Origin of the sequence: Phaeospirillum tilakii (assembly GCF_042683125.1) — a bacterium.
Taxonomy (GTDB): Bacteria; Pseudomonadota; Alphaproteobacteria; order Rhodospirillales; family Magnetospirillaceae; genus Phaeospirillum; species Phaeospirillum tilakii.
In genome coordinates this window covers 52,244-107,631 of sequence record NZ_JBHUIY010000007.1, presented here as the reverse complement: position 1 = coordinate 107,631, position 55,388 = coordinate 52,244, and the positions used below count along the sequence as shown (strand labels likewise).

Annotated in this window: 53 protein-coding genes, 1 tRNA gene and 1 pseudogene; 31 read left to right on the top strand and 24 right to left on the bottom strand. The window is 69.0% G+C overall.

Annotation, left to right across the window (positions count from 1 at the left end):
* Positions 1-130 precede the first annotated feature (130 nt).
* Genes nifB through ACFSNB_RS05595 form a run of 6 tightly spaced genes read left to right on the top strand, consistent with a single transcriptional unit; the run spans position 131 to position 3,776 of the window.
* The gene (gene nifB / locus ACFSNB_RS05620) at positions 131-1,603 is read left to right on the top strand and encodes a nitrogenase cofactor biosynthesis protein NifB (protein ID WP_377315058.1); all 1,473 of its coding nucleotides are present in this window, start codon (positions 131-133) and stop codon (positions 1,601-1,603) included.
* Positions 1,604-1,632: 29 nt separating this feature from the next.
* Complete coding sequence (locus tag ACFSNB_RS05615) at positions 1,633-1,818, top strand: 4Fe-4S binding protein (protein ID WP_377315057.1); 186 nt, start codon at positions 1,633-1,635, stop codon at positions 1,816-1,818.
* Between the two features lie 43 nt (positions 1,819-1,861).
* Positions 1,862-2,161 (top strand): nitrogen fixation protein NifZ, encoded by a 300-nt coding sequence (locus ACFSNB_RS05610; RefSeq protein ID WP_377315056.1) that lies wholly within the window; start codon positions 1,862-1,864, stop codon positions 2,159-2,161.
* Positions 2,162-2,215: 54 nt separating this feature from the next.
* Positions 2,216-2,428 carry a putative nitrogen fixation protein NifT gene (gene nifT / locus ACFSNB_RS05605; protein ID WP_377315055.1) on the top strand — a complete coding sequence of 71 codons (213 nt, stop codon included), beginning with the start codon at positions 2,216-2,218 and terminating at the stop codon, positions 2,426-2,428.
* Between the two features lie 46 nt (positions 2,429-2,474).
* On the top strand, positions 2,475-3,332 hold the full coding sequence (locus ACFSNB_RS05600; RefSeq protein ID WP_377315054.1) for an SIR2 family NAD-dependent protein deacylase: 858 nt from the start codon (positions 2,475-2,477) through the stop codon (positions 3,330-3,332).
* A 60-nt stretch (positions 3,333-3,392) separates the two neighbouring features.
* A complete protein-coding gene (locus ACFSNB_RS05595; protein ID WP_377315053.1) occupies positions 3,393-3,776 on the top strand; it encodes a 2Fe-2S iron-sulfur cluster-binding protein in 384 nt (127 codons plus the stop codon).
* 132 nt (positions 3,777-3,908) lie between these two features.
* Here the strand turns inward: ACFSNB_RS05595 and ACFSNB_RS05590 are convergent, their stop codons facing one another.
* Complete coding sequence (locus tag ACFSNB_RS05590) at positions 3,909-5,276, bottom strand: M48 family metalloprotease (protein WP_377315052.1); 1,368 nt, start codon at positions 5,274-5,276, stop codon at positions 3,909-3,911.
* Here ACFSNB_RS05590 and ACFSNB_RS05585 point away from each other — a divergent pair.
* From ACFSNB_RS05585 to ACFSNB_RS05550, 8 genes are all read left to right on the top strand, one after another.
* On the top strand, positions 5,263-6,882 hold the full coding sequence (locus ACFSNB_RS05585) for a gamma-glutamyltransferase (protein WP_377315051.1): 1,620 nt from the start codon (positions 5,263-5,265) through the stop codon (positions 6,880-6,882). The genes ACFSNB_RS05590 and ACFSNB_RS05585 overlap by 14 nt on opposite strands.
* Before the next feature lie 269 nt (positions 6,883-7,151).
* Complete coding sequence (kdpF, locus tag ACFSNB_RS05580) at positions 7,152-7,241, top strand: K(+)-transporting ATPase subunit F (RefSeq protein ID WP_377315050.1); 90 nt, start codon at positions 7,152-7,154, stop codon at positions 7,239-7,241.
* A gap of 16 nt (positions 7,242-7,257) precedes the next feature.
* Positions 7,258-8,967: a potassium-transporting ATPase subunit KdpA gene (gene kdpA, locus ACFSNB_RS05575; RefSeq protein ID WP_377315049.1), complete on the top strand. Its 1,710-nt coding sequence runs from the start codon at positions 7,258-7,260 to the stop codon at positions 8,965-8,967.
* Positions 8,968-8,980: 13 nt separating this feature from the next.
* Positions 8,981-11,047, top strand: coding sequence for a potassium-transporting ATPase subunit KdpB (kdpB, locus tag ACFSNB_RS05570; protein ID WP_377315048.1), 2,067 nt, complete (start codon positions 8,981-8,983; stop codon positions 11,045-11,047).
* Between the two features lie 12 nt (positions 11,048-11,059).
* Positions 11,060-11,680, top strand: a complete 621-nt coding sequence (kdpC, locus tag ACFSNB_RS05565) for a potassium-transporting ATPase subunit KdpC (RefSeq protein ID WP_377315047.1) — start codon at positions 11,060-11,062, stop codon at positions 11,678-11,680.
* Positions 11,681-11,684: 4 nt separating this feature from the next.
* Positions 11,685-14,384, top strand: coding sequence for a DUF4118 domain-containing protein (locus ACFSNB_RS05560; protein ID WP_377315046.1), 2,700 nt, complete (start codon positions 11,685-11,687; stop codon positions 14,382-14,384).
* Positions 14,384-15,064: a response regulator gene (locus ACFSNB_RS05555; RefSeq protein ID WP_377315045.1), complete on the top strand. Its 681-nt coding sequence runs from the start codon at positions 14,384-14,386 to the stop codon at positions 15,062-15,064. The genes ACFSNB_RS05560 and ACFSNB_RS05555 overlap by 1 nt, the downstream gene beginning before the upstream one ends.
* A 73-nt stretch (positions 15,065-15,137) precedes the next feature.
* Positions 15,138-16,289: a pyridoxal phosphate-dependent aminotransferase gene (locus tag ACFSNB_RS05550; protein ID WP_377315044.1), complete on the top strand. Its 1,152-nt coding sequence runs from the start codon at positions 15,138-15,140 to the stop codon at positions 16,287-16,289.
* Positions 16,290-16,564: 275 nt separating this feature from the next.
* On the opposite strand, the gene ACFSNB_RS05545 is transcribed toward ACFSNB_RS05550, so the two are convergent.
* The 4 genes from ACFSNB_RS05545 to hemN form a co-directional block, all read right to left on the bottom strand.
* Entirely contained in the window at positions 16,565-17,452 is an 888-nt protein-coding gene (locus tag ACFSNB_RS05545; protein ID WP_377315043.1) for a phosphoribulokinase, read from the bottom strand.
* Between the two features lie 28 nt (positions 17,453-17,480).
* Positions 17,481-18,857, bottom strand: a complete 1,377-nt coding sequence (locus ACFSNB_RS05540) for a ribulose-bisphosphate carboxylase (protein WP_377315042.1) — start codon at positions 18,855-18,857, stop codon at positions 17,481-17,483.
* Positions 18,858-19,004: 147 nt separating this feature from the next.
* Complete coding sequence (locus ACFSNB_RS05535; RefSeq protein ID WP_377315041.1) at positions 19,005-20,072, bottom strand: hypothetical protein; 1,068 nt, start codon at positions 20,070-20,072, stop codon at positions 19,005-19,007.
* 170 nt (positions 20,073-20,242) lie between these two features.
* A complete protein-coding gene (gene hemN, locus ACFSNB_RS05530; protein WP_377315040.1) occupies positions 20,243-21,595 on the bottom strand; it encodes an oxygen-independent coproporphyrinogen III oxidase in 1,353 nt (450 codons plus the stop codon).
* A gap of 169 nt (positions 21,596-21,764) precedes the next feature.
* Here hemN and ACFSNB_RS05525 point away from each other — a divergent pair, with 169 nt between their 5' ends.
* Positions 21,765-22,460: a Crp/Fnr family transcriptional regulator gene (locus ACFSNB_RS05525; RefSeq protein ID WP_377315039.1), complete on the top strand. Its 696-nt coding sequence runs from the start codon at positions 21,765-21,767 to the stop codon at positions 22,458-22,460.
* A 70-nt stretch (positions 22,461-22,530) separates the two neighbouring features.
* Complete coding sequence (locus ACFSNB_RS05520) at positions 22,531-22,899, top strand: NifB/NifX family molybdenum-iron cluster-binding protein (RefSeq protein WP_377315038.1); 369 nt, start codon at positions 22,531-22,533, stop codon at positions 22,897-22,899.
* A gap of 185 nt (positions 22,900-23,084) precedes the next feature.
* Here the strand turns inward: ACFSNB_RS05520 and aroC are convergent, their stop codons facing one another.
* A complete protein-coding gene (aroC, locus tag ACFSNB_RS05515) occupies positions 23,085-24,170 on the bottom strand; it encodes a chorismate synthase (RefSeq protein WP_377315037.1) in 1,086 nt (361 codons plus the stop codon).
* Between the two features lie 5 nt (positions 24,171-24,175).
* Entirely contained in the window at positions 24,176-24,976 is an 801-nt protein-coding gene (fabI, locus tag ACFSNB_RS05510) for an enoyl-ACP reductase FabI (protein WP_417629364.1), read from the bottom strand.
* 302 nt (positions 24,977-25,278) lie between these two features.
* Here fabI and ACFSNB_RS05505 point away from each other — a divergent pair, with 302 nt between their 5' ends.
* The 8 genes from ACFSNB_RS05505 (at position 25,279) to ACFSNB_RS05470 (ending at position 30,459) form a co-directional block, all read left to right on the top strand.
* On the top strand, positions 25,279-26,409 hold the full coding sequence (locus ACFSNB_RS05505; protein ID WP_377315035.1) for a patatin-like phospholipase family protein: 1,131 nt from the start codon (positions 25,279-25,281) through the stop codon (positions 26,407-26,409).
* Positions 26,410-26,485: 76 nt separating this feature from the next.
* A complete protein-coding gene (locus tag ACFSNB_RS05500) occupies positions 26,486-26,884 on the top strand; it encodes a glycosyltransferase family 47 protein (RefSeq protein ID WP_377315034.1) in 399 nt (132 codons plus the stop codon).
* A 553-nt stretch (positions 26,885-27,437) separates the two neighbouring features.
* On the top strand, positions 27,438-27,845 hold the full coding sequence (locus ACFSNB_RS05495) for a hypothetical protein (RefSeq protein WP_377315033.1): 408 nt from the start codon (positions 27,438-27,440) through the stop codon (positions 27,843-27,845).
* A gap of 19 nt (positions 27,846-27,864) precedes the next feature.
* Complete coding sequence (locus tag ACFSNB_RS05490; RefSeq protein ID WP_377315032.1) at positions 27,865-28,290, top strand: hypothetical protein; 426 nt, start codon at positions 27,865-27,867, stop codon at positions 28,288-28,290.
* A gap of 209 nt (positions 28,291-28,499) precedes the next feature.
* Positions 28,500-28,880: a hypothetical protein gene (locus ACFSNB_RS05485; protein WP_377315031.1), complete on the top strand. Its 381-nt coding sequence runs from the start codon at positions 28,500-28,502 to the stop codon at positions 28,878-28,880.
* Complete coding sequence (locus tag ACFSNB_RS05480) at positions 28,877-29,584, top strand: hypothetical protein (RefSeq protein WP_377315030.1); 708 nt, start codon at positions 28,877-28,879, stop codon at positions 29,582-29,584. The genes ACFSNB_RS05485 and ACFSNB_RS05480 overlap by 4 nt, the downstream gene beginning before the upstream one ends.
* A gap of 18 nt (positions 29,585-29,602) precedes the next feature.
* Positions 29,603-30,037, top strand: coding sequence for a hypothetical protein (locus ACFSNB_RS05475; protein ID WP_377315029.1), 435 nt, complete (start codon positions 29,603-29,605; stop codon positions 30,035-30,037).
* Between the two features lie 2 nt (positions 30,038-30,039).
* Entirely contained in the window at positions 30,040-30,459 is a 420-nt protein-coding gene (locus ACFSNB_RS05470) for a hypothetical protein (RefSeq protein WP_377315028.1), read from the top strand.
* A 153-nt stretch (positions 30,460-30,612) separates the two neighbouring features.
* Here the strand turns inward: ACFSNB_RS05470 and ACFSNB_RS05465 are convergent, their stop codons facing one another.
* A complete protein-coding gene (locus ACFSNB_RS05465) occupies positions 30,613-32,214 on the bottom strand; it encodes a radical SAM protein (protein ID WP_377315027.1) in 1,602 nt (533 codons plus the stop codon).
* Positions 32,215-32,373: 159 nt separating this feature from the next.
* Here ACFSNB_RS05465 and ACFSNB_RS05460 point away from each other — a divergent pair, with 159 nt between their 5' ends.
* Complete coding sequence (locus tag ACFSNB_RS05460; protein ID WP_377315026.1) at positions 32,374-32,688, top strand: hypothetical protein; 315 nt, start codon at positions 32,374-32,376, stop codon at positions 32,686-32,688.
* Here the strand turns inward: ACFSNB_RS05460 and nifA are convergent.
* Positions 32,679-34,388: a nif-specific transcriptional activator NifA gene (gene nifA / locus ACFSNB_RS05455; protein WP_377315025.1), complete on the bottom strand. Its 1,710-nt coding sequence runs from the start codon at positions 34,386-34,388 to the stop codon at positions 32,679-32,681. The genes ACFSNB_RS05460 and nifA overlap by 10 nt on opposite strands.
* A 239-nt stretch (positions 34,389-34,627) precedes the next feature.
* On the opposite strand from nifA, the gene ACFSNB_RS05450 reads away from it, so the two are divergent.
* Entirely contained in the window at positions 34,628-35,440 is an 813-nt protein-coding gene (locus ACFSNB_RS05450; protein ID WP_377315024.1) for a lysozyme family protein, read from the top strand.
* 187 nt (positions 35,441-35,627) lie between these two features.
* On the opposite strand, the gene ACFSNB_RS05445 is transcribed toward ACFSNB_RS05450, so the two are convergent.
* The 11 genes from ACFSNB_RS05445 to ACFSNB_RS05395 form a co-directional block, all read right to left on the bottom strand.
* Complete coding sequence (locus ACFSNB_RS05445; RefSeq protein WP_377315023.1) at positions 35,628-36,623, bottom strand: extracellular catalytic domain type 2 short-chain-length polyhydroxyalkanoate depolymerase; 996 nt, start codon at positions 36,621-36,623, stop codon at positions 35,628-35,630.
* A gap of 82 nt (positions 36,624-36,705) precedes the next feature.
* Positions 36,706-37,518 carry an ABC transporter permease gene (locus ACFSNB_RS05440; protein ID WP_377315022.1) on the bottom strand — a complete coding sequence of 271 codons (813 nt, stop codon included), beginning with the start codon at positions 37,516-37,518 and terminating at the stop codon, positions 36,706-36,708.
* A complete protein-coding gene (locus tag ACFSNB_RS05435) occupies positions 37,515-38,261 on the bottom strand; it encodes an ABC transporter ATP-binding protein (RefSeq protein ID WP_377315021.1) in 747 nt (248 codons plus the stop codon). The genes ACFSNB_RS05440 and ACFSNB_RS05435 overlap by 4 nt, the downstream gene beginning before the upstream one ends.
* Complete coding sequence (locus tag ACFSNB_RS05430; protein ID WP_377315020.1) at positions 38,258-39,496, bottom strand: hypothetical protein; 1,239 nt, start codon at positions 39,494-39,496, stop codon at positions 38,258-38,260. Before ACFSNB_RS05430 ends, ACFSNB_RS05435 begins: the two co-directional genes overlap by 4 nt.
* A gap of 14 nt (positions 39,497-39,510) precedes the next feature.
* Positions 39,511-40,851, bottom strand: coding sequence for a hypothetical protein (locus ACFSNB_RS05425; RefSeq protein ID WP_377315019.1), 1,341 nt, complete (start codon positions 40,849-40,851; stop codon positions 39,511-39,513).
* A gap of 203 nt (positions 40,852-41,054) precedes the next feature.
* Positions 41,055-42,368 (bottom strand): adenylosuccinate lyase, encoded by a 1,314-nt coding sequence (gene purB, locus ACFSNB_RS05420; protein WP_377315018.1) that lies wholly within the window; start codon positions 42,366-42,368, stop codon positions 41,055-41,057.
* Positions 42,369-42,414: 46 nt separating this feature from the next.
* Positions 42,415-43,176 (bottom strand): 5,6-dimethylbenzimidazole synthase, encoded by a 762-nt coding sequence (bluB, locus tag ACFSNB_RS05415; protein ID WP_377315017.1) that lies wholly within the window; start codon positions 43,174-43,176, stop codon positions 42,415-42,417.
* Positions 43,177-43,626: 450 nt separating this feature from the next.
* On the bottom strand, positions 43,627-45,930 hold the full coding sequence (gene clpA / locus ACFSNB_RS05410; protein ID WP_377315016.1) for an ATP-dependent Clp protease ATP-binding subunit ClpA: 2,304 nt from the start codon (positions 45,928-45,930) through the stop codon (positions 43,627-43,629).
* A 37-nt stretch (positions 45,931-45,967) separates the two neighbouring features.
* Positions 45,968-46,303 carry an ATP-dependent Clp protease adapter ClpS gene (gene clpS, locus ACFSNB_RS05405; protein WP_377315015.1) on the bottom strand — a complete coding sequence of 112 codons (336 nt, stop codon included), beginning with the start codon at positions 46,301-46,303 and terminating at the stop codon, positions 45,968-45,970.
* A gap of 200 nt (positions 46,304-46,503) precedes the next feature.
* The gene (locus ACFSNB_RS05400) at positions 46,504-47,154 is read right to left on the bottom strand and encodes a phasin family protein (protein ID WP_377315014.1); all 651 of its coding nucleotides are present in this window, start codon (positions 47,152-47,154) and stop codon (positions 46,504-46,506) included.
* A gap of 127 nt (positions 47,155-47,281) precedes the next feature.
* Positions 47,282-47,947 carry a hypothetical protein gene (locus tag ACFSNB_RS05395; RefSeq protein ID WP_377315013.1) on the bottom strand — a complete coding sequence of 222 codons (666 nt, stop codon included), beginning with the start codon at positions 47,945-47,947 and terminating at the stop codon, positions 47,282-47,284.
* Positions 47,948-48,147: 200 nt separating this feature from the next.
* On the opposite strand from ACFSNB_RS05395, the gene ACFSNB_RS05390 reads away from it, so the two are divergent.
* From ACFSNB_RS05390 to ACFSNB_RS05375, 4 genes are all read left to right on the top strand, one after another.
* Positions 48,148-49,425, top strand: coding sequence for a D-alanyl-D-alanine carboxypeptidase family protein (locus tag ACFSNB_RS05390; protein WP_377315012.1), 1,278 nt, complete (start codon positions 48,148-48,150; stop codon positions 49,423-49,425).
* A gap of 249 nt (positions 49,426-49,674) precedes the next feature.
* Entirely contained in the window at positions 49,675-50,484 is an 810-nt protein-coding gene (locus ACFSNB_RS05385; RefSeq protein WP_377315011.1) for a methyltransferase domain-containing protein, read from the top strand.
* Positions 50,485-50,619: 135 nt separating this feature from the next.
* Entirely contained in the window at positions 50,620-51,423 is an 804-nt protein-coding gene (map, locus tag ACFSNB_RS05380) for a type I methionyl aminopeptidase (protein WP_377315010.1), read from the top strand.
* Between the two features lie 163 nt (positions 51,424-51,586).
* Positions 51,587-52,633 (top strand): hypothetical protein, encoded by a 1,047-nt coding sequence (locus ACFSNB_RS05375; RefSeq protein WP_377315009.1) that lies wholly within the window; start codon positions 51,587-51,589, stop codon positions 52,631-52,633.
* 2 nt (positions 52,634-52,635) lie between these two features.
* Here the strand turns inward: ACFSNB_RS05375 and ACFSNB_RS05370 are convergent, their stop codons facing one another.
* On the bottom strand, positions 52,636-53,340 hold the full coding sequence (locus ACFSNB_RS05370) for a queuosine precursor transporter (RefSeq protein ID WP_377315008.1): 705 nt from the start codon (positions 53,338-53,340) through the stop codon (positions 52,636-52,638).
* Between the two features lie 125 nt (positions 53,341-53,465).
* Positions 53,466-54,137 (bottom strand): glutathione S-transferase family protein, encoded by a 672-nt coding sequence (locus ACFSNB_RS05365; protein WP_377315007.1) that lies wholly within the window; start codon positions 54,135-54,137, stop codon positions 53,466-53,468.
* A gap of 207 nt (positions 54,138-54,344) precedes the next feature.
* Here ACFSNB_RS05365 and ACFSNB_RS05360 point away from each other — a divergent pair.
* Positions 54,345-54,420 (top strand) — tRNA-Lys (locus ACFSNB_RS05360).
* 84 nt (positions 54,421-54,504) lie between these two features.
* Here ACFSNB_RS05360 and ACFSNB_RS05355 read toward each other — a convergent pair.
* Both ACFSNB_RS05355 and ACFSNB_RS05350 read right to left on the bottom strand, forming a co-directional pair.
* Positions 54,505-54,858 carry a hypothetical protein gene (locus tag ACFSNB_RS05355; RefSeq protein ID WP_377315006.1) on the bottom strand — a complete coding sequence of 118 codons (354 nt, stop codon included), beginning with the start codon at positions 54,856-54,858 and terminating at the stop codon, positions 54,505-54,507.
* Positions 54,855-55,388: pseudogene (locus ACFSNB_RS05350) on the bottom strand (CHAT domain-containing protein); the annotation flags it as partial. The gene ACFSNB_RS05355 and the pseudogene ACFSNB_RS05350, both read right to left, overlap by 4 nt.

The following is a 55,388-nucleotide window of genomic DNA, read 5'->3' as shown; positions in this document are numbered from 1 at the left end:
GGATTGTACCGTCTTGTCGGGGACGCGACAGGCGCCCCCAACCGCCCAATCCAGCATTTCCGCGCCTTTTGGCAGTTGGCACGCCCCTTGCTGATATCCCGGCGTTCGAGCCCTGACGAGGAGGCCGCCGGTGTCTGGTAACGTGATCCCCCTGAGCAGCATTGCCCGGTCCCTGCCGGTTCCCCCCGCCGGGGGCTGTTCCTCCTCGTCCTGCCGGACTCCGGCCGGCCAGGGCGACGTGCCCGACGCGGTGTGGGACCGGATCAAGGACCATCCCTGCTTCAGCGAGGAGGCCCACCATTACTTCGCCCGCATGCATGTGGCGGTGGCGCCGGCCTGCAACATCCAGTGCAATTACTGCAACCGCAAATATGATTGCGCCAACGAATCCCGCCCCGGCGTCACCAGCGAGCGGCTGACCCCCGAGCAGGCGGCGCGCAAGGTGCTGGCGGTGGCGGCGCGGATCCCGCAATTGTCGGTGCTGGGGATCGCCGGGCCGGGCGACGCGCTGTTCGACTGGCGCCGCACCTTCGAGACCTTCCGTCTGGTCGGCGAAAAGCTGCCCGACCTCAAGTTCTGCGTCTCGACCAACGGCCTTGCCTTGCCCGACCATGTCGACGAGCTGGCGCGCCACAACATCGACCACGTCACCATCACCATCAACGCGATCGATCCCGAGATCGCCGCCGGGATCTACCCCTGGATCTATTTCAAGGGCAAGCGCCACACCGGGATCGAGGCGGCGCGGATCCTGCTCGACCGCCAGATGGAGGGGCTGGAGCGCCTGACCGCCAAGGGGGTGCTGGTCAAGGTCAATTCGGTGCTGATCCCCGGCCTCAACGACGCCCATCTGGTCGCGGTCAATCAGGCGATCAAGGCGCGCGGCGCCTTCCTCCACAACGTGATGCCGCTGATCTCCGACCCGGCCCACGGCACCCGCTTCGGCCTCGACGGCGTGCGCGGGCCGACCCCGGCCGAGGTCAAGGCGGTGCAGGACAGCCTGGGCGGCGGCGCCCATCTGATGCGCCACTGTCGCCAGTGCCGCGCCGACGCGGTCGGCATGCTGGGCGAAGACCTGTCGGCCGAATTCACCCTCGACAAGCTCCCCGAGGCGCCGGTGGTCGATCCCGAGCCGCGCCGGGTCTATCGCGAGGTGGTCGAGCGCGAGCGCGCCGACCATGCCCGCGCGGTGGCCAGCGCCAGCGCCGGCCTCGCCCGCGCCGCGACGCCCCAGGCCCCGGCCAGACTGGTGGCGGTCTGCACCAAGGGCGGCGGCCGGATCAACCAGCATTTCGGCCATGCCCGCGAGTTCCACGTCTATGCGGTCGATGCCGGCGGGGTCCGCTTCAGCGGCGTGCGCAAGGCCGGCACCTATTGCCAGGGAGGTGAGGGCGACGATGAAAAAATGCCGGCGATCCTGGCCGCGCTCGACGGGATCGACACGGTGTTCGTCGCCAAGATCGGGCGCTGTCCCCGCCAGGATTTGGCCCAGGCCGGAATTGAAGCGATCGACAGCCACCCATTCGAGTATATAGAGAGCGCGGTGGCGGCGTGGTACGCCGAACGCTTCGGCGGCCGGGACCAATCCGCCAGCATCGCCTGAACCATCTAGACGATTAAGGAGTTTCTGTTATGGCCCTGAAGATCAACGCCGACGAGTGCACCTCCTGCGGCGCCTGCGAGTTCGAGTGCCCGAACGGCGCGATCACCCTGAGCGGCGACACCTACGCCATCACCGCCGCCAAGTGCACCGAGTGTGACGGCGACGCGCCGAAGTGTCAGGCGGTCTGCCCGGCCGAAGCGATCGTCAAGGCGTAAGCGCCGGCGTCAAGCCACGCGCGCCGGGAACAGGAGAGCCGTCATGACCGACTCCGCCGCCGACACCCCGCCCCCGGTCGAACTGTCCGGACCACCGGCGTTCGAACCCGGGGACAAGGTCGCCGCGCGGCGCGAGGTTCGCAATGACGGCACCTTTCCCGGCGCCGCGATGGGCGAGGTGCTGATCCGCAGCGGCGAGGTGGGCTACGTCCGTTCGGTCGGAACCTTCCTCAACCGCTACTACATTTACGGCATCGATTTCATCGAATCCTCCCGGCTGGTCGGGATGCGCGCCGCCGAGCTTTCCCTGCTGGAACGGACCTGCGACGCCCCCTCCCGCTGACCATCCCCGCCCTCCCCTTTCCCCCAGCCCCCTTTTCCAGCCAAGGAACCCGTCATGAAGGTCATGTTGCGCAAGGTCGGCGACGAATACGAAATCTACGTCGCCAAGAAGGACCTGGAGGAAAAGGTGGTCGAGATGGAGAACGGCACCCCCTGGGGCGGCATCATCAAGATCAGCAACGGCTGGCGCTTCGTCATGCCGCCGGAGCCGGCCAACGTCAAACTGCCGATCACCATCGAGGCGCGCAAGCTCGGCGACGAGGACTGAGCCGCCGGCCGACCGCGACGACGCCGGACGCGAAGGGGGAGACCCAATGAGTGTGGGACACGAGACCGAAACCCTGCTCGACGAGATCGGGCGGGGCATCGCCGACGGCCGCCTGATCCCCTATCTCGGGCCGGATCTGCTGACCCTCGACCCCGCGCCGCCGGTGCCGGTGGGGGCGCGGCCGCTGGCCCATCTGCTCGGCAGCCGGGTGGCGGTGCCGGGGCGGTTCCGCAACAATCTGTGGCATGCCAGCCAGTACATCGAGAACAGCCGCCACCGCGTCACCCTCGACCGGCTGATGGCCGAGATCTTCGCCCCGGTGCCGACACCCACCCCGCTGCACCATTGGCTGGCCGGGCTGCCCGGCCTGCCGCTGGTGGTCGATACCTGGTATGACGGGGCGATGCGCGCCGCCCTGCTCGAACGCGGCCGGACCGACTGGGGGCTGGTGCAGGGGGCGTCGAAGGCCCGCCGGCTCGATGGCGGGGTGTGGACCCGCGCCGTCACCGCCGACGGCACGGTGGTGCCGGACGAGGCCGCCGAGGACTGGACCACCCTGCTCTACAAGCCGCACGGCGCCGCCCAGCCGACCGGCGACGTGCTGGTGTCGGATTCCGATTACGTCGAAGTGCTGACCGAGATCGACATCCAGACCCCGATCCCCGAGGCGGTCAAGCGCCGCCGCGCCGGCCGGGGCTTCGTCTATCTGGGCTGTCGTTTCTACGATCAGATCCTGCGCAACTTCGCCCGCCAGATCGCCAAGCATTCGGGCGGGCCGCGCTATGCCGTGGTGCCGGAGGATCTGACCCGCAACGAGATCCGGTTCCTGGAGGTCGAGGGAATCCGGCCGCTGCTTCTGCCTCTGGCCGACGCGGTCGCCCGCCTCGCCGCCTTCCGGCCGTGATGTCGTCCGCCGGACGGGGCGGCGGTCCCCTTCCCCCGACGCATGCAGAGAGGGAAAAGCATGGCGAACGTAACCTTCAGCTCGCCGGTGATGGCAAAGGACGTCACCGTCTACGCGGTGGCCGGCGACACCAAGACCTTGTTGGCCCTGGCCAAGAAGCATGAGATTCCGATTCCCTGCCAGTGCCAGGACGGTGAATGCGGCTCGTGCCTGATCAAGGTCACCGTGCTCGGCGACAATCCGCCGCTGGCGACCCACCTCACCGACAAGGAAAAGCTGACCCTGTCGGTCAACGGCAAGTTGAGCAAGGCAGTGCTCGATAAGGCCGAGACGAAGGACAGCCCGCCGCAGTATCGTCTGGCCTGTCAGTACATCGTCCGTGACGAGGACATCCTGGTCGAGTTCTCCGGCGAACCCGGAGTCGAAATCGATCTGCGGCGTTAAGCGGAAGCCCGCGGATCGACGGAGGGGCGCCCCCGGCCCGGGGGCGCCCTTTTCCGTTCTGCGCGGGCTCTGCCCGCCCCTGGCCCCGGGCCGCAAGGCCCTTGGAACCCTTTCCTGATCCTTCGCGGGGCGTCACCAGGGCGAGCGGTCGCGGTCCTGGATCGCCTTGACCTCGGCGGCCTGGGCCTTGATGTCCTGCAACCGCAGCCAGATCGGCCCCTTGTGCCCCAGCGCCTGCTCGGCCTTGTTGGCGTGGTAATTGGCCTCGGGCAGCTTGCCGGCCAGCAGGAAATATTCGGCCAGGGCGTAGGAGGCCATCCCCTCGTTGCCGTCGCGGCCGAAGGCGATCGCCAGTTGCTGCCAGCCGAAGGCGTCCTCGGGTTCCAGCCGCACCGCGATGGTCAGGTTGGCGGCGGCGTCGGACAGCAGGGTGGCATCGTCGCTCTCGATCTCGGCCTGACCGAGGCCGATCCGCAGCAGCGCGCTGTTGGGCAGGTATTCGACCGCCTTGCGGTAGGGCTCGACCGCGTCGCGGGGATGGCCGTTCTCGAACAGCATCTGCCCCTTCAGTTCCCAGAAATAGGGGTCCTGCGGCCGTTCGGCCAGCAGTCCGTCGATCAGCCGCAGCGCGGCCGGGAGGTCGGGCTTGCGGTAATAGGCGATCGAACGGGCATAGCGGGCCTCGAGCGAGGGATCGTCCTCCTTGAAGCGCATCAGGGTCTTGCTGGGCGGGTCGAGGAAGGCCTGGAGCTTGACCTTGATCCGGCGGTGGCGCTCGACCCAGTCGGCCGGCCAGGGCCGGTCGGAATAAGGCGATTTCTCGACATGCTCGCGCACGAAGGCGACGCGGTCGCGGGTCAGCGGGTGGGTGCGGACATAGGGATCCTGCCGGCTCGACACCAGCAATTCCTGGTCGCCCAGGATGTTGAAGAATTCGAGCATCCCCCGCGCCGACCAATGGGTGTCGTCGAGGAAGCGCATCGCCATCTGGTCGGCCTGCTGCTCCTGGCTGCGCGAGAAGGCGAGCAGGTTGCGCATCGCCATTTCCTGGCCGCCCATCATCACCCCGGCCCCGGCCTGACCGTTGCCGCTGACCGCGCCGGCGGCGGCGCCGAGCAGCATGGCGAGGATCGCCTCGGTCGAGGCATTGGCCACCGCGTCGTTGAGCCGGATCAGGTGGCCGCCGACGATGTGGCCGCTTTCGTGGGCGATCACCCCGATCAGTTGGCCGGGATTCTCCGACCGCATGATCAGGCCGGTATGGATGAAGATGTTCTGACCGCCGGCGACGTAGGCGTTGAGAGTCGGGTCGTTGAGCAACAGGATCCGCACCGCCTGGGGGTCGAGACCGGCGACCTGAAAGATTGGCGTGCAGAAATCGCGGATGGTATTTTCCACCTCCGCATCGCGGATGAACTGGCGTTTCGCCTGCTGGGCGTCGGCCGGAGCCGACCAGAGCGCGATCAGGACCGTCACCAGAAGGAAAATGCGTGTGAACAAGGATCACCCCTCGTCGGTCGAACGGTTGGGCCCGGGCCGCCGCCTCGCCGCCCTCGCGCTGGCCACGGTCCTCGCCGCCTGCGGCGACGCCCCGCCGCCGGTCGGCACGGTGGGCCATGTCCAGGGCTTCGCCGGCATGGTCGCCGCCGACGAACCGCGCGCCGCCCTGGTGGCGCGCGACGTGCTGTCGGCCGGCGGCAGCGCCGCCGATGCGGCGACCGCGCTCTACTACACTCTTGCCGTGACCCTGCCGTCAACCGCGTCGCTCGGCGGCGGCGGGGCCTGCGTGGTGCATGACGCCCCGACCCGCACCACCGAGGTGCTGGAATTCCCCGCGCTGCCCTCGACCGTCGCCGCCCCGGTGCCGAGCGCGGTGCCGGCCAATCCGCGCGGATTCTTCGCCCTCCACGCCAAATACGGCCGGCTGCGCTTCGAAAGCCTGGTCAGCGAGCCGGAACGGCTGGCCCGCAACGGCTTCCCGGTGTCGCGGGCGCTGGCGGCCGACATCGCCCGGGTCGCCCCCCAGATCGCCCGCATCCCGGCGATGCGGGCGCTGTTCCTCCGCCCCGACGGCAGCCCGCTGCGCGAGGGGGACCTGCTGGTCCAGCCCGAACTGGCGGCGGTGATCGCCAACCTGCGCCGCAACACCGGCGATTTCTATGTCGGCCGCACCGCGCGCGAGCTGGTCGCCTCGGTCCAGCAGGTCGGCGGCGCGCTGTCGCTCGACGACCTGCGCGACCTGCGTCCGGCGTGGCGACCGGGGCTGAAGGTGGCGGTGGGCGACGAGATCGCCGTCTTCCCGCCGCCGCCCTCGGTCGGTGGCACCGCCGCCGCCGGATTGGTGGCGGTGGCGTGGCCGCGCTGGGGCGGACTCGAGCCCGACGAGCGGCCCCACCTGCTGGTCGAGGCCCAGGCCCGGCTGTTCGCCGACCGCACCCGCTGGATGCAGCCGACCGGCTGGAGCGCCGAGGCGCCGGGCAATCTGATCGCCCCCGACACCCTCAACCGGCTGATGGCCAGCTACACTCCCGGCCGGCACGTCCCCCCCGCCACCCCCGCCGCCGCGCCGCGCGAGCCGGTGGTGGCGGCCAGTTTCGTGGTCGAGGACGGCGACGGCTCGGCGGTGGCCTGCGGCGTCGGCGCGGGCGGCCTGTTCGGCACCGGCCTGATCGCCCCCGGCACCGGCATCGTGCTGGCGGTGGCGCCGGGGCCGGGCGGCCCGCCGCCGACCACCGCCGCCCTGGTGGTCAACCCGCATACCAGCCGGGTCCATTTCGCCGCCGCCGCCTCGGGCGGGATCGCCGCGCCGGGGGCGCTGGCCCAGGCCCTGCTCGGCGCCCTGGCCGACGGCAAGCCGCTGGCCGAGGCGCTGGCCCAGCCCCGGGTGGTGTCGCCCGGCAATCCCGACGCCGCCCTGGTCGAGACCGGCCCGTTCGGGTTCGACCCGGCCCCGCTGGCCCGGCGCGGCCATCAGATCGGGCCGACGGCGATGCCCAGCCGGGTCGAGGCGCTACGCTGCCGCGACGGCCAATTGTCCACCCCGGACTGCGAGGCCGCCACCGATCCGCGCGGCTTCGGCCTCGCCGCCGTCGCCGGCAAGGGATAAGCAAAAAAGCGGGCTCTGCCCGCACCCGCCAAGGGCCGCAAGGCCCTTGGATCCCTTGCCCTGGGCGCCTCGGGGCCTGCGCCCGCCTTGGCCTTTACGCTGGCTTTACACCCTTCCGCATCGAACGCTGAGCCCCGTTGGCGTTAGGGATTCCTCATCACGAATCCCTCGCGGAGGGCCGCCATGGCCGATCTCGTTTTTGTTCTCGCCACCCTCGCCCTGTTCACGCTGGGCGGGGTGCTGGTCCGCGCCTGCGAACGGCTGTGACCATGTCGTTCGATCTCATTCTCGGCGCGCTGACCGCGCTCGGGCTGCTGGGCTATCTCGGCTACGTGCTGATCCGCCCAGAACGATTCTAGTCCCGTGGAGACGGCGATGGACGCCAACGGCATTCTCCAGATCCTGCTCTATCTTGCCCTCGTCGCCCTGGCCACGCCGCTGATCGGGGGCTACATGGCCCGCCTGTTCGACGGCAAGCCGGTCTGGCTGTCGCCCCTGCTGGGGCCGGTCGAACGGGCGATCTACCGCCTGTGCGGCATCGATTCCACCCGCGAACAGCATTGGACCGGCTACGCCCTGTCGCTGCTGGCGCTCAATCTGGCCGGCACGCTGGCGCTTTATGGCCTGCAACGGCTCCAGGGCGCGCTGCCGCTCAATCCGGCCGGGATGGCGGCGGTGGCCCCCGACCTCGCCTTCAACACCGCCATCAGCTTCGTCACCAACACCAACTGGCAGGCCTATGGCGGCGAGACGACGATGGCGCTGCTGACCCAGATGGCCGGCCTGACCGTGCAGAACTTCCTGTCGGCGGCGACCGGGATCGCGGTGGCGGTGGCGCTGATTCGCGGCTTCGCCCGCGCCTCGGCCCGCACCATCGGCAATTTCAACGTCGATCTGGTGCGGGCGGTGCTGTACCTGCTGCTGCCGCTGTGCGTGGTGGGCTCGCTGGTGCTGGTGTGGCAGGGGGTGCCGCAGACGCTGGCCGCCTCGGCCGAGGCCACCACCCTCGACGGCGCCCGCCAGACCATCGCGCTCGGGCCGGTGGCGTCGCAGATGATGATCAAGCATCTCGGCACCAACGGCGGCGGCTTCTTCAACGCCAACGCCGCCCACCCGTTCGAGAACCCCACCGCGCTGGTCAACCTGATCCACCTGCTGGCGATCTTCCTGATCGGCGCCGGCCTGACCAATACCTTCGGCCGGATGGTCGGCGACCAGCGCCAGGGCTGGGCCCTGCTGGCGGCGATGGGCGGGCTGTTCGTGGTCGGCGTCGCCGTCACCCTCGGGGCGGAAAGCCAGGGCAACCCGGCCCTGGCCGCGATCGGCATCGATCAGACGCTGTCGGGCGGCAGCATGGAGGGCAAGGAGGTCCGCTTCGGCATCGCCCTGTCGGCCCTGTTCGCCACCGTCACCACCGCCGCCAGCTGCGGCGCGGTCAATGCGATGCATGACAGCCTGATGCCGCTGGCCGGGATGGTGCCGCTGATCAACATGATGCTGGGCGAGATCGTCGTCGGCGGGGTCGGTGCCGGGTTCTACGGGATGATCGTGTTCGTCATCCACACCCTGTTCATCGCCGGGCTGATGGTCGGCCGCAGCCCGGAATATCTCGGCAAGAAGATCGAGGCGCGCGAGGTCAAGCTCGCCGTGCTGGCCACCCTGATCTTCCCGCTGTCCGCGCTCGGGCTCGGCGCCGCCGGCCTGCTGGCCGGGCCCGAGGCGATCGCCGCCCCCGGACCGCATGGGCTCAGCCAGATTCTGTACGCCTATGTCTCGGCCACCGCCAACAACGGTTCCGCCTTCGCCGGCTTCGGCGCCAACACCGTGCTGCACAACAGCCTGCTGGCGCTGGCGATGGCGCTGGGGCGGTTCGTGGTGATCGTGCCGGTGCTGGCGATCGCCGGCGCGCTCGCCGCCAAGCGGACCGCGCCGGCCTCGGCCGGCACCTTCCCCACCCATGGTCCGCTGTTCATCGGCCTGCTGACGGCGGTGATCCTGGTGGTCGGCGGCCTGACCTTCTTCCCGGTTCTCGCCCTGGGGCCGATCGTCGAGCACCTGCTGCTCGGCCATGGCACCCTGTTCTAGGAAAGGGCTTGCGATGACCATCCATCGTCCGCGACCGCTCGCGCTGTTCGACGCCGCCAGCCTGAGCGGCGCCGCCCGCGACGCGGTGCTCAAACTCAACCCCCGCCACCTGATCCGCACCCCGGTGATGTTCGCCACCGCGCTGGCGGCGGCGCTGGCCTCGGTGCTGGCGGCGCGCGACCTCGCCGACCCGCTGTTCCCGGTGATGGCCCAGATCGCCGCCTGGCTGTGGGTCACCGTGCTGTTCGCCAATTTCGCCGAGGCGGTGGCCGAGGGACGCGGCAAGGCCCAGGCCGCCGCGCTGCGCGGCACCCGCGCCGACACCATCGCCCGCCGGGTCGCCTCGGCCGACGCCAGCCGGGTCACCGAGGTGCCGGCCTCGGCGCTGCGGGCCGGCGATCTGGTGGTGTGCGAGGCCGGCGACACCATCCCCGGCGACGGCGACGTGGTGGCCGGCATCGCCACCGTCGATGAAAGCGCCATCACCGGCGAATCCGCCCCGGTGATCCGCGAATCCGGCGGCGACCGCTCGGCGGTGACCGGCGGCACCCGGGTGGTGTCGGACCGGATCCTGGTCCGCATCACCGCCGATCCGGGGCAAACCTTCCTCGACCGGATGATCGCCCTGGTCGAGGGCGCCACCCGGCAGAAGACCCCCAACGAGATCGCCCTGTCGATCCTGCTGGTGGGGATGAGCCTGATCTTCCTGATCGTGGTCACCACCCTGCCCGCCTTCGCCTCGTGGTCGGGCACCCAGGTGCCGGTGCTGTTCCTGGTGGCGCTGTTCGTCACCCTGATCCCCACCACCATCGGCGGGCTGCTGTCGGCGATCGGCATCGCCGGGATGGACCGGCTGGTGACCTTCAACGTCATCGCCAAATCGGGCCGCTCGGTCGAGGCGGCCGGCGACATCGACGTGCTGCTGCTCGACAAGACCGGCACCATCACCCTGGGGGCGCGGCAGGCCCACGCCTTCCTGCCGCTGTCCTCGGTGGCCGAGCGCGATCTGGCCGAGGCGGCGTTCCTCGCCTCGCTGGCCGACGAGACCCCCGAGGGCAAATCGACCGTGGCGCTGGCGCGGACCCGCTTCGGCCTGACCGAGGGCGACGGGCCGGCGATGACCTTCCTGCCGTTTTCCGCCCATACCCGGATGAGCGGGGTCGATCTGGCCCGCGCCGATGGCGGCGTCACCCGGATCCGCAAGGGCGCCGCCGACGCGGTGGTCGCCGCCGTCGCCGACCGGGCCGGCCGCACCCCCGGCGGGGTGCCGAAGGAGCTGACCCAGGCGGTCGAACAGGTGGCCAAGTCGGGCGGCACCCCGCTGGTGGTGGCGCGCGATGACCGGCTGCTCGGGGTGATCCACCTCAAGGACATCATCAAGCCGGGCATCCGCGAACGCTTCGCCACCCTGCGGGCGATGGGGATCCGCACGGTGATGATCACCGGCGACAATCCGCTGACCGCCGCCGCGATCGCCGCCGAGGCCGGGGTCGATGATTTCCTGGCCGAGGCGACCCCGGAGCGCAAGCTGGAGCTGATCCGCGATTACCAGAAGGGCGGCCGGCTGGTGGCGATGTGCGGCGACGGCTCGAACGACGCCCCGGCCTTGGCCCAGGCCGATGTCGGGGTGGCGATGAACACCGGCACCCAGGCGGCGCGCGAGGCCGGCAACATGGTCGATCTCGAAAGCGATCCGACCAAGCTGATCGAGATCGTGATGATCGGCAAACAATTGCTGATGAGCCGGGGGGCCCTGACCACCTTCTCGATCGCCAACGACGTCGCCAAGTATTTCGCGATCATCCCGGCGCTGTTCCTCGCCTCCTATCCCTCGCTCCAGGCGCTCAACGTGATGCATCTGGCCAGCCCGCAGAGCGCGATCCTGTCGGCGATCATCTTCAACGCCCTGATCATCGTCGCCCTGATCCCGCTGGCGCTGAAGGGGGTGCGCTACCGCCCCGCCGCCGCCGAGACGCTGCTGCGGCGCAACCTGCTGGTCTACGGCCTGGGCGGGCTGGTCGCCCCGTTCCTCGGCATCAAGCTGATCGACCTCCTCGTCACCGCCCTCGGCCTCGCCTGATCGGAGTCCGTCATGTTGAAAGACCTTCGCCCCGCCTTGTCGTTGCTGGTGGTGATGACCGGGCTGACCGGGCTGGCCTACCCGCTCGGGGTCACCGGCCTCGCCCAGCTCGCCTTCCCCTGGCAGGCCAATGGCAGCCTGATCGAACAGGACGGCAAAGTGGTCGGCTCGGCCCTGATCGGGCAGAACTTCACCGGGCCGGGCTATTTCTGGGGCCGCCCCTCGGCCACCACCGCCCCCGATCCGGCCGATCCGGCCCGGTCGGTGGCGGCGCCCTACAACGCCGCCAGTTCGGGCGGCAGCAACCTCGCCCCCTCCAGCCGGGCGCTGGTCGAGAGCGCGGCCGAGGCGGTGGCCCGGCTGCGCGCCGCCCATCCCGACCGGTCCGGCCCGGTGCCGGTCGAGCTGGTCACCGCCTCGGCCAGCGGGCTCGACCCCGATCTCAGCCCGGCGGCGGCGCTGTGGCAGGTCGAGCGGGTGGCGCGGGCGCGCGGCGTCGCGGCCGAGGAGGTGCGGGCCCTGGTGCTGGCCCAGGTCGAGGGCCGCCAGTTGGGTCTGCTGGGCGAGCCCCGGGTCAACCTGCTCGCCCTCAACCGGGCACTGGACGCGCGCTGGCCGGAGAGGCGACCCTGACAGGATGAGCCCCGAGCGCGACCACCGCCCCTCTCCCGACGCCCTCCTCGCCGAAGCCCGGCGGGAAGGGCGCGGCCGTCTCAAGATCTTCCTCGGCGCCGCCCCCGGGGTCGGCAAGACCTTCGCGATGCTGGAGACCGCCCACGAGCGCCGCCGCGAGGGGGTGGACGTGGTGATCGGGGTGGTCGAGACCCACGGCCGCAAGGAGACCGAGGCGCTGGTCGCCGGGTTCGAGATCCTGCCGCCGCGGATGATCGCCTATCGCGGCCGCTCGTTCCGCGAGATGGATCTCGAGGCGCTGACCGCCCGCCGCCCCGGCCTCGCCCTGGTCGATGAACTGGCCCACACCAACATCCCCGGCGCCCGCCACCTCAAACGCTGGCAGGATGTCGAGGATCTGCTCGCCGCCGGCATCGACGTCTATTCGACCCTCAACATCCAGCATCTCGACTCGATCAACGACGTGGTCGAGCAGATCTCGGGGGTCAAGGTGCGGGAGACCCTGCCCGACAGCGTGCTGGCCGGGGCCGACGAGATCGAGGTGATCGACCTGCCGCCGCAGGACCTGATCAAGCGGCTGGAGGAGGGCAAGGTCTATCTGCCCGAGCAGGCCCGCCACGCCATCCACAATTTCTTCTCGCCCGGCACCCTGACCGCGCTGCGCGAGATGGCGCTGCGCCACGCCGCCGAGCGGGTCGATCGCCAGATGGTCGATTACATGCGGGCCCACGCCATCCCCGGCCCGTGGCCGGCGCGCGAGCGGGTGCTGGTCTGCATCGACGAACGGGTCGAGGCCGAGCGGCTGGTCCGCTTCGCCAAACGTTCGGCCGAACGGCGCGGCGCCGCCTGGGGGGCGGTGACGGTCGAGACGCCCGGCTCCCACGCCTTGACCGAGGCCGAGCGTGACCGGATCGACGCGGCGCTGCGGCTGGCGGTGCAGTTGGGCGGCGAGCCGGTGACGCTCCAGGGCGACGACGTGGTCGAGACGGTGCTGGCCTATGCCCGCGAACACAATTGCACCCAGATCGTGGTGGGGCGGCCACGCCGGGCGCGCTGGCCGCGCCGGCTGGGGCGCTCGGTCACCCAGGCGCTGATCGACCGGGCCGGCGAATTCACCGTGATCCTGGTCGGCGGGGCGGAGGAGCCCCGGCCGGCGGCGGCGGCGGCCCGCCCGGCCCCCGCCCCCGCCGGCCGGCTGTGGTTCGGCGGGGTGTTCGCCCTGCTGACCACGCTGGTGGCGACCGGCTTCGCCTGGCTGATCGACCTCTATCTGCCGATCGCCAATATCTCGGTGGCCTATCTGCTGGCGGTGATGGTGGTGGCGATGCGCTGGGGCCGCCGCGCCGGCATCCTGGCCTCGGCCTGCTGCTTCTTCGCCTTCAATTTCTTCTTCACCGAGCCGCGCTACACCTTCGCCATCTCCGACGCCCAGAACATCATGACGGTGGTGTTCTTCCTGCTGGCGGCGGTGCTGGTCAGCAACCTCGCCGCCCGGCTGCGCGCCCAGGTCCAGGCGACGCGCGAAAGCGCCCGGCGCACCGCCAACCTCTACGAATTCGGCCGCAAGGTCACCGCCGCCGCCACCCCGGACGACGTGCTGTGGGCGGTGGTCCACCATGTCGCCGCCACCATCCACGGCCGCTCGCTGGTGCTGATGCCGGAAGGGGCCGGGCTGCGGGTCGCCGCCGGCTATCCGCCCGAGGACCGCATCGACGACAAATCCGCCGCCGCCGCCGCCTGGGCCTGGGCCCACGGCAAGCCGGCGGGGCGGGGCTCGGCCACCCTGCCCGCCGCCGACTGGCTGTTCCTGCCGATGCGCACCGGGCGCGGCCCGGTCGGCGTGCTGGGGGTGCAGATGGCCGAGGACGCCGACATGCCGTCGCCGGCCCAGTTGCGGCTGATCGAGACCCTGGCCGATCAGGCGGCGGTGGCGATCGAGCGCACCACCCTGGTCGCCGATGTCGAGGCGGCCCGGGTGGCGACCGAACGCGAGCGGCTGCGCGCCGCCCTGCTCTCCTCGCTGTCGCACGACCTGCGCACCCCGCTGGTGTCGATCATCGGTGCCGCCGGCACGATCCTGAGCTATGACGAGGCGCTCGACGCCGGCAACCGGCGCGAACTGGCCCAGACCATCCAGGACGAGGCCGAGCGGCTCAACCGCTTCGTCCAGAACCTGCTCGACATGACCCGGCTCGGCTCGGGCGCGCTGAAGCCCCGGGTCGATTGGGTCGATCTGGCCGACGTGGTGGCGGCGGCGGTCAAGCGCACCGCGCGGCTGGCCCGCCACCATCTGGTCCGGGTCGAGATCGATCCCAGGATGCCGCTGCTCTGCCTCGACGCGGTGCTGATGGAACAGGTGTTCTTCAACCTGCTCGACAATGCCTGCAAGTACGCGCCGCCCGGCACCCCGATCAAGCTGTGGGCGATGCCCACCCCCAAGCACATCGTGATCGAGGTGGCCGATCAGGGGCCGGGGATCCCGCCCGAGGACCGCGACAAGGTGTTCGATATGTTTTACCGTGTGACCCAGGCCGACAGCCAGACGGCGGGCACCGGCCTGGGACTGGCCATCTGCCGCGGCATCGTCGAGGCCCATGGCGGCACCATCCACGCCGAACCGGGGCTGAACGAGGCCGGCACCAGCATCATCATCCACCTGCCGCTGCCGCCGGAATTGCCGACCGCCCCGCAGGGAGCCGATTGATGCCGCGCATTCTCGTCGTCGATGACGAGCCCCAGATCCGCAAGTTCATCCGCATCTCGCTCGCCGCCAACGGCCACGAGGTGATCGAGGCCGAAACCGGCGGGGCCGGCATCGCCCTGGCCCGCGATCAGGCCCCCGATCTGGTGATCCTCGATCTCGGCCTGCCCGACCTCGACGGCCAGGAGGTGATCTCGGCGGTGCGGGAGAGTTCGGACGTGCCGATCATCGTGCTGTCGGTCCGCGCCCAGGAACTCGACAAGGTCGAGGCGCTCGATCGCGGCGCCAACGATTACGTGGTCAAGCCGTTCGGCGTCGCCGAACTGATGGCCCGGGTCCGCGCCGGCCTGCGCCGCCGCCCGGCCAGCGAGGCGGCCGGCACGGTCGAATGCGGCGCGGTGCGGATCGACCTCGCCCACCGCCGGGTGACCCGCGCGGGCGAGGCGGTACGGCTGTCGAAACGGGAATGGGAATTGCTCGAAGTGTTCGCCCGCGCCCCCGACCATGTGCTGACCCATCGCGAGATCCTCAAGGCGGTATGGGGGCCGGCCCATCTCGACGACACCGTCTATCTGCGGGTCTATGTCAACCAGTTGCGCCAGAAGCTGGAGGACAACCCGGCCCAACCGACCCTGCTGCTGACCGAGCCCGGGGTCGGCTACCGCCTGCGCGCGCCGGATTGAGCAAATCGATGGACTCGCCCCGCGACCGGTGGCTAGGCTGACCCCCATCCCTTTTTCGGCCGGACAGGAGACGATGGCCTTCCGCAAGTCATCGAGAGGAAACGTTCCTCCCTTCATCGTGATGGATGTGATGCGGGCCGCCGCCCGGCGCGAGGCGGCCGGCGGCGACGTGCTGCATCTCGAAGTCGGCCAGCCGGCCGGCGGCGCTCCGGCGGCGGTGCGCGCCGCCGCCGCCCGCGCGCTGGAGAGCGATCCGCTCGGCTACACCCTGGCCGCCGGACGGGATTCGCTGCGCCGGCGCATCGCCGCCCATTACCACGAGACCTATGGCGTCACCGTCGCGCCGGAGCGGATCTGCGTCACCACCGGCTCGTCGGCCGGCTTCCTGCTCGCCTTCCTCGCCGCCTTCGACGTCGGCGACCGGGTGGCGGTGGCGGCGCCGGGCTATCCCGCCTACCGCAACATCCTGACCGCGCTGGGGCTTGAGGTGGTCGAGATCCCGGTCGGCCCGGCCAGCCGCTGGCAGATCACCGCCGAGCTGCTGCGCGGGGTCGAGGGCAAGCTGGACGGGGTGGTGGTGGCCAGCCCGGCCAACCCGACCGGCAGCATGCTGTCCGCCCACGAGGTGGCCGAACTGGCGGAATGGTGCGAACTCGCCGGCATCCGCCTGATTTCCGACGAGATCTATCACGGCATCGCCTATGGCCGCGCCGCCGCCACCGCCGCCGGCCTGCCCGGGGCCGGCCACGCGATCGTGGTCAACAGCTTCTCGAAATATTACGCGATGACCGGCTGGCGGGTCGGCTGGCTGGTGGTGCCGCCCGACCTCGACCGCGCGGTCGAATGCCTGCAACAGAACCTGTTCATCTCGCCGCCGACCCTGGCCCAGATCGCCGCCGAGGCGGCGTTCGGCTGCCGCGACGAACTTGACGCCCGCATCGCCACCTACCGCGCCAACCGCGACCTGCTGCTCGACGCCCTGCCCGGGGCCGGCTTTGCCGACATCGCCCCGGCCGATGGCGCATTCTACCTCTATGTCGATCTGGCCGGACGCAGCGACGACAGCGCGGCGTTCTGCGCCCGCATGCTGGCCGAAACCGGCATCGCCACCACCCCCGGCACCGATTTCGATCCGCTCGCCGGCCGCCGCTTCCTGCGGATTTCCTACGCCGGCAGCCCGGCCGACATCGCCGAGGCGGCACGGCGGCTCAAGACCTGGCGCTGACGAAGCGGGCTCTGCCCGCGCGCTTTGCGCGCGATACCATGATGTTATGCGGGCTCTGCCCGCCCCCGCCAAGGGCCGCAAGGCCCTTGGAACCCTTTCCTTGCCCTTCGCGCGGCAAACGTCCGCGCCCAAGCGGGAAGACCGGTCCGCGCCCGACCATCAATGGGTTCCAAGGGCCTTGCGGCCCTTGGCGGGGGCGGGCAGAGCCCGCGAATGGTCTCCCCCCCCCCCAGGAACCCGATGATACCGCCCGGCCCATGAACTGACCCGTTGGGTCAGGCGGTGCCGCGTTCGGCCATGATCCGCCGCAGGATCGGGGTCATGATCAGTTCCATCGCCAGTCCCATCTTGCCGCCGGGAACGACGATGGTGTTGCGCCGGCTCATCCACGAATCCTTCAGCATCCGCAGCAGGAACGGGAAATCGACGTCGAGCCGGTCGGGCTTGCGGAAGCGGATCACCACCAGACTTTCATCGGCGTTGGGGATGTCGCGGGCGATGAACGGGTTGGAGGTATCGACCACCGGCACCCGCTGGAAGTTGATGTCGGTCAGCTTGAACTGCGGCAGGATGTAATAGATGTAATCATGCATCCGCCGCAGGATGGTCTCGGTCACCGCCGCTTCGGAATAGCCGCGATGGTGGGTGTCGCGATGGATCTTCTGGATCCATTCGAGATTGATCACCGGCACCACCCCGATCTTGAGATCGACATGGCGGGCGCAATCGACCGTGTCGGTGACGATGCAGCCGTGCAGGCCCTCGTAGAACAGACAATCGGTGCCGGGGGGGATCTCGTCCCACGGGGTGAACTGGCCGGAGACCAGCCCCTGCTCGGCGAACGGCGCCGCCTCCTCCTCATTGTGGAGATAGAGCCGGCGCCGGCCGGTGCCGGTCTCGCCATAGCGGGCGAACAATTCCTCCATCTCGGTGAACAGATTGGCCTCGGGGCCGAAATGGCTGAAGCTGCGGTTGCCCTCCTTCTCGGCCGCCGCCATCCGCTGCTTCATGTCGGCGCGGTTATAGCGGTGGAAGCTGTCGCCCTCGACGATCGCGGCGCGGATGCCCTCGCGCCGGAACATATGTTCGAACGCGGCCTTGACGGTGGAGGTGCCGGCCCCGGACGAGCCGGTGACGGCGATGATCGGATGCTGTCTGGACATCAAGTCCCCCTGGTTGGAGCCGCCGGGCTCAGGCGAAGCCGAGGCGGTCGCGCCAGCCGGGATGGAACCGGTCGGCATCCTCGGGGAACGAGGCGAACGCCCCGCGCAGTTCGGGATGGTCCTTGGCGTACTCGATCAGATCGATCCCCTCGGCCCAGGCCTGCCACGCCTGCCGCAGCGAGCGCGCCCCGGCGACCGCGCCATCCTGGTGGCCGAAGGCGCCGCCGCCCGAGGTCTGGATCACGTTGGCATGGCCGAGATTGGTGAAGAAGCCGGGCAGCCGCAGCGCGTTCATCCCGCCCGAGATGATCGGGGTGCAGGGCTTGAACCCCTGCCAGGACTGGCGATAGAACGGCCCGTCGGCGACCTCGCGCTCCAGCATGTAGGCCACCGCCTTCTCGCTGGCGTCGCCCTCCATCTTGCCGAAGCCCATCGTCCCGGTATGGATGCCGCTGGCCCCGATCAGCCGGGCCATCTTCATGTGCACCAGCACCGAATAGCCCCGCAGCGACTGGCGGCTGGTCACCGCCCCGTGGCCGGCGCGGTGGTAATGCAGGAACTGGTTGGGGAAGTTGCGCCGGCAGGTGGTCACCGCGGTCGGGCCGGCGACATAGCCATCGACCAGGAAGGCGACATGGTTGGCGTTCTCGGCGAAGGTCTCGAGGATGTAATGGCCGCGCGCCAGCATCTCGGCCGGATCGTCGGCGGTGATGTTGGCCGAGAACAGCTTGGCCTCGCCGGTGGCGTCCTGGGCGCGGCGCATCGCGTCGGCGACCAGACGGATGGTCTCCTTCAGCGGCGCGAACACCTGATTGCCCTGCGGCTCGTCATTCTTGATGAAGTCGCCGCCCAGCCAGAACTGGTGGCAGGCGTCGGCGAAGGGCTGCGGACGCAGGCCGAGCTTCGGCTTGATGATGGTGCCGACCACCATCCCGCCATTGACCAGCGGCCGCCCCAGCACCCGCCACATATCGACGATGTTGCAGGCCGGGCCGTCGAACAGTTGCAGATAGGCCGGCGGGACGTAGAAATCCATCATCTTGGCGTATTCGACGTCGGACATGCCCTGGTTGTTGCCGATCGTCAGGGTCAGGAACGAGGCGATCATCGCCCGCCCGTCGATGATGTTGCGGTCGAACAGCTCGATCGGGTAGGCGATCTTCATCAGCTCGCGGGTCTCGTCGATGGCGTAGACCAGCGCATCGACCCCCCGGGTGAAATCGTCGGTGGTGCAGACCTCGACATTGGTGCCGGTCGAGGATTCGGCGGCGAAATGGGCGGCGGTGGCAAGATAGCCATGGCCGGCCTTCGGCTTCATCCGATAGGCACAGAGCACATGGCGCCCCCCGGCGATCAGGCCGGCTTCGTCGAGGGCGAGATTGGCATAACGACTGGACTGGTCCATTCCGGCGGGCTCCATATCAGAGGACGCTGATAGTCTGACCGCTTCCCCCCGACGGCGGAACACCCGGAGGAGGAGCAGGGAGATTCCGCCGGGTGGGTCAAAAACCACTCCGATGGGGGTTGATCGGGTAGGAAGCGACGCCGGTGATCATCCGAGCCGGCGGGAAGCCGCGTCGCGGAACCAGGAGCGCGCCGGCTCGGTCAGGATCAGATAAACCACCCCACCATTCAGCGCCACCGCCACCGCCTGGAACAGCAGATCGGAATAATTGCCGTTGAAATTCTTATAAAGGCCATAGAGCGAAAGCGGCGCACCGACCAGAAAGCCTACCTGATAGATAAATCTGAAGACGCTATCCCCCTGGTACAGCCGGATCATCAGGAACAGGCCGTAGATCAGCGACGCCAGCAGGAAGGACCAGATATTGACGACCGGAGTCGCCGCCCCCATCCGGCCGACCATTTCGTCGTAATTGACCGCGTAATTGATCACCCCCACCGCCAGCGCCGCCGCCATCAGGATCAGGCACAGCCGCATCACCGCCGGGCGGCGGCGGGCGGTTTCGGCCGACCACGCCGCCTGTTCCGCCCGCCGGCCCCGCAGGCGATCCATCACCACCACCGACAGCCAGGTGCCACCCACCAGGACGACGATCCCGCTGGCCACCCACAGGATCTGCAACAGGGTGACGGGCAGGTCGAGTTGGTCCTGGCCCGCCAACGCCAGCCCCAGCGGGGCCGCGACACCGAACAGCAGCGAAACCGCGATCGCGGTGAGCAGACCGGCCAGACGCGGCCAGAGGGAAAAGCCCCGCCGCCACACCGGCGGCACGAGCGTCACCAGCGAATAAATCAGGGGGCAGGAAAACAGCAGGAACGCGTTCGGTCCGGCCACCGCGCCGACCATCGTCACCTGCGCCACCGCGAAGGCGGCGGCGAGGAGGAAGAAGCACAAAGCCTTCAGCAGGATCACCGGCAGCTTCTTTTCGGCCTTGGGGCCGGGCGGCTCGGGCGGCTCGACCGCATCGGTCCCGGGAGCGGTCCCGGGAGCGGGTTCGGCCACGCCCTGCTCCGCCCCGATCGGCGGCAGGGAGGCGATGTCCTCGACCACCAGCCCCTGCTGCTGGTAATGGGACAGGGCCTGCTCGATCGACGGGAACGAAGCGATTTCGCTGCGTCTCTCCCCACGGTCAATCACCACGACATTGAATTGCATTGATCCTCCGGCAGATCCGCCCAAACCCATCCCCGGCGCGGATCATGCCCGTCATTTTCGAGAATGGCCACCGCCATACCACTCCGCACCGATCGGGGCGGCGCAAAACGACAAAGGCCGCCTCCCCCGGATCGGGGGAGGCGGCCCGGCGGCCGGATATCGTGGAAGGATTACACCGCCTTGGAGTGACGCTGTTCGCCGACCTTGAGATAGGTGTCGAAGGCGGCGCAGACGGCGCGGACCAGGGTACGGCCTTCCTCGGTGACGGTGAGGCGATGGCCCTCGACCACCACCAGCCCGTCCTGCTGCAACGGCGCCAGCGCGGCGATCTCGCCCTCGAACGCCGAACCCGCGACGCCATAGGCGGCGGCGACGGCGTCGATATCGACCTCAAGGTCGCACATCAGCCGCTCGATGATGTCGCGGCGCAGGCGGTCATCGTCATTGATGGCGATGCCGCGCGAGGTGGCGAGCAGGCCGTCATCGATCATCCGCTGGTAGGCGTGGACCTCGCCCTCGTTGACGACATAGCCCTGCGGCAGCGAGCCGATCCCCGAGGCGCCGAAGGCGATCAGGGTCGAGGCGGTGTCGGTGGTGTAGCCCTGGAAATTGCGGTTGAGGGTCTTGGTCTGGAGCGCGATCGCCATCTTGTCGTCGGGGGCGGCGAAATGGTCGAGACCGATCTGGACGTAGCCATGCTCGGCCAGCAGCGCGCAGCCCTGCTCGTACATCTGCCAGCGGGTGTCGGTGTCGGGCAGCGCCGCCTCGGGGATCAGGCGCTGGTGCTTCTTCATCCACGGCACGTGGGCATAGCCGAACAGGGCGACGCGGCGCGGCTTGAAGCCGGTGATCGCCTTCTCGATGGTCTTCAGCAGCCCGTCGAGGGTCTGGTGCGGCAGGCCGTAGACCAGATCGACATTGACCTCGGGGACATTGTACTGGCGCAGCCAGCCGACCACCCGCTCGCTGACCTCGAACGGCTGGATGCGGTTGATCGCCTTCTGCACCTCGGGATCGAGATCCTGCACCCCGATCGAGGCGCGGGTGACGCCGCATTCGCCCAGGGTCTTGATGTAGGTCTCGTCGGCGGTGCGGGGATCGAGTTCGACCGCGATCTCGGAATGGTCCTTGAGCAGGAACCGGCTCTTCAGCAGATCGATGGTCTTGGCGAAATCGGTGGGGGTCAGGATGGTCGGGCTGCCGCCGCCGAAATGGATGTGGCGGGCGGTCATCCGCTGCGGCAGGGCGTCGGCGACCATGCCGATCTCGCGCCACACCGCGTCCATGTAGGTCGCCACCGGGGCATAGCGGCGGGTCACCTTGGTGTGACAGCCGCAGAACCAGCACATGTCGGCGCAGAAGGCGACATGCATGTACAACGACAGTTCCAGCGACGGATCGATCGCCCCCAGCCATTTGCGGTAGGTCTCGCCGGTAACGCCGGGATGGAAGTGCGGCGCGGTCGGGTACGAGGTATAGCGAGGAACGCGGAGATCGTATTTTGCCGCAAGGTCGGGGCGCATGGCGTTGTTCCTGGAACTGAGGACCGGTCGAATTGCGAAGCAGAAACGTACTCCGGGCGGCGACGGCTGGCAACCACCCGCGCCGTCCTGGCCTCGCCCGGCGCCAGCCTGTATCGTGAGGCCGGCGGAGAGGGTGACCGCGACGGTGACAGCACGGCACGGGGACAGGATGAAGGGACCGGAAATCGAAGCGGCATGGCACGGCCTGGCCTCGTGCGACCGTTGCCAGATCCACGATCTGGTGCTGTTCGCCGACCTCACCCCCGAGGATTTCGGGGCGATCCACCTGCCGATCGACGATCTGTGGCTGCCGCCCGGGGCGGTGCTGTACCGGGCCGAGACGGCGCAGCCGGCGCTGTTCACCCTGCGCGAGGGGCTGGTCAAGCTCGAACAATATCTGCCCGACGGCGCCCGGCGCATCGTCAGCCTGATCGGCCCGGGCGACGTGGTCGGGCTGGAGGCGATGCTGGGCGCCGCCTACGAGCATGACGCGGTGGCGCTGCTGCCGAGCAAGCTGTGCCGGATCCCCACCCCGGTGATCCAGCGCCTGTCGGACAAGCTCGGCCAGGCGCTGATGCGCAAATGGCACGATTCGGTCCGCAACGCCCATGCCTGCCTGCGCGAGCTGTCAACCGGCGCCGCCCGCCAGCGGGTGGCGCGGCTGTTCCTGCGCCTCGCCCCGCCCGAGGCGCGACGCTGCCGCCTGTTCGGCCGCGAGGATGTCGGCGCCCTGCTCGGCGTCACCACCGAGACCGCCAGCAAGACCGTCGCCGAGTTCAAGCGCCAAAGCGTGATCCGCGAGATCGCCCCCAACCTGTTCGAACGCGACCTCGCCGCCCTGACCCGCATCGCCGACGGGGATTGAAGGCGTTCAATGACGCCGCCCCGCCCGTTCGGCTAGGCATTCCCCTCCCCCACCCTTTCGGAGAGCGCCGATGATCGTCGCCGTCGCCAGTCAGAACTTCACCACCGTCACCCAGCATGCCGGCAAGACCCGCCGCTTCCTGCTGTTCGAGGCGGCGGCCGGCCACCCGGTGCGCGAAGCCGGCCGCCTCGACCTGCCCGAAGGCATGGCGATCCACGATTTCGCCAGCGACGATCCCCACCCGCTCGATCAGGCCCGCGCGGTGATCGCCGGCAGCGCCGGCGACGGCTTCGTCCGCCGGATGGCCACCCGGGGCATCGATACGGTGCTGACCGACGAAACCGACCCGGTCAAGGCGGTCGAACGCTACCTCGCCGGCACGCTGGCCGCCACCGACGCCGAATCCGCCGGCCCCTGCGGCTGCCACGGCGACCACTGAACAGGAGGGAGCGCGGGCTCTGCCCGCACCCGCCAAGGGCCGCAAGGCCCTTGGAACCCTGTCCCTCCCCTTCGCGCGGCAAACGCCCGCGCCCAAGCGGAAAGGCCGGTCCACGCCCGACAACCAATGGGTTCCAAGGGCCTTGCGGCCCTTGGCGGGGGTGGGCGGAGCCCACGTACCCCCGCTCAGTGGGCGATGGCGCGGGCGCGGAGCAGGTGGTCGGCCAGGGTGCAGGCCATCATCGCCTCGGCGACCGGGACGGCGCGGATGGCGACGCAGGGATCATGGCGGCCATGGGTCGAGACATCGACCTCGTTGCCGTCGATGTCGAGGCTGCGGCGCGGGGTCAGGATCGAACTGGTCGGCTTGACGGCGAGGCGGAGGACGATGTCCTGGCCGGTGGACAGGCCGCCGAGGATGCCGCCGGCCTGATTGGACAGGAACAGCGCGCCGCCGTCGGGGCCGCGCCGCATCTCGTCGGCATTGTCCTCGCCGGTGAGGGTGGCGGCGGCGAAACCGGCGCCGATCTCGACTCCCTTGACCGCGTTGATGCTCATCATCGCCTTGGCGAGGTCGGCGTCGAGCTTGTCATAGACCGGGGCGCCGAGGCCGACCGGGACGTTGCCCGCCTCGACCTGGACCACGCCCCCGATCGACGAGCCGGCCTTGCGGATGCCGTCGAGATACTCTTCCCAGGCGGCGGCGGCGGCGGCATCGGGGCACCAGAACGGGTTGGCCTCGACCGTGGCCCAGTCCCACAGGCGGGGATCGATCGCGTGCGGGCCCATCTGCACCATCGCGCCGCGAATCCGCACCCCGCCCGGCACCAGGGTGTCGAGCACCCGGCGGGCGACGCCGCCGGCGGCGACCCGCATCGCGGTTTCGCGCGCGCTGGCGCGGCCACCGCCGCGCGGATCGCGGATGCCGTATTTCTGCTGGTAGACCCAGTCGGCGTGACCGGGGCGGAAGCGGTCGGCGATGTTGCCGTAATCCTTCGAACGCTGGTCGGTGTTCTCGATCAGCAGGCCGATCGGGGTGCCGGTGGTCAGCCCCTGATAGACCCCGGACAGGATGCGGACCTGATCCGGCTCGCGCCGCTGGGTGGTGAAGCGGTTCTGGCCCGGCCGGCGACGGTCGAGCCAGACCTGGAGATCGGCTTCTTCCAGCGGGATGCGCGCGGGCACCCCTTCGACCACGCACCCGATCGCCGGCCCGTGGCTCTCGCCGAAGGTGGTGAAACGGAACAGATGGCCGAAGGCGTTGCCCGACACGTCCGTCAGTCCTTGCCGGCGACCGAGATGTCGGGGGCGTCGACCGCCTTCATCCCGACGACATGGTAGCCGGAATCGACGTGGTGGGTCTCGCCGGTGACGCCGCCGGACAGGTCCGACAGCAGGTAGAGACCGGCGCCGCCGATATCCTCAAGGGTGACGTTGCGCTTGAGCGGGCTGTTGTACTGATTCCACTTCAGAATGTAGCGGAAATCGCCGATGCCCGAGGCGGCCAGGGTCTTCATCGGCCCGGCCGACAGCGCGTTGACGCGGATGTTGTCGCGGCCGAGATCGACCGCGAGGTAGCGCACGCTGGCCTCCAGCGCCGCCTTGGCCACGCCCATCACGTTGTAGTGCGGCATCACCCGCTCGGCGCCGTAATAGGTCAGCGTCAGCAGCGAGCCGCCATCCGTCATCAGCGCCGCGGCGCGCCGCGCCACGCTGGTGAAGGAATAGACCGAGATGTGCATGGTGGTGAGGAAGTTCTGCAGGCTGGTGTCGGCATAGCGGCCGCGCAGCTCTTCCTTGTCGGAAAAGCCGATGGCGTGCACCAGGAAGTCGAGCTTGCCCCACTGCTGCTTCAGCGTCTCGAAGGTGGCGTCGATCGACGCCTCGTCCGACACGTCGCAGGGCATCAGCAGCGAGGAGCCGACGCTCTCCGCCAGGGGACGAACCCGCTTTTCCAGCGCCTCTCCCTGGTAGGTGAAGGCGAGTTCCGCGCCTTGGGAACGCACCGCCTGAGCGATGCCCCAGGCGATCGAGCGGTCGTTGGCAACGCCCATGACGAGGCCCTTCTTTCCGGCCATCAGGGGTGCGGCAGCGGTGGTCATGCGGGTCCTTTCCGAGGAAGGGGGGAAAACACCGCCGCGACGGGAAGCGGCGGCGGCAGCGGAAGTTTCTACATACACGAAAGCGCCGGGGGGGCAAAGGCGGTTGACGCCCCCCACCCCCGAGGCGGACGCATGCCGGCCGCCGCCCCGCCGCCGCAGGGCGTCACAGCCCGCCCGATTCCGTAACCTTTGGTTGCTCACCCCGGCAAATCGGCGTACCCTGCTCCAAAACAAGCAGCGGCTTTTTTGATAAAGACCGCCTGCGGGAGGAACGTCTGATGAATCGGCCGCACCGGCTCGCCCTGGCCTTGCAGGGCGGCGGCGTTCACGCCGCGTTCACGTGGGGAGTTCTCGACGGTCTGCTCGATCAGGTCGCGCTCGGCGCGATCGAGCTGGTCGGTGTCAGCGGCGCCTCGTCCGGCGGACTGGTCGCCGCCGCCCTGGCCTATGGCTGCCACGAGGGGGCGTCGCGTCCCGGCCCCGCCGCCACCCGCCCCCGCCGCATCGCCGATTCGGCCCAGACCAAGCTGCGGGAATTGTGGGAGGCGATCGCCCGGGTCGCCTTCTGGAGCGGCAACCCCTTCGTCGCCGCCCAGACCCTGGCCGGCAGCTGGAACATCGACGACAGCGCGGCGGCGCGCTGGGCCGACATGGCCGGCACCTCGGCGCGGGCGACCGAATCCGGCCTGGGCGGCTCGCTGACCGGGGTGCTGCGCGAGGTGCTGCCCGACATGCCGGCGATCTTCGCCCGGCCCCAGCCCGGCGTGCCCAATCTGGTGATCGCCGCCACCGACATCGGCGAGGGACGGCGCCAATTGTTCGTCGATGGCGCGGTGTCGCCCGACGCGCTGCGCGCCAGCACCTGCCGCCCGGCCCCGTTCGCGGCGATCGAGATCGAGGACCGCGCCTATTGGGACGGCGCCTTTCTCGGCAACCCGCCCTTGACCTGCCTGATCGAACGGCTGCGCCAGCGCGAGGCCGAGGATCTGCTGCTGGTGACGATCAACCCGGTGCGCCGCGATGGACCGCCGCCCCGCACCCTCCGTCAGGTCGCCGACCGGATCAGCGAACTGACCGCCAACGCCGCGCTGATCCACGAGATCAACACCATCGAGACCATCAACCGGCTGATCGGCTCGGGGATGATCGCCGCCCCGCCGCCCGGCCAGCATCCGTTCCGCCGCATCCACCTGCACCGGATCGAGGCCGACGCCGAGATCGCCCGGCTCGGGGTCTATTCGAAGGAGGCGCCGGGCTGGGAATTCCTGGTCCATCTCCATGCACTGGGCCGGCAGAGCTTCGAGAAATCCTGGCCGACCCTGGCCGAGGCGCTGGGCCAGCGGTCAAGCTGGGACAGCGCCGCCCTGTGCGATTCGATCCTGGCCCGCAGCGCGATCTTCGCCGACTGATCCCGGCCGGCGCCCCACCGGGCGCCGGTTCCCCGGCCCGGATCCATCCGTATCCTCGACCGAGGACCGCCGGGTCGTGCTGAAGAGCGTGACCGAGCACCGGCTGCCGGCCTTCCTCAAGGTGACCGCGGGCTTCGGCGCCCTGCTCGAAAACAGCCGCTTCGCCCTGGGGCCCAAGGGCGGCGCCGACGAGACGGTGCGGCGGTTCGACGCGCTCGAATCCGGCGCGATCCCGATCTCGCGGGCCCACCCCTTCCTCGCCGCCCCCGAGGCGCTCGGCTCGACCCCGATCGTCAAGCTCGAATCGTGGGACCAGCTTCCCGCGCGACATAACCGGATCGAAAGCCTGAGCGACGCGCAGCTCGACGAGATCCAGCGCGACATCGTCGCCTGGTGGTGGGACGACAAGGAGGTGCTGGCCCAAACGGTGGCCGGAATCATCGACGCGTCGTTCGCCCGCGCCGGCGTGCTCTGACACGAAACCTGGCAGGTCGTGTCACCCGTTTCATTGCGCGCGGGTCGGCAACGCCGGGGGATAGCTGAAGCCTTTCCCCCCCCCGGACGCCGCCTGGGAGAAACCGGCGGTCAGCCCGCGCGGCGCTTCTTGCGGCCCCGCCCAAGAGCGACGACGGCCTGGCCCGCGGAAACGTCACGCTCGCCGGAGACCGGCCGGTTCCGCCTCGGCTTGAAAACATATGGCGGGCGCCTCACTCGCCCCGGCGATGGCACGGCAGAAAATCGCCGCTCCAGCAAGAGCCATACGCACAAACCGAACCGTAAATCCCCAGCAAGCCCCGCCGTCGTCTGACAGAAATATTTGCAAATACTAGATTTTACTCGACCATATTCGGCAAAATTAGCATTGCCGCGCCCATATAATTCTTCATGTCTTCCGATATTACAACAATCATAACTTTGCCACGGGAACGCCACCAGCGACATACATCAAATGTTGACTCGCTTGGCGCTCTGATGCAGCTTAGGTAGTGTTATAAAAGCCAACACAATCCTAGGGGTTGGGGGCAAACATGATGCTTCGCAGAAAGTTATTAATAGCATCGTCACTCGCTTTGATTGTTGGCCTTGCGGCCTGCACCGGACCGGGCGCCGTCTACGATCGGCCAAACAGCCATTTCGATTACCCGAACAGCAACGTCACGGACCTCACGAACGGCGTGCCGATCACGAGGAAAAAGGAAGTCACTTCCCTGTCAAGCAAGGTTGGCGACGTTGATCTCGAGCAAAGACTTGTCGCCGATATCTTGGCCGAAAAGGGCGGCGACATCCTGATAAACCCAAAATACGAGTGGAAGAGCCGGATGTACCCGGTTGGCATCACGATCTATGTGACGACTCTGACGGTGACCAGCTATGTCGGGAAAATGACTCCCGGCCATCAGGTTCGAATGGAAAACCGCAACAACGATTGCCGGTAAATACAGAGAGGGACCCAACATGAAGATCGGAAGCGTGATCATCGTGACGGCGGCCGCTCTGTGTGGAGCCTGCTCGTCAACAAGTGGAACCCTGGCCACTCACAGCCGGTTCGCTTATCCCAACAGCGATATCGGCTTGTACGACATTGACAACCCTCCGCTGGAAAAAAGCGTGACGGTGTTTTTCTGGAACACACCTCCGCTCTACGATGTGCGGAAGGAATTGTATGACCAGGCAATCGCCCGAGTGAAGGGATGGCCGTTGCCGCGCTCGATCCGGTCCGGTGTCGGGCCGGTTCGCGGCAACAACGTCACCCCGATTCTGATCAACCAGAAGTGGGTGACAACCACCACGGTTTACCCGGGGATGCCGTTCGCGACCTACACGGTCCGTCTCGAAGGCACCCTGGCGGCCATGGACGTCTTCGACAAGACCCTGGAGTAGAGCGTTTTCCGCTCGACAGGAATTCAGCGCCTCCCCTGGAGGGGGGAGGCGTCAGGCCCGAGGAGAGGCGGATCCATTTTGCTGGCAACGCCTCTGATACCGCCCGGCGGCGGCAAAGGGCGGCCGGGATAACTCCCCCACGGTGACCGCGGCAAGGGAGACGGAGAGTGAGCAAAAGGCGACTGGGGAGGGTTTGGGGAGGGCTGGCGTTGGGGCTGATGACCACCGCCTGCACCGCCCCATGGCCGGAGCTGCCGCCAACGCAGGGCGCTCCGATGATCCATGTTCACACCAATCGTTCTGATGCGCTGTTTTCCGTCAATGGGGTCCCCATCGAAAATCGCGGGCAGATCTATTCCTTCACCCCGGCTCCGGAGGATCGTCAGGTGACGATCGCGGTCCGCTTTGCCGAGTGCGAATCGCCGATCGGGCCGGCGCGGATGCCGATGCCCACCCGACAGACGGTGGTGGGCCTGCCCTTGCGGGGAGATTTCGAGGTCCATTGGATGATCGATTCGTCGGAATGCGTCCCCCTGATCAAGGACAACCCCGCCTTTCAGCGCCACCGTGGCAATCCGGCCCCGCCATGAGCACCCGGCAGACGACGTTTTCCATCCTGTCCCGGCGCGCGCTGCTGGGGGGGATGGTTGCCGGACTGATTGGGGAACCGGGACGGGCCAGGGCGGAGTGCAGCGTTGTCAGAACCAGAGAATCCTGTCCCTCGCGCTGGACCTATGCCACGGCCCGCCGGGCCGCCATCCCCCTCCCCGATGGCCCCGAGGGAGAGGAACTGCGGCGGTGGTGTGCTTTCGCGCTGCGGGCTTTCGAGATGAAGGCCGAATTGATCATGCTGTCCTGCAAGGACGAGATCTCATCACATTACGACAGCGACAGTAAAAGCTCCGATTACATACTGGTTTCTAAGCCGGAAATCGACAAGATGCACCACCGCTATTCCGATCCAGGCGCCATAATACAAGGAATACTTGGTCACGAATGCTGGCATCTGGCCCAGTATCACGATGGCGTTGTCACGATAACCTCCCGGCACGAATTGGAGGCCGACGCGATGGCGGGCTATGTCCTCGGCCTGCTCAAGCGCGACATCGATTTCAACGTCAACGGCACGATTCGCTGGCTCGAGGTCCGCACGCCCCCGGATTGCCCCGGCCATGGGACCGCCGAACAGCGTCATGCCTGCCTCCTTTGGGGATTCGAGTATGGCTACCGGGAAGGACCACAGCCGCTGACGGCCCTTCGCTCCATCGCCCGGACCCTTTCCTTCTCCGCCTGACAGAACAAGGACTCGCCGATGTCCAATCCGTCTCCAGACTCACTCCTGCCTGCCGCCGATGGCGGAAACGCCGTGCTGTTGACCTACCCGGAATTATTCCTGGTCGGCGCCGCGGTTCTGGTGATGTCCATCTTTTTATGGGCGATCGTCTCCATCAGTCGGAACAAAAGGGATCTTGACCCCTACCACCTGACGCGGATGGTGTCGGTGGTGCTGATCGTCGGCAGCGTGCTGATGCTGGAAGGAATGGGCTACAGTCAGGTCCAGCTTGCCCCGCTGCTTGGATTGCTGGCAATCATCGCGGGACACATGCTCTCGCCCCGGACCCTTCCCTGCCCCAGCAAGCACGATAGCGATGACGCGCCGCCGCCGCCTTCGCCCTCGCCCTCGTCCTCGTCCTCGTCCTCGTCCTCGTCCTCGCCAAAGGGCAATCCGACCGCCGACGGGAGGTAACCATGCGCCGCCAATCCATCCTGTCGCTTTTTTTCCTGCCGGTTCTCGTCTGTACCGTTCCGACATGGGCCGCCGATCTCGGCGCTCCGGTCGTCCCCGACGGGATCGGAGATCGCGACAGTCAACGCCTTAAGAATGAGACCACGAAGCCGGGGGGCGCCGTCATTTTCAATTGCGCCAGCATCCCGCTGGAAATCAAGATCAGCACCGGCGGGAATGATGCCTCTGTCGACATCACCATCAAGGCCCGGGAACAAAAGCTCGTCACGCCGTGCGGCAGTGGCTGCCTCGCCACCATCGAGACAGATGGGGCGGGCCTCCTCTCCCGCTCGTTGCTTCCCGACCATCGCTATATCATCCATGCCAACCGGCACCGTTGGGAGTTGCTGGAAGTCGAGGCCTTCAGGTCGAGTTGCTCCTGATACCGCCCGGCCAATGACCTGACCCGTTGGGTCAGGTCAGACCGAACGGCGGAGACCGGAGCTTATCTCCGCCGTTCGGGACATGATGTGGCGCGAAAGCCTGGGCGTGACGGGGAGGAGAAGCCGCCCCTTTCCCGAGGCAGGCGAGGCGCCTCAGCCGAACGGATCGTCGCAGCCGCGACAGAGCGGCACCGCCGACAGGTCGCCCCGGCGGAAGGCGTCGAGGATCGCCTGGAACGCCGGCCCGGTGCGGATCTCGGCCACGCTCTGGCCGGTCAGGTCGCCGATCCGCAGCGCCCCGTTGGCGTCATAGCAGGGGCAGGCGGTGACACTGCCGTCGAGATAGACCCCGACCGCCCGCATCAGCAGACGGCAGACGGTGCGGCGATGGCGGTCGAGATTGCGGTGCGACCACAGCCCGACCCCCGGCCAGAACCGCCCGGTTTCGACCGTGCCGCCGAAATTGTTGGGCACCACGGTGGCGACCGAGGAGATCCCCAGCCCGGCGAGGAAGGCGCGGGTGCGGGCCACCGCCGCCGGATCGTTGTCGGCCCGCACCGCCTTGACCGACAGGGTGGTGCGGGTCGGGGCCAGGGCGGCGTCGAGCGCCTGGAGATTGGCGACGGCGCGCTCGAAGCGGGCGCCGACATAGACCGATTCGTAGCTGGCGGCATCCCAGCCGGCGAAGGAGAATTGCACGCTGTCGAGCCCACTGGCGGCGAGGCGGGCGATCCGCTCGGGATTGAGCGGGATACCGTTGGTCACCACGCTGACGGCGAGGCCGCGCGCGACGGCCCGTTCGATCAGCGCCTCGGCCTGGGGATGCAGGAACGGCTCGCCCTGGGCGGCCAGCAGATTGAGGCGGCGGATCCCGGCCTCGTCGCAGCGGTCGAGCACCCGGGCGAAGGAGGAATCGTCGATCAGCCCGCCGGTCTCGCGCCAGACGGCGTGGCCGCACATCGCGCAGCGCAGATTGCAGCGCCGGCTGATCTGGAGATACAACTCGACCGGCTGAAAATTGCGCCGCGCCAGCCCCTCGAGCATCGTCGCCCGCAGCCGGGCGATGTCGGCCTCCGACTCCTCGGCCCGGCCCAGCATCCCCAGCGCCACCCCGCGCAGATACAGCGGGCGCGGCGGGGCCGGCTCGTCCGCCAGCAGCGGTTCAAGCCGGTCGAGCGCCGCCGCCGGCCGGTCGGCCTCGATCTCCTGGGCGGCCAGTTCGGCGCGGGCCTCGGCGGCAGCGGTCGCGATCGTCAGCGCCGATTCGAACGCCGCCCGCGCCGCCTCGGCCTGCCCCAGCACGGCCTGGATCCGCCCGCGCAGCAACGCCGCCTCGCCATGCGCCGGACTGGGGCCGGTCAACGATTCCAGCCGCGCCAGCGCGGCCTCGAACCGTTCCGCCTCGGTCAGCAGCCGGGCCAGATCGAGCGCCGGTTCGACCGCGCCGGGGGCCAGGTCGGCGGCGCGGGTCAGTGCCGCCAGCGCCTCGCCCCGCCGCCCCAGCCCGAGCAGAGCATGCCCGCGCAGATGATGCAGTTCGGCCGCCGCCGGGGCGCGCACCAGCGCCCGGTCGAGCAGGGTCAGCGCGTCGCCGGCATGGCCGTAGCGCAAGCCAAGCCGGGCCAGCGCGAACAAGGCGGCGGGGAGGTCGGGCTGCTGGCGCAGCAGGGCGCGCAGGCAGCGTTCCATTTCGGCCGGACGGCCGGCCCGTTCATGGGCCAGCGCCTCGAGCAGCAGTGGGGGCGCAGCGTTCATACCCCGATCCTAACCCAAACGTGGGCTCCGCCCACACCCGCCAGGAGCCAGCGGCTCCTGGACCTGCTTCGATTCGCGGGGGCGGGCAGAGCCCGCGCTTGCCTTCGCCGGGCGATCCGACCAAGCTGGTCGCGTCCCCCACCACGGAGATCCGACACGATGCCGGCCCTGATCCGCCGCCACCGGCTGAAACTGGCCCATCCGGCCGCCACAGAGGCGACCTTGCCGGCCGGCGCCGGGCTGATCGCCGCCCGGACCTGCGGACGGGGGGGCTGGCTCGACCTCAGCTACGATCTCGAACTGGTGACGCTGGCCGGGCTGGAGCCCCGCCTCGCCGCCGCCGGGCTGGCGCTGTCACCATCCTGGCCGGCGCGCTGGCTGCGGCGCTGGATCGGGTTCCAGGAAGACAATCTGCGCGCCCAGGCCCATCTGGTCCATCGCTGCTGCTGCACCCCGCCCGACGGTCAGAGCTGACGCACCTCGATATTGTGCTTCTTGAGGGCGTAGCCGATCTGACGCGGAGTCAGGCCGAGCATGCGGGCGGCCTTGGCCTGGACCCAGCCGCATTTCTCCATCGCCTGGATCAGCCGTTCGCGCTCGGACAGATCGGGATCATCGCCCTCCCCCGCCCCCTCGGCGGCGCGGGGGGCGGCGGGACAGGGGGCGGCCGACAGCGGCCCGGTCGGCACCGGGATCGGCGCCGACACCCGCCCGGTGCCCGGCACCAGCGGCACCGCCGGCGGCGGCACCGGCGCGGCGGCCTCGGCGGCGGCGCGCTTGTGCCACAGGGTCGAGGACAGACAGATGTCGTGCTGACAGAGCAGGTCGAGTTCGTCGATCCGGTCGCCCTTGGTCATGGTGGCGGTGCGGTAGACGCAGTTCTCCAGCTCGCGGACGTTGCCGGGGAAATAACAGTGGCCGAGCACCGCCAGCGCCTGCGGCGAGAAGCGCAGCTCGCGGCCGTTCTCGCGATTGAACTGGTCGAGGAAATAGCCGGCCAGCAGCGGGATGTCGCCCGAGCGTTCGCGCAGCGGCGGCAGGAAGATCGGCACCACGTTGAGGCGGTAATAAAGATCGGCGCGGAAGCTGCCCTCGGCCACCGCGCTTTCGAGGTCGCGGTTGGTGGCGGCGATCAGGCGGACATCGACCTTGATGGTGCGGCTGCCGCCGACCCGCTCGAACTCGCCCTCCTGCAACACCCTGAGCAGCTTGGCCTGGAAGCCGGCGGAAATCTCGCCGATCTCGTCGAGGAACAGCGAGCCGCCATTGGCCAGCTCGAACCGCCCCTTGCGCTCGGCCACCGCGCCGGTGAAGGCGCCCTTCTCATGGCCGAACAGTTCGGATTCCAGCACGGTTTCCGACAAGGCGGCGCAATTGACCTTGATGAACGGCTTGCGCGCCCGCTGCGACTGGGCATGGACGGCGCGGGCGATCAGCTCCTTGCCGGTGCCGGATTCGCCGCGCAGCAGGATGGTGGCCTTGGTCGGCGCCGCCTGCTGGACCTGGGCGAACACGCTGGCCATCGCCGGAGACGTGCCGACCACGTCCTCCAGCCCGCGCACCGGCACCACCGGGGCGACCTCGACCATCTTTTTCTGCAATCGCTTGGCGTCGTCCATCAGCATCTCGCGATCGGCCTGGACCTTGCGGTGCAGCCGGATCGTCTGGCCGATCAGGGTGGCGACCATGGTCAGGAAGCGCAGGTCGTGCTCGTAGACGACATAGGCGCCGCCGTCGCAGCCGCGCTCGACCGACAGCGCCCCCAGCGTCTTCTCGGTGGTCTTGATCGGCACGCAATAGAAGGCGATCCGCTCGTCCTCCAGCGCCTCGGCATTGCCGGCGCAGGCTTCCAGCATCGGCTCCTCGGCGATGTCGGGCACCACCATCGGAATGCTGGTCGAAATCACCCGGGCGGCGGCGTCGAACGGATATTTCAGCGCCCCGGCGCGGGCCGCCTGCAACGACATCCCGGTCACCGCCGCCAGCACCGGCTTGCCCTGGTCGTCGTTAAGCACCACCGCCCCGTGGCGCATCGCCAGATAGGACGACAGCACGTTGAGCACCTCGCGCAACGCCTGATCGAGGTCGAGGGTCGCCCCCAGAATCTTGCTGATCTCATAGATGCCGATCAACGGCAGGGCGCTGTCGTCGCTACGGTCGCGGGAGCTGCGCATGTCGGGAGTCCTGTCTGTCATGGCAATAACCACCGTACCCGGGCGCCATAGGACGCGGGCCGTTCGTCTCTCCCCCCTGTCGAGATTCGACCCTATTGTTAAGCAAATCGAGCCCGAGCGTCCACCCTCGAATGTCGCCGCCCGCAACCTCCGGCCGATTGGCACGGCCGATGCTTACAGGTTAAGGTGCCGTGACGACGGATACGGCGGGAACACCGAGCGGCAAGGATCGCGCAGTGATGAAGACAGGGTGGACGGCACGGATCGTCGCGGTGGCGCTGACCTTCGCCGCCCTGCTGCTGTCCGCCCCGGCCCAGGCCGCTCCGACGGTGGCGACCGACCTGCTCTGCGCCGAACAGGTCCGCGCCACCGAGGCCAGCTACGGCATCCCCCAGGGTCTGCTCGAATCGATCTCGATCGTCGAATCCGGCCGTTACGATTCCGAACGCCGGGCAACAATTGCCTGGCCGTGGACGGTGATGGCCCAGGGACAGGGGCGCTATTTTCCCACCAAGGCCGAGGCGATCGCCGAGGTCCGCCGCCTCAAGAGCCGCGGCGTCGAGAACATCGACGTCGGCTGCATGCAGGTCAACCTGCACTTCCACCCCAACGCCTTCGCCAACCTGGAAGAGGCGTTCGACCCCGCCGCCAACGTCGCCTATGCCGCCCGCTTCCTGATCGGCCTGTTCGAGGCCACCAACCACTGGCCGACCGCCGCCTCCTACTACCATTCCCAGACCCCCAACCTCGCCGCCACCTATCGCCAGAAGCTGATGAAGGTGTGGGCGGCGCTGGGCGGCGAGGACAGCTCGACCCGGCTGGCCTCGGCCCCGCCGCGCCTGCCGGCCCCGGCCGTCGCCCGCCTGCCCGATCGCAGCCGCCTCGCCCGCGCCGAGACCGACCGCCGCCTCGAACGCCAGCGCGAGCAGGACGCCAACCGCGCCGAGGAAGCCCGCATCGCCGCCGCCTACCGGATGGCCCGCGTCGCCGAATATCAGTTGCGCCGGGCCCATTTCGCCGAGATGCGCGCCACCATGCTGGCGCGGCGCTGATCGGCGGGGCTTCCTCTGATGTGGGCTCCGCCCACCCCCGCCAAGGGCCGCAAGGCCCTTGGATCCCATTGATGGTCGGGCGCGGAACGGCCTGTCAGCTTGGGCGCGGGCGTTGGCCGCGCGAAGGGCAAGGAACGGGTTCCAAGGGCCTTATGGCCCTTGGCGGGCGCGGGCGGAGCCCGCTTTTTCAATGGGTCAAGCGTTCGACCATCGCCCGGATCGCCGCCAGTTGCGGGGCGGAGCGGCTGGCGAAATCCGCGCCGGTATAGCCCCACCAGTCCCAGCAGCCGCGCGGATTGAACGGCAGCAGGCTCGGCGCGACCTGGGGATACAGCACGATGATCCGGTTGGTCTCGGCCCAGCGGTTGTAGCCGGCCCGGACGGTGATGGCGTCGCCCACCGCCGCCACCCCCTGGCGGCAACCGTGGAACACCACATGCACCGCGCACTCCCGCCCCCGGCCGGCGCGACAGGCCTCGGGCAGGTAGAGATAGCCGGTATCGGCCAGATCGCTGCCGCCGAATTCGCGCTGGTCGAACGCCAGCGGCGGCGGCGGATCGGCCGCCGGCGGCTGCAACGGCCCGTACAGATGGTCGAGGATCGCCCCGGCCTGATCGTAGGCCCCCTCCCCCGCCGGCGCCGGACAGGTGTTGAGGTAGGGCGCCTCGGTGACTTCGCAGGGATGCTCGGCGGCGGGCGAGAGGAAGGCGTGACCGGCCGGCAGGTCGGTGACCGCGCGCAGATTGGCCTCCGCCACCCCGGCGCGGCGATAGAACACCGCCACCGCCGCCACCACCGCCGGCACCACGGTCTCGTCGCGGCTGCCGCTGAACAGATAGACCCGGCTGCGGGCCAGCCCGGCCAGCGGATCGATTTTGCCGGCCGAGGCGGCGGCATCGGCGGCGGCGAACGAGGCCTCGCCGCGCGGCGCTCCGCTCATGCAGCCGACCAGCCCCCCCGGGGTGACGCTGGCACAGGCATAAGGCCCGCCGGCCACCACCCCGACGCCGAGGGTGCTGGCGGAAAAGGCCACCTGATACTGCACCGCCATGAAAGCGCCGGAGGACAGCCCCGACACCGAACTCCGCCCCGGATCGGCCTGAAGCTCGGGCAACCGCTCCGCCCCCACCGCCACCGGGGACACCCCCAGCAACATCACCAGGACCCACCGCGCTCCCCGCATCGTCGCCTCCCGGACCAAGGACTGGGATCCAAGGGCCTTGCGGCCCTTGGCGGGTGCGGGCAGCGCCCGCTTTTTTTTCGCCCTACTCCCCGACGTTGAGCAGCGCCCCACGCACCCGGGCGCCGCGCCAGGCGAGGAAGAACACCGCGATGCCGACCAGCAGGAACAGCCCGTCGAGCGCCAGCGCCGACAGCATCAGATCGGTGCGCACCACGCCCTCGACCATCACCGTCCGCATCCCCTCGAACACATAGGCCGGCGGCAGCGCCCAGGCCAGCGGCTGGATCCAGTCGGGCAGGACGCTGACCGGATAATAGACCCCGGCCAGCGGCCCGATGGCGAAGATCAGCACCCAGGCGAGGCTTTCGGCGCCGAGACCGAAGCGCAGCACCATCGCCGACACCAGCAGCCCCATCGCCCAGCCCATCATCATCAGCAGCGACCAGAACGCCAGCAGCGGCAGCCCGAGCGAGAACACCGAGAAATGGTAGAGCGGGATCGCCAGCAGCGCCGCCGGCAGCACCCCGATCAGGGTACGAACCATGCTCATCAGCAGGATCGCCGTCACCATCTCGCCCGGGCGCAGCGGGCTGACCGACAGATAGCCGAGGTTGCGCGACCACATTTCCTCAAGGAACGACAGGGCGACGCCGAGATTGCCGCGAAACATCACGTCCCACAGCAGGGCGGCGGCGATCAGCAGGCCGCCGGCCTGGGCCACCCACGACGACACCCCGGACAGGAACTGGCTGGTGAAGCCCCACATCACCACGTTGATCACCGGCCAGTAGGCCATCTCGAGCAGGCGCAGCCACGAGCCGCGCAGGATGTAGAGATGGCGCAGGCACAGACCGCCGATCCGGCGCAGCGAGCCGCCGACCGCCGCCGCGCTCATGCCGCCACCCCGTCGGGCCGGCGGCGGTCGCGGGCGATGTCGAGGAACACCTCCTCCATCGTGGTACGGTCGTAGCGGGCGAACAGCTCGGCCGGCGAGCCGCGATCGACGATGCCGCCGCGTTTCATGATCAGCACCTGATCGCACATCCGCTCGACCTCGGTCATGTTGTGCGAGGCCAGCAGCAGGGTGGCGCCGGTCTGGGCGCGGTAATCGAGGAAATAGCGCCGCAGCCAGTCGGCGGTGTCGGGATCGAGCGAGGCGGTCGGCTCGTCGAGCAGCAGCAGGTCGGGGCGGTTGAGCAAAGCGCGGGCCAGCGACACCCGGGTCTTCTGCCCGGCCGACAGCTTGCCGGCGGGACGGTCGATAAAATCGGTCAGATCGAGTTCGCGCGCCAGTTCGGCGATCCGCGCCTTGAGCCCGGCGACGCAATAGAGATGGCCGTAGACGGTCAGGTTCTCGCGCACCGTCAGGCGATGGGGCAGATCGACATAGGGGCTGGAGAAATTGAGGCGCGGCAGCACCCGGTAGCGGTGGCGCACCATGTCCTGCCCCAGCACCCGGATCGAGCCCTCGCTCGGCAGCAGCAGCCCGAGCAGCATCGACAGGGTGGTGGTCTTGCCGGCGCCGTTGCCGCCGAGCAGCGCGGTACAGGACCCGGCGGCGACCGAAAAGCCGATCCGGTCGACCGCCACCACCGAGCCGAACCGCTTGGTCAGCCCGGCGACCTCGATCGCGCTCACGGGCGCGGCCGCGACCGCAGCCGCTTGTGCGGATCGCCCTGCAGCACCGATTCGACGTAGCGGCCCTGGAACAGGGTGATGCCGACCGAATGGCCGAATTCGATCGCCACCGGGGTGTCGCAGCGGCACAGGATGATCCGGGTCACCCCGATCCGCTTCAGCGCCTCGGTCTTGCGGTCCCGCTCCTCGGCCAGACTGCCGTCCCACACCAGCTTGATCAGGTCGGCGCCCAGCCGTTCGCGATCGACGAACGGCAATTGGGAATAGGTCAGGCCGTCGATGCAGATGCGGTAGCCGCGATCATGGGCGAAATCGCGCGCGAACAGATAGGCGCCGAGATCGGCGAAGATGTCGACCTTCTGCAATTCGAGCACGATGGTGCCGCGCATCCCGGCCTTGACGTTGTCGTCGAAGGTCAGGAATTCCGGTTCGAGGATGGTGGCGACGTTGAGATTGATGCTGATGTCGCCTTCGAGGGTGCGGTCGTCATGCTTGTTGAGCAGGCTGAGGACGCGGCGGTCGAGCGTCTCGGTCAGTTGCTGGAACAGCCAGGGGCTGGAATTGACGTTGACCGAGGGGAACAGGGTCTGGCGCAGATCGGCGATCGAGATGAACAGCTCGTGGAACACCGGCTGGGGCGGGGTCTTGCCGACCATCGCGCACACCGCCTGACGCCGCACCAGATTGGCGAGGTCGGCCTGCCCCAGCGCCTGCTCGACCCGGGTCAGCAGGTCGGGGGTGAAGGGATCGCCGCCGCTCGGCTGTTGCGGCCGCAACTGCCGGGCCATCGCCTGTTCGTGGATGGCGGCGCGGCGGTCGGCCTCTTCCTTGGCCAGCTTCTGGGCCTGGGTCAGCAACAGATCGTATTCGCGCTCGAGATCGTAGCGGGTGCAGAACGCCGCCTGCCGGCCGCCCGGCTCGTCGCGCACCAGCGGATCTTCCGAGAACAGGAAGCGCAGCTTGACCACCGCCGCGTCGACCTCGTCGGCGGCCTGGGCCTTGTAGATCACCATCAGGTCGGCATTGGCCAGGGTGAACACCTGGGCCAGCATCATCTTGACCAGCGGCTCGAACGCGCTGGCGACCACCCGCAGATGGTGCTCGCGCCGGTTCTGCGCCATCAGCCCGGACAGATGGAGATAGACCGCCTTGCGGTTCTGGCGGTGACGTTCGAGCCGGCGCAGGTAATCCAGCAGCTGGCTTTCCTGGCTCGGAGCGACGGAGGAGGAGGACATCGCGCGCTCCCTGGCTAGCCCAGCGCCGACAGCGGCGGGAACAGGTCGAGACGGTGGGAATTGCCGCATTCGCCCCGCAGGGGACCGGCGATCACCCCATGGCGCTGGGTGCATTGCGCCAGGGTGCAGCCGCCGGCATGGTCGCAGCCGGCCATGGTGGTGGCGGAGATCACCCGGTCGAGGAAATGGCCCTGGAACATGCGGATGCCGACCGACAGCCCCCACGACACCGCCGTCTCGGAATCACAGCGCGACAGGATCACCTTGTCGAACCCGACCGGCCCCAGGGCGTGCTGGACCTCGGCGGTGCGGATGTCGTCGACCAGATCGGCGCTCCAGCTCAGCTTGACGTAATCGGTGTCGAACAGCTCGGCATCGATGAATTGCAGGGTGACCGGGCTCATCCCGTCGAGCAGGGCCTTGTGGCCGTGGGCGCGCAACTGGTCGCGGGCGCGGAAGAAGCCGTCGAGATTGTTGAAGACGTCGACCAACTGGAACTCGACCACCAGACCGGCCCGGCCGCGCACCCGGGCCTCGAAGCGCTGGAACGCCTCGGTCTCGATCGTCGCCATGTTGAGGTTGAGCGAGAACGCCTTGGGCAGGACGCGGAAATCGGCGTCGCGCAGCACCCCGAGCACCTGCTGGTCGAGCACCTCGGACAGATGCTGGAACAGCCAGCGGTTCGACAGCAGATCGACGTCGGCGGCCAGGGCCTTCTGCAGGTCGGCGATCGACATGTAGAATTCCTGGAACTCGACCTCGGCCGAGCGGTGGTCGAGGATGCGGATCGAGGCCTGACGCCGCACCACCCCGGCGATGTCGGAGGCGTCGATTCCCGCCAGCACCCCGGCCAGGGTGGTGGCCTCGAGCGGGCGGCGCCGGGGCGGGGCGTCGCGGCCGGCGGCGGCGGCGCGGGCCCGCTTGGTCTCCTCCAGCAGCTCGCCGCACAGGGTGAAGAAGCGGTCGTAATCGATCTCGAGGTCGTAGAGGGTGACGAAGCGGTCGCCCTCTTCCGGCGCGTCGGCATAGGTCAGCGGATCGGTGGCGAACAGCGCGCGCAGCTTGTAGACGATGGCGTCCAGCTCGGCCAGCGGCGCGTCCTTGCAGATCAGCAGGATGTCGGAATTGGACAGCAGGAACAGCTGGCCGCGATAGACGCTGACCATCGATTCGAACATGCGGAAGGCGATGCGGATCCGGCCCTCGCCGCGATTGGCCGGCAGCAGGCGGGACAGATGCAGATGCAGGGCGATCCGCCCCTGGCGCAGCCGCCCGATCCGCTCGGCGGCATCGTAAAGCAGGCTCTCCGGGGTGACGACTTCCTGCGGTTTTCCTCCGAACGCACCGGCGCTCATCCAGGCCTCTTCAGTCAAGCCCCGGTCGAAGGGCTCCGTTGGCGGGCCGGCCGGTTCGTTGAACTGGCCATCTGTTTAGCAATACCACCGCCCCAGGCGAAGGTTCTAGCCTGAAAATCTTTCCCGGCGGCGGGGCGTGGCGGGGCCGGCGCCCCGCACGCGGACCGGGAGACCCGTCTCCCGGTCCTTCTCCTGGCGCGGGGTCAGGCCCGGCCGAACACCCGGGTGAAGATGGTGTCGACGTGCTTGGTGTGGTAGCCGAGGTCGAACAGCGCCTCGAGCGTCGCCGGGGCCAGCCGGGCGGTGACCTCGGCATCGGCCTTCAGCAAATCGAGGAAGCTGGCCCCCTCCTGCCACACCCGCATCGCGTTGCGCTGCACCGCCTTGTAGCTGTCCTCGCGGCTCATCCCGGCCTGGGTCAGCGCCAGCAGCACCCGCTGCGAGAACACCAGCCCGCCCAGCTGATTGAGGTTGCGGGCGACGGCGTCGGGATAGATCACCAGATTCTCGACCACGTTGGCGAGGCGGTGCAGGGCGAAATCGAGGGTGACGGTGGCGTCGGGGCCGATCATCCGCTCGACCGAGGAATGGGAGATGTCGCGCTCGTGCCACAAGGCGACGTTCTCCAGCGCCGGGGTCACCATGCCGCGCACCAGCCGGGCCAGCCCGGTCAGGTTCTCGGTCAGCACCGGGTTGCGCTTGTGCGGCATCGCCGAGCTGCCCTTCTGGCCGGGCGAGAAATATTCCTCGGCCTCACGCACCTCGGTGCGCTGAAGGTGACGGACCTCGATCGCCAGATGCTCGATCGAGCTGGCGATCACGCCGAGGGTGGCGAAGAACATCGCGTGGCGGTCGCGCGGGATCACCTGGGTCGAGACCGGCTCGGGGGTCAGGCCCAGCCTGGCGGCGACATGAACCTCGACCCGGGGGTCGATGTTGGCGAAGGTGCCGACCGCGCCGGAGATGGCGCAGGTGGCGATGTCGGCGCGCGCCGCCACCAGCCGGGCGCGGGCGCGCTGGAACTCGGCGTGGAAGCCGGCGAACTTGAGGCCGATGGTGACCGGCTCGGCATGGATGCCGTGGCTGCGGCCCATGCAGACCAGATCCTTGAACTCGAACGCCCGCTTCTCCAGCGCGGCCAGCACCCGGTCGAGCCCGGCCAGCAGCAGGTCGGCGGCCTGGGTCATCTGCACCGACAGGCAGGTGTCGAGCACGTCGGACGAGGTCATCCCCTGATGAACGAAGCGGGATTCGGCGCCGATATGGGCGGCCAGCTCGGTCAGGAAGGCGATGACGTCGTGCTTGGTCTCGCGCTCGATCTCGTCGATGCGGGCGATGCGCTCGGCGGTATAGGGCAGGTCGCCGCGCTGCCACACCGCCCGGGCGGCCTCGGCCGGGATCACCCCGATCTCGGCCAGGGCGTCGCAGGCGTGGGCCTCGATCTCAAACCAGATGCGGAAGCGGTTGGCGGGCTCCCAGATGCGGGCCATCTCGGGGCGGCTGTAACGCGGAATCATGACAACCTCGGGCTTGGAGAAACGAAGGGAACGGGAAGAACGGGCCTCAGCGCGGCAGATCGGCGACGAAACGGCCGGCGGCAACCGCCTGCTGATCGTCGTGCAGCCGCCGCGACAGCGGCGCCTCGGGGGCGACGGCGCCCCACTGATCGTAATGGACCAACTGGTCGAGCGCCAGCCGCGGCCGCCAGCCGGCGGCCTCCAGCTCGGGCACTGGATGATAGCCGCGCACCCGGCCGATGCACAGATAGGCCACCGGGACGATCGCCTCGGGGATGCCGAGCGCCTGCTGCACCGCCCGATTGTCGAAGATGCTGACCCAGCCGACCCCCAGCCCCTCGGCGCGGGCGGCCAGCCACAGATTCTGCACCGCGCAGACCGAGCTGAACAGATCCATCTCGGGGATGTGGGTGCGGCCGATCACCACCGGCCCGGCGCGATCGCGGTCGCAGGTGATGCAGAGATTGACCGGGGCGTCGAGGATCCCCTCCAGCTTGAGGCCGCGATAGACCGCGCGCGGGCCTTCGGGGAACATCAGCGCCGCCTCGGCATGGGCGCGGTCGAAGGCGTCATGCACCCGCTGCCGCACCGCGCGGTCACGCACCAGGACGAAGCTCCACGGCTGCATGTAGCCGACCGAGGGGGCATGGTGGGCGGCGATCAGCAGCCGGCTCAGCACCGCGTCAGGCAGCGGGTCGGGCAGGAACTCGCCCCGGACGTCGCGCCGGGTCAGGATCGCACGGTAGACCCCGTCACGCTCGGCGGCGGGCAGCGGATCGGCGGGCAACAGGGGACGGTCGGTGTCCATCGGCGGACGCTCCCGGTAAGACGGCGGAAGCCCGGACTTATAGTCGATTCCCGCCGCCGCCGTCATCCCCTCCGCGATGACGGCGTTTCTTACCAAAATATCATCTTGCCGACACGGTTCGGTAACCCGGCCGGCGGCATAGTTTCCCCATCAAGTTTCGTTGCTCGGATGGTCCCCCGACCCGAAACAGCCATGGTCCTCCCTCCGGCCGCGGATCCCCCTCCCGGCCAATCGCGACAAGCCCCCCGCACCCTCCCCCCTGGTGCGGGGGTTTTGCGTTAAGCGGGCTCTGCCCGCACCCGCGAGGCAGCCAGCGGCTCCTGGACCTGCTTCGGTTTGTCGTCTTGACGAAAAACGGGGTGTTTGCGGGCCGAGCCCGCAAGCGGGCGCGGGCGGCAGCCCGCTCGCGCAGCGAAACCGCCCGGCTGGGAGCCAGCCGGGCGGGAAGGATCAATCGACCAGTTCGGGTTCGGCCGCCTTTTCCGGCCCGCTGGCGGCGGAGGCGATGTCGAAGGTCAGCGTGTTGTCGGGCCCAAGCCCGATCCGCACCGTGCCGCCCTTGGCGAGCCGGCCGAACAGCAATTCCTCGGCCAGCGGCTTCTTGATGTGCTCCTGGATCACCCGGGACAGCGGGCGGGCGCCGAAATTGTGATCGTAGCCCTTCTTGGCCAGCCAGGCGCGGGCCTCGTCGCTCAGTTCGATCGACACGTCGCGGTCGCCGAGCTGGGTTTCGAGCTGCATCACGAACTTGTCGACCACCCGGCTGACCACCTCGGGCGACAGGTTGGCGAACGGGATCACCGCGTCGAGCCGGTTGCGGAATTCCGGGGTGAACAGCCGGTTGATCGCCTCGGTGTCGTCGCCCTGGCGGGTCTCGCGGCCGAAGCCGACCGCCGCCTTGGCCAGATCGGCCGCCCCGGCGTTGGTGGTCATGATCAGGATCACGTTGCGGAAATCGATCGCCTTGCCGTTATGGTCGGTCAGGCGGCCATGGTCCATCACCTGGAGCAGGATGTTGAACAGGTCGGGATGGGCCTTCTCGATCTCGTCGAGCAGCAGCACGCAATGGGGATGCTGATCGACCGCGTCGGTCAGCAGGCCGCCCTGATCGAAGCCGACATAGCCGGGCGGCGCGCCGATCAGGCGGGAGACCGCGTGGCGCTCCATGTATTCCGACATGTCGAACCGGGTCAGCTCGATGCCGAGGATGCGGGCGAGCTGGCGGGCGACCTCGGTCTTGCCGACGCCGGTCGGACCGCTGAACAGATAGCTGCCGATCGGCTTGTCGGGCTCGCGCAGGCCGGCGCGGGCCAGCTTGATCGCCGAGGCCAGCGCCTCGATCGCCTTGTCCTGGCCGAACACCAGGGTCTTGAGGTCGCGGTCGAGCGAGCGCAGCGCCTCCATGTCGTCGAGCGAGACCGACTTGGGGGGGATGCGGGCGATCTTGGCGACGATCTCCTCGACGTCGTGGACGGTGACCTTCTTGCGCCGCTTGGATTCGGGCAGCAGCATGCGCGAGGCGCCGACCTCGTCGATCACGTCGATCGCCTTGTCGGGCAGCTTGCGGTCGGTGATGTACTTGGCCGACAGCTCGACTGCCGCCTTGATCGCGTCGGGGGTGTAGCTGACCTTGTGGTGGCTCTCGTAATAGGTCTTGATGCCGTTGAGGATCTTGATCGCGTCGGCAACGCTCGGCTCGTTGACGTCGATCTTCTGGAACCGCCGCACCAGGGCGCGGTCCTTCTCGAAATGGGTGCGGTATTCCTTGTAGGTGGTCGAGCCGATGCAGCGCAGGGTGCCCGCCGCCAGCGCCGGCTTCAGCAGGTTGGAGGCGTCCATCGAGCCGCCCGAGGTGGCGCCGGCGCCGATCACGGTGTGGATCTCGTCGATGAACATGATCGCGCCGTCGTAATTCTCGAGTTCGCTGACCACCGCCTTCAGCCGTTCCTCGAAATCGCCGCGATAGCGGGTGCCGGCCAGCAGCGCGCCCATGTCGAGCGAGAAGATGGTGGCGTTGCGCAGCACCTCGGGCACCTCGCCATTGACGATGCGCCGGGCCAGCCCCTCGGCGATCGCGGTCTTGCCGACCCCGGGATCGCCGACATAGAGCGGATTGTTCTTCGAACGGCGGCACAGGATCTGGATGGTGCGCTCGATCTCGGGCTCGCGGCCGATCAGCGGGTCGATCTTGCCGTCGATCGCCTTCTGATTGAGGTTGACGCAATAGGCGCCGAGGGCCTCGCTGCCGCGCTTGACCACCTTCTCGGCCCCGGCGAGGTCGTCCTCGACCCCCTGGGCCGGGCGGCTCTGGCTGCGGCCGGCGGCCTTGGCGACGCCATGGCTGATGTAATTGACCGCGTCGAGCCGGGTCATGTCCTGGATCTGGAGGAAATAGACCGCGTGGCTCTCGCGCTCGGAGAACAGGGCCACCAGCACGTTGGCCCCGGTGACCTCCTCGCGTCCGGCCGACTGGACGTGGATCGCGGCGCGCTGCACCACCCGCTGGAAGCCGGCGGTGGGCTTGGGGTCGCTGCCGCGCGGCCCGACCAGCTCGGACAGGCTGGTGTCGAGGAAATCGGTCAGGTCGGCGCGCAGTTTCTCGACCGAGACGTTGCAGGCCCGCAGCACCGCGATGGCGTCCATGTCGTCGGTCAGCGACAGCAGGAGGTGCTCGAGCGTGGCGTATTCGTGGCGCCGCTCGGAGGCGAGCGACAGGGCGCGGTGCAGGCTTTGCTCAAGGTTGCGCGACAGCATGGGCCGATCCTTCCTGGCAGGGAGTGGCTCTGGCGGGCTACTCCTTCTCGATCGTACATTGCAGCGGATGCTGATTCTGGCGCGCCAGATCCATCACCTGGGTCACCTTGGTCTCCGCCACCTCATATGTGTACACGCCGCAGACCCCGACCCCCCGCGTATGGACATTGAGCATGATGCGCGTCGCCTCTTCGCGGCTCTTGGCGAAGTAGTGCTCGAGGACGTGGACGACGAACTCCATCGGCGTGTAGTCGTCGTTCAGCATCAAGACCTTGTACATCGAAGGCTTGCGGGTGCGCGGGCGGGTCTTGATGACCACGCCGGTCTGACCTGCGCGGTCGCCGTTACGCCTCTCGTTGCCGTCCTCGCTCATGGCCTCCCCGGGGCGGTGATCCTTACGAACTGGGTACCCTTATCATATTGGGAGAAACGGGCGGACGAAAAGGGCCGATCGATGCGAAAGGCGCGACAGAAGGCGAGTCTCCGGGGGAAAAACGGCAAAAAAAGGCCCGGCGGAGGGACTTCCGCCGGGCCATGGCCGAAAAAAGCGGCAAAAGCGTCCGCCACCGCCGCTCAGGCGGCGTGCAGGGCCCGCTCCAGCGCCGCCTCGACCCGGGCGGTCAGCGGCGCCACCGAATCCTCGATCAGGCGGACGGTGTGGTCGCCGAGGCGGCTGCCCTCGGCCAGCAGGCGGTCGAGATTGCCCCGGGTCAGGTCGGCCTGGGCGTCGATCAGGTCCTGGACGGTGCGCGCACCCAGCACCGCCTTGGCGGCGGCGACGTTGTCCTCGATCGACACCTGGACCAGCCCGATCGCGGCGCGGCCGAGTTCGTGCAGCCCCTGGGTCAGGATGGTGCCGGATTTGACCAGGGCGTCGAAGGTGTCGCGCTGGAAGGCGATCGCGTCCTCGTAGCCCTCGAACACCGCGCCATGCGCCTTGACCGCGGCGGCGACCTGCTCGCGGCCGAGATCGAGCGCCTGGTCATAGCCCTTGGCCGCCGCGTCGGCCGAGGCCTTGGCGACGGTCTCGATCGTCTCCTTGCCGATGTTGACCGCCTCGCCCAGGGTCTTGACCGCCTCGGCCTGGGCCGCGGCGATCGGGGCGACGATGGCGTCGGCCCCCGGCACGGCCGGGGCCGCGCCCTTGGCCGCCCGCGCGGCGGCGGCGGGCCGGGGAAAGTCCTCGACGCCCTCGGACCCGGTCGGTTTGACTTTGGTGGTCATCTCTTCCCTCCATCCCGACAGCGCACCGGGGCCGGGAAACCGGCCCTCATGCTGCGTTGCAACATGAGCATGATCCCGCAGCCGGACGCGGACTGTCAAGCCTCCTTTCGCAGGTGCAGCATTGTGGCTATTTCACCAATCCGTTGCGGCCGATGGTGAGGAGGAAGTCGTTGGCGGCGCCGCGCGGCTCGGCATCGGCGCGGAACGGATCGAAGCCGCGCTCGCGCGGTTGGGCCACCCCGTCGCGGCCGGGATCGCGGGCGAACAGCAAGGCGGGGAAGCGGGCGGCGGCGAAGGACGGCGAGGGATAACGCCAGCCGGTGACGGTGAAGCGGCCCTGGTGGCAGGTGGCGGCCAGCCAGTAATAGTCCCGCGACGGCAGATCGAGCCCGACCGCAGGCGGGCCGAAGGCGCCGGCGGCGTCGAGGGCCTCGATCAGGGCGTGATGGTCGGCCTCGGACAGGGTGACATGGGTCTCGCCCGCCCGCCACGGCGCCAGCAGATCGTCGCTGGTCAGCTGGGCCAGATTGCCCGGGCCGACCACCCGGATGCGCAGGTCGCGGGCGGTGCCGTCCCATTCGTAGATCCGCAGCTGCTCGCCCCACACCGCGTTGTAGATCAGCCGCAGCCGGTCGGGACCGCCGGCGGCGCAGGATTCGCGCAGATCATCCCCCCCGGCGAAGGAAAACCATTGCAGCTTGCGGTAAAACGGATTGCCGATGTCGTCGCCGTGATAGGCGCAGGCGCCGAGGGCGAGCGCGACGGCCAAAGCGAGGCCTGCTCCAATCTTCATGCGCGGTCTCCGCTGGAGGGCCGGACCCGGTGCCGGACGGCCGGGGCGGCCAGGGCAGTCGAGGGTGCCAGAAAAAAAACCTGCCGCCAAGCTGGACTCTCCCTGACGAAATCTTTAGAGTTTTAGGGTAACTGTCGCTCAATCCTCATCCGGAACAGCAGGCTGCCACCGTGCATTCGAGATGCCTGGGGGTTTTCCCATTGCTTCGCAATTTCCTGGCGGGATTGATCGTCCTGCTGTCCCTGTCCGCCTCTCCCGCCTGGGCCGGACGTTACGCCTCGATCGTGGTCGATGCCGAAAGCGGCAAGGTGCTCCATGCCGCCAACCCGGACGTGCGCAGCTATCCGGCGTCGCTGACCAAGGTGATGACGCTGTTCCTGCTGTTCGACGAGCTGGAATCCGGCCGTCTCAGGCTCGACAGCCAATTGCGGGTGTCGGCCCACGCCGCCGGGCAGGCGCCGTCGAAGCTCGGCCTGCGTCCGGGCGAGACCATCGCGGTGCGCGACATCATCCTCGCCTTGGTGACCAAGTCGGCCAATGACGCGGCGGTGGTCGCGGCCGAGGGCATCGCCGGCAGCGAACCCGAATTCGCCCAGATGATGACCCGCAAGGCCCAGCAACTGGGGATGAGCCGCACCGTCTACCGCAACGCCTCCGGCCTGCCCAATTCCGGCCAGATGTCGACGGTGCGCGATCAGGCAATCCTGGCCCGGGCGATGATCAACCGCCACGCCGCCGAATACCGCTACTTCGCCACCCGCCAGTTCGTCTGGAAGGGGCAGACCATCACCACCCACAACCGGCTGATGCTGCGCTATCCCGGCGCCGACGGCATCAAGACCGGCTACATCGCGGCGTCCGGCTTCAATCTGATCTCCTCGGCGGTGCGCGATGGCCGCCGCATCGTCGGCGTGGTGTTCGGCGGCACCAGCGGCCCCCAGCGCGACAATCACATGAAGGATCTGCTCGACCGCGGCTTCGCCAAGCTGCGCACCGGCGAAAGCGTCGAGCTGGCCGCCGCGCCGTCGGCCGACGACACGGCCGACCTCGACGAGCTGGTCGCCGCCGCCCATGCCGCCAGCACCGCCGCCGCCGCCAAGCCGGCGACGAAGGCCGCCGCCCGTCCCGCCCCGGCCAAGCCGGCCCCGACCAAGGTCGCCGCCAGCAAGCCCGCCTCGCACGGCAAGGCGGCCAAGCGGGCCGCCGACGACGAGGCCGCCGGCGATGCCGAGGACAGCTGGACCATCCAGGTCGGCGCCTTCAAGGAATACAAGCCGGCCCATCAGGCCGCCACCAAGGCCGTCCACACCCTGGGCAAGATGGTCGGCAAGGGCGCGATCGACATCGACAAGCAGAAGGGCCGCACCCCGGTCTACCGCGCCCGTCTGGCCGGGCTCAGCCTCAGCCAGGCCCGCGCCGCCTGCAAGCGCCTGGGCAAGGCCGGCCAGAGCTGCAAGCTGATCGGCCCCGACGCCTGACGTCTGGCTCATCCCGGGTTTCGGGGTGATGTGGGCTCCGCCCACCCGCGCCCAAGCGGAAAAGCCGGTCCACGCCCGCCCCCCCCAATGGGATCCAAGGGCCTTGCGGCCCTTGGCGGGCGCGGGCAGAGCCCGCGATAGAGTCTCCTTGAAAATCGAGGGGATGCCGACCTAACGCGACTTGAGCCGGTTCGAAACAAAAGACGGGCGCGGGTTGGCGACGGGGCGCGCCCATGCGATAACCCGAGGATGGATACCATTTTCGACCGCCGGGCGGTGCGGCGCCATCGCGACCGCGCCGCCCCCATCGCCGCCAACCATGCCTTCCTGATCGAGGAGGTGGCCGACCGTCTGGCCGACCGCCTCGCCGATTTCGACCGTCCCTTCCCCCGCGCCCTCGACCTCGGCTGCCACGGCGGCGAGATGGCGGCGGCGCTGGGCGGGCGCGGCGGGATCGAGCATCTGGTGCAATGCGACCTGTCCCCGGCGATGGCCACCCTCGCCGCCGGCAACGGCCACCCCACCCTGGCCGCCGACGAGGAGGCGCTGCCGTTCGCCCCGGCCAGCTTCGATCTGGTGCTGTCCTGCCTGTCGCTGCACTGGGTCAACGACCTGCCCGGCACCCTGGTGCAGATCCGCCGCCTGCTGAAGCCGGGCGGGTTGCTGCTGGCCGCCCTGCCCGGGGCCGGCACCCTGACCGAACTGGCCGAGGCGCTGGCCGAGGCCGAAACGGCGCTGGGCGGCGGCGGCCCGTCGCGGCTGGCCCCGCTGGCCGACATCAAGACGCTGGGCGCCCTGCTGCCGCGCGCCGGCTTGGTCGAGCCGGTGGCCGACGCCGAGCCGATCGTGGTGCGCTATGCCGAACTGCCCCGGCTGCTGGCCGACCTGCGCGGCATGGGCGAGGCCAACGCCCGCACCGACCGCCGCCGGGGCATCGCGCCGCGCCGGCTGCTGGCCGAACTCGACCGTTGCTACCGGGCGCGGTTCCTGGGCGCAGACGGCCGCCTGCCGGCCACCGTCGAGGTGATCACCCTGACCGCGCGGGCGCCGGCGTCCTGATCCTTCGCCGCCCCCTTTGGGGGATCGGAGGGGACGCTGCCGCCACGATCTGTTATACCCGAATGAACCCCTTTATTTCCGGCCGGCGGCGCGACGCGCCCGGATCCGCGCCGGAGCAACGGACGCGAACGCATCATGGAACGCAAGGATAGGGACGCCTCCCGCATTCATGTCTATGGCCCGGCCGATTTCGAAGGCATGCGCCGGGCCGGCCGGCTGGCGGCGGAGACCCTCGATTTCATCGGCCCGGCGATCGTCCCCGGCGTCACCACCGAGGAACTCGACCGGCTCTGCTCGGCCTTCATCGCCGAACGCGGCGGCATCTGCGCCCCGCTCGGCTATCGCGGCTTCCCCAAATCGATCTGCACCTCGATCAACCATGTCGTCTGCCACGGCATCCCCTGCGACAAGCGGCTGGAGGACGGCGACATCATCAACATCGACGTCACCCCGATCCTCGACGGCTGGCACGGCGATTCGAGCCGGATGTATTACGTCGGCAAGCCCGGCGTCAAAGCCCGCAAGCTGGTCGAGATCACCTACGAATCCCTGATGCGGGCGATCGAGATCGTCCGGCCCGGGGTGACGCTGGGCGACATCGGCCACGTCATCCAGAGCTTCGTCGAAAAGCACCATTTCTCGGTGGTGCGCGATTTCTGCGGCCACGGCCTCGGCCGGGTGTTCCACGAGCCGCCGAACATCATGCATTACGGCCGCCCCGGCGAGGGCCTCGCCCTGGTCGAGGGGATGATCTTCACCATCGAGCCGATGGTCAATGCCGGCAAGCCCGGCACCAAGATCCTCGCCGACGGCTGGACCGCCGTCACCAAGGACCGCTCGCTCTCGGCCCAGTTCGAACATTCGATCGGCGTCACCGCCACCGGCTGCGAGATCTTCACCCTCTCCCCCGGCGGGCACCACTACCCGATCGCGCCCTGAAAGGTTGCCGTCTGTGAGCACGCCCACAGACGGTGATCCGCCCACCCGGCTATGATGGAAACGGTAAGGCGCCCCTGGTCGGCAACGACGGCGGGGCGCCGGAGCCTTCCCATGTCGGAGCCGGTCCATCGACCGGCCCGGGGCGAGACAGAGTGAAGAGATCGTGTCCGAATCCGCCACAGCGGTGTTCCGCATCAACCTTGCCCTGCGCGGGCCGGTGGTCGACATCCTGGGCCAGTTCCTGCCGGAACTGAACGCTCTGCCGCGCGAGGACGCCTACGACCGGGTGATGGACGATCTCGGCCTGCTCGGGCGCTGCTTCGCGGTGTTCCGGCGCGAGCGGGCCCGTTTCCGCGCCGTGCTGATCGACGAGCGCCACCGCCCGGTCAGCGACGATTTCGTGCCGCTGTCCTGCGGCCGCTCGCTGGCCGAAGTGATCGCGATGGTGGTCCGCACCGCCGCCAAACGCTATTTCCGCCGCTCGCTGGCGCCCGCGCCCGCCCGCCCGGCCGAGCCGCCCCGCCGCAGCCCGGCCGACGAGCTGTACGACGCGATCAAGGCCTATCTGCTGCACGATTGGCAGGTGCCGCTGGTGCCGCATTATGCCCGGCTGACGCCCTCGACGGTGCGCCGGCTCGGCCGCCGCCTGCTCGAGGCCCGCGAACCCGACGCCCTGACCCGGCTGGTCGACGGCCCCGACCCGGCCGAAGCCCGCCCCGCCCGCCCGGCCGGACCGCTGCCGACCGCGCTGTCGGGCGGCCGCCCCACGGCCACGGCGCGCCGGTCATCTGCCGCCTCGGCCACCGCCGCCGAAATTCTCTCGCCCGACAGTCACCAGCTCCACCCCGACGCCTTCGTGCCGGTGTGGCTCGACCCCGACGTGCGGGCGGCGCTGCCCAATCCCGACAATGTCCGCGCCGCCGCCGAGATCCTGCGCGGCGTCGGTGCCGCTCCCGCCGTCGCCCTGGTCGAGGGGCTGGGCCTGCGCAAGGAACAATTGGCGGTGATGCTGCTGGTGGCCGAGGATTGCATCGGCACCACCGTGTTCGGCCGGCTGTTCGGCCCGCGCGCCGATCCCGAACTGGTGGCGCGGATCGTCGATCGCGCCCGCCTGCACGGCATCGGCCCCGAGGCCGGCACGATCGAATGCGCCCTGTTCATGCGCAGCGTGTTCGCCCGCTTCGGCCACCGCTCGCGCCACGCCGACTGACCCTACACCCGCCAGCGGAACGGGTTGAAGTTGGTGTGGCGGTCGTACCAGTCCACCCCCTCGGCCCGCTTCAGCCGCCCGACCAGCCAATAGGTCAGCGGGGTCGACAGCACCTCCCAACTGGTCTTCAGCACATACTGGGCCAGCGCGACCTTGACCAGATCGCCGGGCTGCCAGATCCCCCAGAAGGCGATGACGTAGAACAGCGACGAATCGACCAGCTCGCCCACCGCGGTCGAGCCGATGGTGCGGGTCCACAGCCAGCGCCCGCTGGTCCACACCTTGAGGCGGGCCAGCACGTAGGAATTGGCGAAACTGCCGCACCAGAAGGCGAGCATCGACCCGGCGGCGATCCGCCAGGAATTGCCGAACACCCCTTCGAGCTGGCCCTGATAGCTCTGCATGAAGCGGCTGTCGGACGGCGGCAGGGCAATCACCACCGCCGCCATCACCGCGGCAAAGCCGAGCGCGGTGAAGCCGGCCCACACCACCCGCCGGTCGCGGGCATAGCCGTAGACCTCGGTCAGCACGTCGCCGAAGAAATAGGAGATCGGGAAAAACAGGATCCCGGCGCTGAAGGTCACCGGGCCGAGCAGCGGCAGATCGAGCACCGCCTGCTTCGCCGCCCCGATCAGGTTCGAGCACAGCAGCACGCAGACGAAGGCGGCCATGATCAGGTCGTAATAGCGGTAGGAGCGCTGTTCCATCCGTCGTCCCGGCCGGAGAGGGCGGGAGTCACTATAGCCGGGGATCGGCGGGCTGTCGCCCGCGACGGGGCTTCCGCCCCGCACCCCGACCGGGAGGCCGGCAGGCCTCCCGGACCCACCGGGGCTCAGAAATCGAGGTCGGCGTAATGGCGCGGGGCGGGAAGGCCGGGCAGATGGTCGGCCAGCAACGGGCGGAAGCTCGGGCGCGACTTGATGCGGGCGTACCAGTCCTTGGCGGCGGGATGGTCGTCCCACGGCACGTCGCCGATGAAGTCGAGACAGGAGATCTGCACCCCGGCGGCGATGTCGGCCAGCGAGAAGGTCGGCCCGGCCAGCCAGGCCCGCCGCTCGGTCAGCCAGCCGATATAATCGAGATGGTCGTGAATCGCGGCGAAGGCGGCCCGCATGCGGCGGGAATCCGGTTCGGCGCGATGACAGCCGAGGCGGCGGAACACCTTCTGACCGAGCAACTGGTCGGTGACCTCGACGTGGAACTTGTAATTGAACCAGCCGACCAGCCGGCGGGCCTCGGCGCGGGGGGCGGGATCGGTGGGCAGCAGCGCCGGATCGCGATGGATCTCGTTGAGATATTCGGCGATCGCGAGACCGTCGCACAGCACCAGCCCGTTGTCCTCGACCAGCACCGGGGTCTCGCTGGCGGGGTTGAGGGCGACGAATTCGGGACGGGCTTCCCAGAATTTTTCGGCCTGAAGGGCGAACTCCAGCCGCTTCTCGGCCAGGACGACCCGGACCAGACGGGAAAACGGGCAGAGCGGATGATGGAAAAGCGTTCTCATGGCGTCTTCTTAACCCTTTTCGCCCGGCCGGGCCAGTGCCGCGCGCCCTGCCCCGCCCCCCCGTGGCGGCGGCCTCGGCGGGGGCGCGCGACGGGCCGCAAACTTTTTTTGGACAGGCTGCATTTTCCCCTTGCCAGCCCCCCCTGATTTTTTTTATAAACCGGGCCTCCGCCGGACGCTGGCACGGCAACGAACGCCAGACACTGCGGGCGCATAGCTCAGTTGGTAGAGCAGCTGACTCTTAATCAGCGGGCCCAAGGTTCGAGTCCTTGTGCGCCCACCAAGTTTCGGTGGTGATAACCCCCTGGAAAGCCTCGCTTTCCAGGGGGTTTGTCTTTGGGGAAACGGGATACGGCGAAAGGAACACTCAGCGGGACAGCCGATCCATTACCTCGTCGGCGGTGGCGCGGGACAAATCGAGCGGCGGGTCAAGCCGGTAGCGCAGCGTCGCCGGCGTGCCCGAGGCGTGAACCTCGGCGAGAAAGCGCGTCACCGCCTCGGTCAGATGAAAGCGGTCCTCCAGCGACAGGAGGTCATTGACCCCGCCGACCAGGGTCAGGACCACGGTGGCGGTGTTGAGCACTCGCCCCCGCTCCCCTTCGGCCGCAGGCACGTCAACCCGCCGGACCGGCTCCGCGCCGCCGAGACGACGCAGCAGGTCAAGCGCCAGCGGCTCCAGCGCCGCCGCTCCCGGGCCATGCAGGCACAGGTCAAGACTCACGCTTCGCCCTCCGCCCTGTTCTCCCGGATTGGCCGTTGCAACGCGCGGATGTCGGCGAGACGTTTCGCCCATCCCAGCCTCTCCGCCGCCTGTGCGGCACTCTCCAGGACCGAAAGAGCCGGCTCGGCAGCCCCACAGGCGGCCAGGATCTGACCAAACAGCGTTCCCACCGCGACCAGACCGTCGGCCCTGCCCGACTTCTGCAACCGGGAAAAGCTCTCCGCCAAGTCTTCGACGAGGGCCTGGGCGTTCCCTTCGGTCAACCCCTCCTTGGCCAGGAGGATCTGGGCGCAGTTGAAACGAACGGCGGCGATCCCGTCGTTGTCGCCGAGTCTGTCATAGACCGGCAGTTCTTCCTCCTGGCGGATCTTGAGCGCGGCATCCAGCTCGCCGCGGGCCATCAGGATGTCGGCGATCTGGCCCATCGTCACCGCGCGCGAGCGCACATCACCGAGTCTGTCATAGACCGGCAGTTCTTCCTCCTGGCGGATCTTGAGCGCGGCATCCAGCTCGCCGCGGGCCTGAAGGAT

Excerpts from the sequence above, each read along its gene's own strand:
- ACFSNB_RS05615 (WP_377315057.1), top strand. The coding sequence starts at position 1,633 with ATGGCCCTGAAGATCAACGCCGACGAGTGCACCTCCTGCGGCGCCTGC.
- ACFSNB_RS05610 (WP_377315056.1), top strand. The coding sequence starts at position 1,862 with ATGACCGACTCCGCCGCCGACACCCCGCCCCCGGTCGAACTGTCCGGA.
- nifT (WP_377315055.1), top strand. The coding sequence starts at position 2,216 with ATGAAGGTCATGTTGCGCAAGGTCGGCGACGAATACGAAATCTACGTC.
- ACFSNB_RS05600 (WP_377315054.1), top strand. The coding sequence starts at position 2,475 with ATGAGTGTGGGACACGAGACCGAAACCCTGCTCGACGAGATCGGGCGG.
- ACFSNB_RS05595 (WP_377315053.1), top strand. The coding sequence starts at position 3,393 with ATGGCGAACGTAACCTTCAGCTCGCCGGTGATGGCAAAGGACGTCACC.
- ACFSNB_RS05585 (WP_377315051.1), top strand. The coding sequence starts at position 5,263 with ATGCGTGTGAACAAGGATCACCCCTCGTCGGTCGAACGGTTGGGCCCG.
- kdpF (WP_377315050.1), top strand. The coding sequence starts at position 7,152 with ATGTCGTTCGATCTCATTCTCGGCGCGCTGACCGCGCTCGGGCTGCTG.
- kdpA (WP_377315049.1), top strand. The coding sequence starts at position 7,258 with ATGGACGCCAACGGCATTCTCCAGATCCTGCTCTATCTTGCCCTCGTC.
- kdpB (WP_377315048.1), top strand. The coding sequence starts at position 8,981 with ATGACCATCCATCGTCCGCGACCGCTCGCGCTGTTCGACGCCGCCAGC.
- kdpC (WP_377315047.1), top strand. The coding sequence starts at position 11,060 with ATGTTGAAAGACCTTCGCCCCGCCTTGTCGTTGCTGGTGGTGATGACC.
- ACFSNB_RS05560 (WP_377315046.1), top strand. The coding sequence starts at position 11,685 with ATGAGCCCCGAGCGCGACCACCGCCCCTCTCCCGACGCCCTCCTCGCC.
- ACFSNB_RS05555 (WP_377315045.1), top strand. The coding sequence starts at position 14,384 with ATGCCGCGCATTCTCGTCGTCGATGACGAGCCCCAGATCCGCAAGTTC.
- ACFSNB_RS05550 (WP_377315044.1), top strand. The coding sequence starts at position 15,138 with ATGGCCTTCCGCAAGTCATCGAGAGGAAACGTTCCTCCCTTCATCGTG.
- ACFSNB_RS05545 (WP_377315043.1), bottom strand. The coding sequence starts at position 17,452 with ATGTCCAGACAGCATCCGATCATCGCCGTCACCGGCTCGTCCGGGGCC.
- ACFSNB_RS05540 (WP_377315042.1), bottom strand. The coding sequence starts at position 18,857 with ATGGACCAGTCCAGTCGTTATGCCAATCTCGCCCTCGACGAAGCCGGC.
- ACFSNB_RS05535 (WP_377315041.1), bottom strand. The coding sequence starts at position 20,072 with ATGCAATTCAATGTCGTGGTGATTGACCGTGGGGAGAGACGCAGCGAA.
- hemN (WP_377315040.1), bottom strand. The coding sequence starts at position 21,595 with ATGCGCCCCGACCTTGCGGCAAAATACGATCTCCGCGTTCCTCGCTAT.
- ACFSNB_RS05525 (WP_377315039.1), top strand. The coding sequence starts at position 21,765 with ATGAAGGGACCGGAAATCGAAGCGGCATGGCACGGCCTGGCCTCGTGC.
- ACFSNB_RS05520 (WP_377315038.1), top strand. The coding sequence starts at position 22,531 with ATGATCGTCGCCGTCGCCAGTCAGAACTTCACCACCGTCACCCAGCAT.
- fabI (WP_417629364.1), bottom strand. The coding sequence starts at position 24,976 with ATGGCCGGAAAGAAGGGCCTCGTCATGGGCGTTGCCAACGACCGCTCG.
- ACFSNB_RS05505 (WP_377315035.1), top strand. The coding sequence starts at position 25,279 with ATGAATCGGCCGCACCGGCTCGCCCTGGCCTTGCAGGGCGGCGGCGTT.
- ACFSNB_RS05495 (WP_377315033.1), top strand. The coding sequence starts at position 27,438 with ATGATGCTTCGCAGAAAGTTATTAATAGCATCGTCACTCGCTTTGATT.
- ACFSNB_RS05490 (WP_377315032.1), top strand. The coding sequence starts at position 27,865 with ATGAAGATCGGAAGCGTGATCATCGTGACGGCGGCCGCTCTGTGTGGA.
- ACFSNB_RS05480 (WP_377315030.1), top strand. The coding sequence starts at position 28,877 with ATGAGCACCCGGCAGACGACGTTTTCCATCCTGTCCCGGCGCGCGCTG.
- ACFSNB_RS05475 (WP_377315029.1), top strand. The coding sequence starts at position 29,603 with ATGTCCAATCCGTCTCCAGACTCACTCCTGCCTGCCGCCGATGGCGGA.
- ACFSNB_RS05470 (WP_377315028.1), top strand. The coding sequence starts at position 30,040 with ATGCGCCGCCAATCCATCCTGTCGCTTTTTTTCCTGCCGGTTCTCGTC.
- ACFSNB_RS05465 (WP_377315027.1), bottom strand. The coding sequence starts at position 32,214 with ATGAACGCTGCGCCCCCACTGCTGCTCGAGGCGCTGGCCCATGAACGG.
- ACFSNB_RS05460 (WP_377315026.1), top strand. The coding sequence starts at position 32,374 with ATGCCGGCCCTGATCCGCCGCCACCGGCTGAAACTGGCCCATCCGGCC.
- nifA (WP_377315025.1), bottom strand. The coding sequence starts at position 34,388 with ATGCGCAGCTCCCGCGACCGTAGCGACGACAGCGCCCTGCCGTTGATC.
- ACFSNB_RS05450 (WP_377315024.1), top strand. The coding sequence starts at position 34,628 with ATGAAGACAGGGTGGACGGCACGGATCGTCGCGGTGGCGCTGACCTTC.
- ACFSNB_RS05445 (WP_377315023.1), bottom strand. The coding sequence starts at position 36,623 with ATGCGGGGAGCGCGGTGGGTCCTGGTGATGTTGCTGGGGGTGTCCCCG.
- ACFSNB_RS05440 (WP_377315022.1), bottom strand. The coding sequence starts at position 37,518 with ATGAGCGCGGCGGCGGTCGGCGGCTCGCTGCGCCGGATCGGCGGTCTG.
- ACFSNB_RS05430 (WP_377315020.1), bottom strand. The coding sequence starts at position 39,496 with ATGTCCTCCTCCTCCGTCGCTCCGAGCCAGGAAAGCCAGCTGCTGGAT.
- ACFSNB_RS05425 (WP_377315019.1), bottom strand. The coding sequence starts at position 40,851 with ATGAGCGCCGGTGCGTTCGGAGGAAAACCGCAGGAAGTCGTCACCCCG.
- purB (WP_377315018.1), bottom strand. The coding sequence starts at position 42,368 with ATGATTCCGCGTTACAGCCGCCCCGAGATGGCCCGCATCTGGGAGCCC.
- bluB (WP_377315017.1), bottom strand. The coding sequence starts at position 43,176 with ATGGACACCGACCGTCCCCTGTTGCCCGCCGATCCGCTGCCCGCCGCC.
- clpA (WP_377315016.1), bottom strand. The coding sequence starts at position 45,930 with ATGCTGTCGCGCAACCTTGAGCAAAGCCTGCACCGCGCCCTGTCGCTC.
- clpS (WP_377315015.1), bottom strand. The coding sequence starts at position 46,303 with ATGAGCGAGGACGGCAACGAGAGGCGTAACGGCGACCGCGCAGGTCAG.
- ACFSNB_RS05400 (WP_377315014.1), bottom strand. The coding sequence starts at position 47,154 with ATGACCACCAAAGTCAAACCGACCGGGTCCGAGGGCGTCGAGGACTTT.
- ACFSNB_RS05395 (WP_377315013.1), bottom strand. The coding sequence starts at position 47,947 with ATGAAGATTGGAGCAGGCCTCGCTTTGGCCGTCGCGCTCGCCCTCGGC.
- ACFSNB_RS05385 (WP_377315011.1), top strand. The coding sequence starts at position 49,675 with ATGGATACCATTTTCGACCGCCGGGCGGTGCGGCGCCATCGCGACCGC.
- map (WP_377315010.1), top strand. The coding sequence starts at position 50,620 with ATGGAACGCAAGGATAGGGACGCCTCCCGCATTCATGTCTATGGCCCG.
- ACFSNB_RS05370 (WP_377315008.1), bottom strand. The coding sequence starts at position 53,340 with ATGGAACAGCGCTCCTACCGCTATTACGACCTGATCATGGCCGCCTTC.
- ACFSNB_RS05365 (WP_377315007.1), bottom strand. The coding sequence starts at position 54,137 with ATGAGAACGCTTTTCCATCATCCGCTCTGCCCGTTTTCCCGTCTGGTC.